A 56,377-nucleotide genomic window follows, 5' to 3' on the forward strand; every position below is an offset into this window, starting at 1 on the left:
ATCTACGGCGAGTAATGCGCGTTCGTTCGTTCTTTCGGCACGCATGCTTGAGCATGCGGCCGTTCTCTTCGTTTATTGGAGTAGAGATGCAAACCAAGGCGTTGCTGAGCGAGCAAAACGTTTCGCAAATGCTGTCGGCGGCAAAAGCCCTCGCCCAAAGCCGCAACTGGCCCGTGGCGATTTGCGTCGTCGATGACGGAGGCCATCCGCTGGGGCTGTTACGTCTGGATCATACGGCGCCGATTTCGGGTTACATCGCCATGGAGAAAGCGCGTACAGCGGCGCTTGGTCGTCGCGATAGCAAGGCTTATGAAGACATGATCAATGGCGGGCGTCAGGCCTTTCTAAGTGCCCCCAACCTGCACGGCATGCTCGAAGGAGGTGTGGCCATTTGGTACGAAGGCCACTGCATCGGCGCAATCGGCGTGTCTGGCGTCAAGGCTGAGCAGGATGCCGAACTGGCCCGGTTGGCGGTTGACGCCATGTATAGTGCTGCAGTCACCAGCACAGGACTTCACCTATGAGGTGCTGATCCGCAACCTTGACCTGGCTCAAGCGCATCGCCAGCCGTTGGTGGCTGAATATGAATACAGTATTCAGTCAGCCTTTGAGGGAAGCAATTGATAAGCGACCCAGGCACTCAGGCGACACCATCGGTATCGGTTCAGTTTCCGTTAGGGCTGACTGCGCGATTGGGTAGGGCGGTGCCCAGGACGCAAGCCTGTTGGTAGTCAGTGCAGGTGGGGCCGCGGTGCTTGCGCCCGAGCTGAGCGATGCGCTCTACGTGTGGAAATCTCGCTGCGGGAGCGGTAGGCAAGCTGCTGTCAGCACTCAACGCATAAACATATGCATTATGAGTCTTTAGCGAATTTCGGGTGCAGTCCTATAGTCGCGCCTTTTGTAGACCGTGCCTGTACCAATGTCCAAATTACTTTCCCACCATCTCTCACTCGCCGACTTCGAAATCAGCGCTCGCAAGCTTCTGCCCAAACCGCTCTACGCCTACGTACAGGGCGGTGTCGAGGACAACCTGACGCTCTATGCCAATCGCCAAGCGTTCGACGACTATTTCCTGAAACCCAATGTTTTGGTGGATGTTTCCACCCGAGATATTTCCGTCGACCTGTTTGGCCATCGCTACAGCGCGCCGGTAGGCATTGCGCCTATGGGGATTGCCGCGCTGACCGGTTATCGGGGCGATCTGTCCCTGGCGCAGGCTGCAGCGGCGGCTAATGTGCCGTTCGTGATGAGTGGCTCCTCGCTGATACGCCAGGAAGAGGTGGTCGATGCCGCACCCAATATCTGGTTTCAGGCCTACCTGCCCGGCGATACAGTACAAATCGCGCCGCTGATCGAGCGCGTGCGCAAGGCCGGTGTCAAAACCTTGGTCATCACGGTCGACACGCCGGTGAAGGCGAATAGGGAAAATAATGTACGGGCAGGGTTCTCCACGCCTCTTCGACCAAGCGTTGCGCTGGCTTACCAAGGGGTGACGCATCCGCGCTGGTTGTTTGGAACCTTCCTGCGCACGCTTGTGAAGTATGGAATGCCTTACTTCGAGAACAACTGCGCGACCCGGGGGCACCGGCCTTGTCTGCAAGCGTTGTGCGCGACTTCACCGACCGCGGCCATCTGAACTGGGAGCACGTGCGCCAGATCCGTCAGCAGTGGCCCGGCGCGATGGTGATTAAGGGAGTATTGCAGGCGGCCGATGCCGCGCGCTGCAAGCAGATCGGCATCGATGGCATCGTGGTTTCGAACCATGGTGGTCGGCAGATCGATGGCAGCGTGCCACCGCTCTATGTGTTGCCTGAAATAGTCGAGGCCAGCGGCGCCATGCTGGTGATGGCCGACAGCGGTATTCGTCGAGGTACCGATGTGATCAAGGCAATCGCGTTCGGCGCCAAGGCGACGTTCATCGGGCGGCCATTCAACTACGCCAGCGCCGTCGCCGGACAGGCCGGGGTGGCCCACGCAATCGATCTGATCGTGGCTGAGGTACGCCGCGATGTGGGGATGCTGGGCCTTACTGGCCTTACCGGTATCAACCAAGATCTGCTCGTCCGGCGCCAGGTTTTGGCCCATTGGCGTGAGCGAGATATCAATTAGCTTGCGTAAAACTTTAGTATGCACCCGGGCATCAGGCCTTGCGAAACTAAGCCGGTTGCCGCTTATGTGGCAGCAGCTCCGCGATATAACTCGCCCGTTGCGTCGGCAGGCACATAGGCATAAGGATCATGTCCATTCAGCAGCGCAGACTGGATCAGGCTCGTGATCGCTGCTGCCCCTCTGCCGCTGCGCAGTGAACCAGCAAAGAGCCATTTCTCACGCCCCGATGCCTACGGTCGTATTTGGTTTGTGCCCCAATTATTTGTTGGTGCCAACGCCGGATTGACCTAGTTGCCGAGATTTCACTGACCCAGCCTGATTGCTCGTGAACTATTGCCTGTTCTAGATTAGAGCCAATTTTAAGGTGGGTTACTCTTTCATCGGCACGTTGGTCAATTCGGAGTTGGCATTAACAATGACGGTTCAAACAGATTTGAACAAAAAGTTGACGTCTCTTGAGCATGTTCAATAGCAGCGGTCAGTCGGATAAGGAGCTCCGACAGACTGCTACTGAATTGTTGAGTTACCGGTTCTATTGCTTTTGCGGATCGAATTGTTTGTCCCTGATAAACAGTACTGGAATCACGCCACAGATGAAGTAGGCCGCGCCCATGACCAGAAAACCCACACCGATCGAGCCGTGAGAGGCAAGGAACCCGATAGCAGCCGGAGCAACCGCTGCACCCAGACGCCCGATATTGTAAGCACCGCCTACGGCGGATCCGCGAAATTTAGCCTCGAAGCTTTCGGTCATGTACGTGGCGTTTACACCGTAAGGGATGCCGTACAAAAAGCCGAACACCACCAGCATCCAGAGTATGTTTTCCTGGCTTTGGAACAGCACGATCACTGGCAGGAATACCGCGGTCCCCAAGGCGCCAAGGGCGAAAACGGTACGACGCCCGATACGATCAGCCGCCAGACCAGCAAGAATTTTTCCGAGGATCATGGCGGTGTAGGTGCCGACCATGTAGCCGGTCATGGATTTGAGATTCATGCCTAACTCGCTTTCCAGGTACGTTGGCATCCAATTGTTCACACCGTAGTAACCGAACTGTAGAAAGCCGGCAGTCAGAGCCCAGAAGATAAACATCCGGCTAGCTTGCGGATCACTGAAGATCAGCTTGTACATGCTCTCGCGCTTTTCAGAGGATGGATTCTGAATGCCCGCGAATTTTTTCCTGGCGCGCTCGGCTTGAGCGTTGATCCATGCTTGCGGTTCTGGCACGAAGCGTCGCATGAGCACCGCGAGGATCACCGGGATGATGGCAATGTAGAAAAGCCAACGCCAGCCATGGCTCGGTAATATCCAGCCGGCCAGCAGCGTCGCCACGATGTATCCCACTGACCAGCCTGCTTGCAGTGTGCCGAGTACCGTAGTTCGGTAGCGGGTGGGTACGTATTCGGACATCAACGTATTGCAAGCCACGTACAGTGCGCCTATCCCGAGTGATGCCACGAATCGGGTGATCGCGAACTGCCAATAGCTATGCGTCATGCCTAGCACAGCGGTGCCGACGGAAAACAGTACGATACTCCAGACAACGGTTTTCACCCGACCGAAACGATCACAGGCCCAGCCACCGTAGATACCACCAATGGCCATCCCGGCCAGGGTGAAGCTACCCAGACTGCCGGCTTCTACGTTGCTCAGGCCGAACTCGGCCTTCAGGCTGCTGAGGCTGTAGGAAAGCAGCATCAGATCGGCACCGTCGATCAATAATCCAAGAAAGCAGAAGATGAAAACCAGCACCCAGGTACTGGTTTTGGCGTGCGTAGTCACACTCGCCTGAGCTGTAGCGTCCATGGTGTTACCTTTTTTGTATTTATTGGGGAGGGCACTTGAACCGGAAATTGAAAGCCCGTGGCCTCAGCTTTGAGCGTCGCGGATCATGTTTCGGGCGATGACTATCTGCTGGATCTGGGTAGTGCCTTCGTAAATGCGGAACAGGCGAACATCCCGATAGAAGCGCTCGATGGCGTATTCGCTCACATAACCGGCACCACCATGAACCTGCACGCAGCGGTCGGCGACCCGTCCGCACATTTCAGTGGAGAACATCTTGGCGCAGGAAGCTTCAGTGCTGACGCTACGTCCGTCGTCACGCTTGCGTGCGGCATCCAGCACCATGCAGCGACTCGCATAGATTTCAGCCTTGCTGTCGGCGAGCATGGCCTGGATCAGTTGAAACTCAGCGATCGGTTTGCCGAACTGTTTGCGCTCCATTGCGTAGCGCAAGGCATCGTCGAGCATCCGCTCAGCGGCGCCGACACTCAAAGCCGCAATATGCAGGCGACCCTTGTCGAGTACTTTCATCGCGGTCTTGAAGCCTACACCTTCGACACCGCCGATCAGTTGACTGGCCGGGACCCGCGCATTCTCGAATATGACGTCGCAGGTGTGAGCACCCTTGTGGCCCATTTTGTGGTCGGGTTTGCCCAGTGAAACACCGGGTGTGCCGCGCTCGACAATAAACGCACTGATGCCGGCGGCGCCTTTGATCTCGGGATTGGTTCGCGCCATCACCGTATAGATCCCGGCGTGCGGGGCATTGGTGATGAAGCGCTTGGTGCCATTGAGAATGTAGCTGTCGCCGTCGCGCACGGCGTGGGTTTTGAGCGAGGCGGCGTCTGAGCCAGCGTCTGGCTCAGTCAGGCAGAAAGAACTGAGCAGCTCGCCACTGGCCAGTTTTGGCAGGTAGTGATGCTTCTGCTCGTCAGTACCGTCCAGGAGGATACCGATGGAGCCGATCCCGTTGTTGGTACCGATGTAGGAGCGAAACGCCGGTGAAGTGCGGCCCAACTCGAAGGCAATGTTCACCTCTTCCTCCATCGTGATGCCCAAGCCACCAAACTCTTCCGGGAGCGTCAGGCCAAACAAGCCCATTTCCCGCATCTGTTCGACGATGTCTTGGGGGATCGCGTCGGTGTCGGCCACTTCGTTTTCACGGGGAATCAGCACTTCGCTGACGAACTGACGAAGGGAATCCAACAGTATCTGCAGGGTTTCGGTATCACGGATCATGTGCGCTCCTGAGGCTCGCAAGCGAGCCGGTTTTTTGGGCGCCGTTACTCCGTTGCGTCAGCGAGCAGCGGCGCCAATGTTATTGACCATGTTGATCAGGCGAGGCCCGATATCGTCCACGAGCTGTTCACGGGGTAGCTGAAAGCTCGGTCCACCGCAGTTGAAGGTCAGTAACCCGTACTGCGGGTGCAGCAATGGAACTGCAACGGAGTTGACGTCGCGATGCCACTCACCGATCGACAGGCAGAAGCCGTAGTCGGCGAAATCCCTGAACGCTTTGTCCAGTCCCTTGCGGATGGCTGGCCATTGCTCCGATTCGCGCTGGCGAATGTGATCGAGCAGAAACTCCCGCTCGGTTTCCGGCATCGCAGCAAGGCACGCCCGACCTACCGAACTCTGTGCCAGCGGCAAGTAGCTGCCGATCTGCCGGCGCATGGTCATGTTGCCCTGACCCTGAACCACATCCAGGTACACCATCTGAAGTCGATCGCGGGCGGCCATAGCGACGGCCGCCTGAGCGTGATTGGCCAATTCCTCCATCAAGGGATGAGCCACCGTGCGAATCGCCAGATTCGACAACATGGCGTAACCGAAACCCAACACACCTACGTCCAGCTGATACTTGCCTGAATGCACTTCACGTTTGAGGCAGCCCAACCGCATCAGCGTATTGGTCAGACGCGTCACCGTCGGTTTGGGCAGCCCGGTCATTCGCGCCAGGTCCTGATTGCCGAGCACGTTGTCGCGCGGGGTGAAACACCTCATCAGCTCAAGTCCGCGTGCCAACGCCGTTACGAACTGACCACTGCTTTCGTCTTCGCTCAGCGCGCTGGCGGGATCTAGCATGCCCATCTTCAGTAAGCCGATTTCATCCGCTCCTTTCGTCTTGTCCACGGCCTGGTGATCTGCCTTGTTGCGACCCATGGTAGAACCTCGCTTTCGAGAAATGCAAGAAAATAAAATACAGTTTCGCCTGACGAAATTGTATTTTGTGCTTAATCAAAAACCAATCTATTTATTTTTATTGTTTAAGTCACTGTAATTAAAGGACTAAAACAGATTTATTGGTTTGCCTGTTTACAGGAATTTAGAAGCGTATCTATGATTGATCGTAATTACGGTATTAAGTTTCGTATAGCGAAACAAAAATAAGAGGTAGGTATGGACTCCCAACTTAACGCTGTAGTGGATCTGCAAATCCGCGATGATGCCGTCGCTGTCGTACGGATCCAGCGGCCCGAGGTCAAAAACGCACTCAACAGCGCGGTGCGCGAACTGTTGGCAGAAATCTTTCGCTCTCTGGCCGGCAATGAGCAGGTGCGGGCGATCGTCCTCACCGGTGGTGAACAGTGCTTTGTCGCCGGTGCCGACATCCGCGAGTTCGCCGAGGCCAGCCCTATCGAGATGTATCGCCGCCACACGGAGTACTTGTGGGAGGCCATCGCTCGTTGCCCTAAACCTGTGATTGCAGCGGTGAATGGTTTTGCTTTGGGGGGCGGCTGCGAATTGGCTATGCATTGCGACATCATCGTTGCAGGGCAATCGGCTCGCTTCGGTCAGCCGGAGGTCAAGCTTGGCCTGATGCCAGGAGCCGGTGGCACCCAACGCCTGATTCGCGCCGTCGGCAAATTCCAGGCGATGCGTATCGCACTGACGGGCTGTCTGGTCGCGGCCCCCGAAGCGCTTGCCATGGGCATGGTCAGCGAGGTGGTGAGTGACGAACGCACAGTGCCGCGAGCCCTTGAGCTGGCGGCTGAAATAGCCGCGTTACCGCCGCTGGCTGTCGCGCAGATCAAGGAAGTGATGTTGCTCGGTGCCGACTTGCCCCTGGACAGCGCCTTGGCGTTGGAGCGCAAGGCGTTTCAGTTGCTGTTTGATTCCAGGGACCAGAAAGAGGGCGCCACTGCCTTCCTTGAAAAACGCAAAGCCATCTTCTCGGGAGAGTGATTCATGACACGCGAGATCAACCATGTGGCTGTTGTGGGGGCTGGCATCATGGGCACCGGCATTGCCCAGATTGCAGCCCAAGCCGGTATTCAGGTCCTGCTGTTTGATAACCGCGAAGGTGCCGCCCAGGCCGCTCGCGATAACCTTGAACAGACACTGGACAAGCTGGTGAGCAAGGGCAAGGTCCTCGGAGCAGATGCACAGGCCACGCTCGATCGCCTGCAGGTAGCAACCGCGCTGAATGAGCTCAAGGACGTCGACTTGGTCGTCGAAGCCATTATTGAGCGCCTCGATGCCAAGCAGGCTTTGCTCGCACAGCTTGAAGCGGTCGTTGGTGACGATTGCATTTTGGCAACCAATACCTCGTCACTGTCCGTGACCAGCATCGCCCGGGAATGTCGGCGTCCTGAACGTGTCGCGGGATTCCATTTCTTCAACCCGGTGCCGCTGATGAAAGTGGTGGAGGTCATCGACGGCCTGGCCAGTGATCCGCAGGTGGGTGATCGCTTGCAGGCGTTGGCGGCGCGCATGGGCCATCGTGGTATTCGAGCCAAGGACACGCCAGGTTTCATCATCAACCATGCGGGGCGAGCCTACAGCACCGAAGCCTTGCAAATTCTCAAGGAAGGCGTGACTGAGCCCGCCGAAATCGACCGCATCCTGCGCGAAGGCCTGGGTTTTCGCATGGGGCCGCTGGAGCTGTTCGACCTTACAGCCCTGGATGTCTCGCACCCGGTGATCGAGTCGATCTACAACCAGTTTTACCAGGAGCCTCGATATCGCCCGGCAGCGCTGACTCGGCAGATGCTTGAGGCCGGGTACGTCGGTCGCAAGGTCGGGCGTGGCTTTTACCGGTATGCCAACGGCCAAATGGTTGATGCACCCCAGGCGCAGGCAGTGCCAGTAGTGGAGGCGCTACCGCCGGTGTGGCTGGGTACGGAGAACGAGGCAGATCGTGTCAGCCTGACGGCTTTGCTGGAGCAACTGGGCGTGCAGGCAGAGCAGGGCGCCACGCCGTCCAGCGGAGCACTCTGCTTGCTGGCGCCCTATGGCCTGGATGCCACCAGCGCCGCAGAACGCTTTGCCACCGACCCGACGCGCACGGTCTGCATTGACCCGCTGCTCGACAGCGCTCGCTACCGCACGCTGATGCTGACCCCGGCAACCCGAGTCGACATGCGCAATGCCGCGCATGCATTGCTGGCTCGCGACGGCGTCGGTGTCAGCGTGATCAATGACAGTGTCGGCTTCGTCGCACAACGCGTGCTGGCAATGATCGTCAACCTGGCCGGTGATATCGTCCAACAGCGGATCGCCAGCGTAGAAGACCTGGATGAGGGCGTGCGCCGGGGTCTGGGTTATCCGCAGGGGCCGTTGGCCTGGGGCGACAGTGTCGGCACCAAACGCTTGCTGACCATCCTGGAGCGCATGACCGAATTGACGGGTGATCCGCGTTACCGGCCGGGTCCTTGGCTGCGCCGACGCGCGACCCTCGGCCTGTCGCTGTGCCACACCGAACCGACACTGACCTGACCTTTTAACGCCAAGGATTACTTCCATGCTCGACGCCTACATCTTCGCAGGGTTGCGGACTCCCTTCGGTCGTCACGGTGGTGCACTCGCACCCGTGCGACCCGATGATCTTGCGGCTCATGTGATTCGAGAACTGCTTGCGCGATATGCCATCCCTGGTGACGCCATCGAGGACGTGATCCTCGGCAATACCAACCAGGCAGGAGAGGACAGTCGCAATATCGCCCGCCACGCAGCGCTGCTCGCCGGTTTGCCGGTGACGGTGCCGGGGCAGACGGTCAATCGATTGTGTGCCAGTGGTCTGGCCGCCGTGATCGACGCAGCCCGCGCGGTGACCTGCAAGGAAGGAGAACTGTTCATCGCTGGCGGGGTGGAAAGCATGTCCCGCGCACCGTTTGTCATGGCCAAGGCTGAAGCCGCCTACAGCCGTGAGTTGACGGTGTTCGACAGCACCATCGGCGCGCGCTTTCCCAACCCGAAGATCGTCTCCGAATTTGGCAATGACAGCATGCCTCAGACGGGAGATAACGTGGCCCACGAGTACGGTATTGACCGAACACAGGCCGACGTTTTTGCCGCAGGCTCGCAGGCGCGTTACGAAGCAGCGCGCAAGTCCGGCTTCTTCGCTGACGAACTACTTGCGGTGAGCGTGCCCACCGGCCGAAAGACACCGCCCAACGTAGTCGAACAGGACGAACACCCGCGCCCGCAATCGGATCTCGCGGCCCTGACTCGCTTGCAGCCTTTGCTCGAAGGCGGCGTGGTGACAGCGGGCAACGCTTCCGGTGTTAATGATGGTGCCGCCGCACTGCTGATTGGCTCTTCTGCCGCTGGCGAACGCCATGGGCTGGTACCCATGGTGCGAATCCTGTCTGCAGCGGCCGTTGGTGTGGCGCCTCGCATCATGGGTGTGGGGCCCGTCGAGGCGATCCATAAGGCTTTGGCGCGAGCCGGACTGAGCCTGGCGGATATGGACATCATCGAAATCAACGAGGCGTTCGCCAGCCAGGTGCTGGGCTGTCTTAAAGGGCTCAGCCTTGCATTCGACGATCCTCGCGTGAACCCCAATGGCGGTGCCATTGCGGTAGGGCATCCGCTCGGCGCTTCGGGCGCGCGATTGGCGCTGAGCACCGCACGGGCTTTGCAGCTAACTGGTAAACGCTACGCGGTGGTCAGTCTATGTATCGGTGTCGGCCAAGGGCTGGCGATGGTTATCGAGCGCGTCTGAGTGCGCGCAAACAAAGGTGGTATGAAATGGGTGCTTTGACTGGATACCGCGTGCTCGACTTGAGCCGTGTGCTGGCCGGCCCCTGGTGCGGGCAAACACTGGCCGACCTGGGCGCCGAAGTGATCAAGGTCGAACGGCCGGGCGTGGGTGACGACACTCGTGGCTGGGGCCCGCCCTGGATGAAGGGCCAGAGCGATGAGTTGACCTCCGAGGCCTCTTATTATCAGTCGACCAATCGCGGCAAGTTATCGGTGGCACTGAACCTGGCCAGCCCGGAAGGGCAGGAACTGGTGCGTGCGTTGGCGGCCGATTGCGATGTGCTGATCGAAAACTACAAGGCTGGCTCCCTGGCCAAGTATGGGTTGGATTACGCCTCGCTGGCGCAGATGAACCCGCGCTTGGTGTACTGCTCCGTCACCGGCTTCGGGCAGACCGGGCCGCGCGCTGCGGAGCCGGGCTACGACTTTATCGTGCAGGGCATCGGCGGGCTGATGAGCATCACCGGGGAACGCGATGACTTGCCCGGTGGCGGACCGCAAAAGGTCGGCGTGGCTTTTTCCGACCTGATGACCGGGTTGTATTCCACGGTGGCGATCCAGGCGGCGCTGCTTAGCCGGGAAAAGACCGGGCTCGGTCAGCATATCGATATGGCGTTGCTGGATGTGCAGGTTGCCACCCTGTGCAACCAGAGTCAGAACTACCTGGCCTCCGGCAAGCCGCCTGGGCGATATGGCAATGCTCACGCCAATATCGTGCCGTATCAGGTATTCCGCGCCAGTGACCAGGACTTCATCATCGCCTGCGGCAACGACTCGCAATTCGTCGCGTTGTGCGAGGCCATTGACCTCGCACACCTGCCTGAAGATCCACGCTTCACGCGTAACGCCGACCGGGTGGCCAATCGCGAAGCGATTATCGAAATCTTGTCTCGGCATTTCCTTGAGGGGCGCGCGCAGGCATGGATCGACCGTATTCACCCTCGGGGTGTGCCAATAGGCGCGATCAACAGCATCGCCCAGGCGCTGGATGAGCCTCAGGTCAAGGCGCGCAATATGCTGGTGACGATACCCCATCCGCTGAAGGCCGATTTCGTGACCGTCGGCAGCCCGATCAAGCTGTCGGGTACGCCGGTGGAATACCTGCGCCCGGCGCCGATGCTCGGTGAGCATACGGATGAAGTGCTTAAGCGTCAGTTGGGGTTGGATGACGAGCGCCTGTCGCAACTGAAGGCCAGCGGCGTGATTGAGCAGTTGGGCGAGCGCTGATTCGCTTTCCCGGCGCGCCGAACGCGAGCTGGGCTCTTTTTTTGCAATGGAGTTTTCCATGAAAGTCCTCGTAGCCATCAAGCGGGTGGTCGACTACAACGTCAAGGTCCGGGTTAAAGCGGACAACTCAGGCGTCGACCTCGCCAACGTGAAGATGTCGATGAACCCGTTCTGCGAAATCGCAGTGGAAGAAGCCGTACGCCTGAAAGAGAAAGGTGTTGCGACTGAAATCGTCGTCGTCTCGATCGGCCCGTCCACCGCCCAAGAGCAACTGCGCACCGCGCTGGCTCTGGGTGCCGACCGCGCCATCCTCGTCGAATCCGCTGAAGATCTGACGTCCCTGGCCGTTGCCAAACTGTTGAAAGCTGTTGTCGACAAGGAACAGCCTCAGCTGGTGATCCTCGGCAAACAAGCCATCGACAGCGACAACAATCAGACTGGCCAGATGCTCGCTGCATTGAGCGGCTACGGTCAGGGCACGTTCGCGTCCAAAGTCGAAGTGTCCGGCGACAGCGTTGCCGTGACCCGTGAAGTCGACGGCGGCGCGCAGACCGTTTCCCTGAAACTGCCGGCCATCGTCACCACCGACCTGCGTTTGAACGAGCCGCGCTACGCGTCCCTGCCAAACATCATGAAAGCCAAGAAGAAGCCTCTCGAAGTGCTGACTCCTGACGCTTTGGGCGTTTCCACCGCCTCCACCAACAAGACCGTGAAAGTCGAAGCGCCGGCTGCACGCAGCGCGGGTATCAAGGTCAAGTCGGTGGCTGAACTGGTCGAGAAACTGAAAAACGAAGCGAAGGTAATCTAATCATGACTATCTTGGTAATCGCAGAACACGACAACAAGGTAGTGGCCCCGGCCACCCTGAACACCGTGGCTGCCGCTGCGAAAATCGGTGGCGACATCCACGTCCTGGTCGCTGGCCAGAACGTTGGCGCCGTGGCTGAAGCCGCCGCGAAAATCGCAGGCGTGGCTAAAGTGCTGGTGGCCGACAATGCCGCCTACGCTCACCAACTGCCGGAAAACGTCGCTCCTCTGGTTGCAGAGTTGGGCGCTGGTTACAGCCACATCCTGGCTGCCGCGACTTCCAACGGTAAAAACATCCTCCCGCGCGTTGCCGCGCAGTTGGACGTTGACCAGATCTCCGAGATCATCTCGGTCGAAAGCGCTGACACCTTCAAGCGCCCGATCTATGCCGGTAACGCCATCGCTACCGTTCAATCGAACGCTGCGGTCAAAGTGATCACCGTGCGTGCCACCGGTTTCGACCCGGTTGCCGCTGAAGGTGGTTCGGCTTCGGTTGAAGCGGTTGCTGCTGCTCACGACGCTGGCACTTCCAGCTTCGTTGGCGAAGAACTGGCCAAGTCCGATCGTCCGGAACTGACCGCTGCCAAAATCGTCGTTTCCGGCGGCCGCGGCATGCAGAACGGCGACAACTTCAAACACCTGTACGCCCTGGCCGACAAGCTGGGCGCGGCAGTCGGCGCTTCCCGCGCTGCGGTCGACGCAGGTTTCGTACCCAACGACATGCAGGTCGGTCAGACCGGCAAGATCGTTGCTCCACAGCTGTACATCGCGGTCGGTATCTCCGGCGCGATCCAGCACCTGGCCGGCATGAAAGACTCCAAAGTGATCGTTGCGATCAACAAGGACGAAGAAGCGCCGATCTTCCAGGTGGCCGATTATGGCCTGGTGGCAGACCTGTTCGAAGCAATCCCAGCACTTCAGCAAGCCCTTTAAGGATGAACCAGGCGCCGGTACGCGGCGCCTGGCGAGTCTCAGTCGTATGAGCCTTTGCCCGGCATCTTGATGCCGTGCAGGTTGACCTTGCGATACAGCGTTGCACGCGAAATCCCCAGCTCCTGCGCGGCCAACAGCGGCTTCCAGCGATTGCGCACCAGCGTATCAATCAAAGCTTGGCGTTCTGGACTCCCAGAGACAGTGTTCAAACCTTTCGCAGGTGCGCTCACGCTCAGTGTCACCGGTAGATCATCCACCCCAATCACCTGGCTTTTGCATATAGCACAGGCGTAGCGCAGCACGTGGTGCAATTGCCGCATATTGCCGGGCCAGCTGTAATTCAGCAGCATTTCCAGTGCCGCTTCGCTTAACTCCAAGCGTTCCCCCGAGCGTGCGCATTCTTCTTCCAGCAGTTTAGTAATCAGCGCCAGCTTGTCCTTACGCTCGCGCAGCGGCGGGATATCGAAGCGCGCGCCGCTCAAGCGGAAGAACAGGTCCTCGCGGAAGTGCCCGGTTTCAACCAGAGTGGCGATATCGCGGTGGCTGGCGCAGATGATCTGGATGTCGATCGACTGTGCGCGCGCTGCGCCCAATGGCGCTACCTCACCCTCGCTTAACACCCGCAGCAGGCGCGTTTGCAAGGACAGCGGCATGTCGCCGATTTCATCCAGGAACAGGGTGCCGCCGTCCGCCTGCTGCAACAGACCGAGCATGCCTTTGCTGGAGGCGCCGGTGAAGGCACCGGCGGCATAGCCGAACAGCTCGCTCTCAATCAAGCTCTCGGGTATCGCCGCGCAGTTGATCGCCACGAAGGCCTTGTCGCGGCGTTTACTGGCTGCGTGCAGTTGCAGAGCAAAGTGCTCCTTGCCGGCGCCGGTCTCACCATGAATCAGCACAGGCAGCCCGCGATCCTTGACGCGCACCGCCAGTTCCAGCGCTTGGACGACCTTAGGGTCGACGGCTGACGCCAGTGTGCTGGCCGCGGGCGCACTGATGGGCCGGCGCGGCACCTTGAGGCGTACATGCAGGCCCATCGTCGGCAGGTAGTGGATGTTGTCATCCCCGGCGGCAGGCAGTTGCGCTGAGGCGAAGGCTTCGTCGACATGTGTGGGGATCCGGCCACAGCGCTGCAACAGCAGGCGTCGCGCGGCAGGGTTGAGCGCTTCGATGCGGCCATCACGGTCCCAGGCGAACAGGCACTGAGGCTGGCTGTCGACGTAGCCGGGCAGCGGATGGGCGCGTAACACCCACAGGTCTTGGGTGCTGTACATGAAGTAGGCATTTTCAAGGTCGATGGCACTTTGGATAACCATCTGCCGGATCAGATGCTGGCTGCGTCGGTCATCCGGTGCGCGCACTGAAGAGACGTCCAATACCGCCAGGATCTCGCCGTTGGGTGAAAATATCGGCGCCGCCGAGCAGGTATTGCCAATAAACGCCGCGCGGAAATGATCATGCTTGTGCACGGTGACCGGCAGTTTGTCGATCAACACCGCGCTGACAGCGGTCGTACCTTCTTCCTTTTCCGACCAGCAGGTGCCGACATCCATGCCGGAACGGCGGTACTCGCCGCGCAGGGTCGATTCGATCCGATAGTCGACGGTGCAACCCAGCGTATCGGTGAGCATCACACAGTAGTCGGCGTCTCGTACGCGGCTATGCAGCCGCGACATCTCATCACCGGCCAGGTGCAGGAAATCGTCGACACGCTGGCGGTGCTCATTGATCTGGTGTGCCTCCAGAACCCTCGGGCCCTGTAACGAACCCGGGTCGAGCTTGTAGTGCTGTGCCGAGCGGCGCCAGGAATCGAGGATGGCATTCGGCACCGGCAGGGTCGGGGCATTCTGGGCAGTGCGCAACACGCGACTCACGTGTTCCACATGAGTCTTCGAAAAACCAGAGGACATGGTACCTCCGAGGGTTGGATCTTATTTTTCTGTTGATGACCATTAAAGGCGGCTTGGCCGATCCCTTCAAGCTGATTCCGTCAGCCGGTGCCGGTGAGACATAACCGCTCAGTATTCGCAACGTCCCACGGCAGACACGAGCGGTTATGTCTTGCTGTGGCGGTGGTGTCGTGGACTGCGATTGTTCTCTCGAATCGTCTATGTCGGGCTTTACAGCCATTTATTTCGGTGTTGGCATTCGACTTGCTCTGTCAGTCTCAGCAGGCCGCGTCGAACGGTCGTATCTCAACAACAATAATGACAGAGGCACTACATGAGCGAATTCAACGCTGTGAATTTCTCCCTGAATGGCAAGGTCGCCCTGGTGACGGGTGCGGGCCGTGGGATTGGTCAGGGCATTGCGCTGAGCCTGGCCCAGGCAGGTGCAGACCTGGTGCTCGCTGATTATGACTTGGGTATCGCCGAAGAGGCTGCCGCCCTCGTACGGGCCTTGGGTCGCAGGGCCGTGGCCCTGCACGTTGACGTCAGCAAACCCGAGAGCGTCGTCAGCCTGATCGAGCAGGTCAGGGAGCAATTTGGCCGTCTTGATGTGGCCGTCAACAATGCTGGCGTGGTAAGCCTCGGCCGGGTTGACGAACTGGCTGTCAGCGAGTGGGACCGCATCATGAATATCAACGCGCGCGGTGTATTCCTGTGCTGTCAGGCTGAGCTCAAGCTGATGCGCGAGCATAACTTCGGCCGCATCATCAACCTGGCTTCAATTGCCGGCAAAGTCGGCTTCCCAGATCTCTCTCACTACAGCGCCTCCAAGTTCGCGGTGATCGGTTTTACCAATGCCTTCGCCAAGGAAGTTGCCCGCGAAGGTATCACCGTCAATGCCCTCTGCCCGGGTGTAGTTGGCACCGGCATGTGGCGCGGTGATGAAGGGCTTTCCGCCCGTTGGGCCCAGCCTGACGAGTCCGAAGTGCAATCCTGGGAACGGCATCAGTCCAGCCTGCTGCCTCAAGGGGAGGCGCAAACCGTGGAAGACATGGGCCAACTGGCGGTTTACCTGGCCTGCGCACCCCATGTCACCGGCCAGGCTATCGCCGTCGACGGCGGCTTCTCGCTTTAGTTAAACCCACGGGCCGGTCTTGGCCCGCTACGCACACATTGACGATGACTTTTCCTGGGCGCCCGGCTCAGGGAAACGGATACGGCTTGCCTGTCACTTTGTTCAAGTCGGCGAGCGAACTGATCGAAATAGGAGAACACAATGACAACTACAGTTCTGGCCAAACGTTCTGTTGGCACCGACATCATCCACTACGACGCCATTGTGATCGGCGCAGGCTTCGGTGGCATTTACATGCTCAAGAAGTTGCGCGATGAACTGGGTTTGAAGGTGCGTGCCTTCGATAAGGCCGGCGGTATTGGCGGCACCTGGTTCTGGAACCGCTACCCCGGCGCGTTATCCGACAGTGAATCGTTCGTCTATTGCTTCTCTTGGGATCGCGAGTTGTGCCAGGAGTGGGATATCACCACGCGCTACCTGACCCAGCCACAGATTCTATCTTACCTGAACCATGCGGTAGATCGGCATGACCTGCGCCGTGATATCCAGCTGGAAACCGGTATCACCGCCGCGGTGTTCGACGAGCAGAGTAGCCGCTGGTTGGTCACTGCTGACGACGGTCACCAATACAGCGCCAAGTACCTGGTGACTGCGCTGGGCCTGCTGTCTGCGACGAACGTGCCGAAGATCAACGGCCTGGACCAATTCAAGGGGCATATGTACCACACGGCCAACTGGCCTGCCGATGCTGTGCTGGAGGGCAAGCGGGTGGGCGTCATCGGCACCGGCTCGACCGGTTGCCAGGTCATCACTGCGATCGCGCCAACGGTCGGCCACCTCACGGTGTTCCAGCGTTCCGCGCAGTACACCGTGCCAGTGGGTAATGGCCCGGTCAGTCGCGAATACGTCGACGACATCAAGCGCAACTATGATGCCATCTGGAAGGAAGTGCGTTCCTCGCGGCTAGCGTTCGGCTTCCCGGAGAGCGACATCCCCACCATGAGCGTGGACGCTGCCGAACGCAAAGCCATCTTCCAGCGTGCTTGGGACGGTGGTGGCGGTTTCCGCTACATGTTCCAGACCTTCAACGATATCGCCACCAGCGAAGATGCCAACATTGAGGCCCAGAACTTCGTCCGCGAGAAAATCACCGAGCTGGTCAAGGACCCGGAAACGGCGCGCAAGTTGATGCCAACTGATCTCTACGCCAAGCGACCGCTGTGCGACAGCGGCTACTACGCCACGTTCAACCGCACCAATGTGTCGCTGGTGGACGTCAAGGCTAACCCGATTGAAGCGATCACCGCCAAGGGCATTCGCACGGCAGACGGTGTAGAGCACGAGCTGGATGTGTTGGTGTTCGCCACCGGTTTCGATGCCGTGGACGGTAACTACAAGCGCATTGATATCCGCGGGCGCGACAACGTCTCGATGAAGGATCACTGGGCTGACGGGCCGTCGAGCTACCTGTCGGTGGCCACTGCCAAGTTCCCCAATATGTTCATGATCCTGGGGCCCAATGGTCCGTTTACCAATCTTCCACCGACCATTGAAACCGAAGTGGAGTGGGTGTCGGAGCTGATCGGCTTTATGGAGCAGAACGAGCTGGCGTGCGTGGAACCGTCTGCGCAAAGCGAACAGGAATGGGGCAAGACCTGCCAGGACATTGCCGACCAGACGCTGTTCGCCAAGACCGACTCGTGGATCTTCGGCGCCAATATCCCCGGCAAGAGCAACAGGGTTTATTTCTACATGGGTGGCTTGGGCGCGTTCAGCGAACAGCTGGCAGCCGTCAGGAACGACGACTACCGGGGCTTCAAATTCAAGGCCGTGAGTGTTGATGGGGCGAAGTCGCGCCGCGTAACGGAGAACCTGCAATGAAGTTGAACAACCCCCAACTGATGCGTCATCAAGCGTTTATCGACGGTGAGTGGCTGGCTGCCGACAACGAAGCCACGATCACCGTGGTCAACCCGTCGACCGGGACGACCATCGGCCAGGTCCCGCGCATGGGTAAGGCAGAAACACGCCGTGCAATCGAAGCCTCCGAGCGTGCGTTGCCCGCCTGGCGTGAGCTTTCTGCCAAGGTCCGGGCCAATGCGCTGCGCCGCTGGTACGAGCTGATCATCGACAACCAGCACGACCTGGCCCACATCATGACGCTGGAGCAGGGCAAGCCTTTGCCTGAGGCATTGGGCGAAATTGTCTTTGGTGCGTCGTACATCGAGTGGTACGCGGAGGAGGCCAAGCGTGTCTACGGGGATCTGATCCCCGGCGCGACCGACAAGCGCCTGTTGGTGATCAAACAACCGGTGGGTGTTTGTGCCGCTATTACGCCCTGGAACTTCCCCAGTGCAATGATCACCCGCAAAGCCGGCCCGGCCTTGGCCGCTGGCTGCACCATGGTAATTAAACCGGCCTCGCAGACGCCGTTCTCGGCACTGGCATTGGTCTATTTGGCTGAGCAGGCGGGCATTCCCAAGGGCGTGTTGTCGGTGGTCACGGGCGTAGCGGCGGAGATTGCCGAAGAGCTGACCAGCAACCCGGTAGTGCGCAAGATTTCCTTTACCGGGTCCACCGAGATCGGGCGTCAGATCATGGAGAAATGCGCCCAAGACATCAAAAAGGTCTCCCTGGAACTGGGTGGCAATGCGCCGTTTATCGTCTTCGAGGATGCCGATCTCGATGCCGCCGTGGACGGCCGCTGGCCTCAAAATTCCGTAACGCCGGGCAGACTTGCGTGTGCGCCAACCGGCTTTACGTGCACGACAAGGTGTACGACGCGTTCGTCGACAAACTGGCTTCGGCGGTCGGTGCCCTGAAGGTGGGCGATGGCTTTACCGACGGCGTCACCCTCGGGCCGCTGATCGACGGTAAGGCCGTTGCCAAGGTGCGCGAGCATATCGAGGATGCGCTGGCCAAGGGCGCCAAGGTTGTTCAGGGGGTGGCGCGCATGCCCAGGGTGAGAACTTCTTCGAACCCACCATTCTGGTGGACGTGCCTGACAACGCCCGGGTCGCCAAGGAAGAAACCTTCGGCCCCTTGGCGCCGGTGTTCCGCTTCTTTGATGACGCCGAAGTCATCGCCAAAGCCAACGACACCGAGTTCGGGCTGGCGGCGTATTTCTATACCGCCAATCTGAGTCGCGTGTTTCGAGTCGGGGAGGCTCTGGAGTACGGCATCGTCGGAGTCAACACCGGCATCATCAGTTCCGAGGCCGCGCCGTTTGGTGGGGTCAAGGCGTCGGGTGTCGGCCGTGAAGGGTCCAAGTACGGGCTTGAGGATTACCTCGAGATCAAATACCTGTGTCTGGCCGGCATCTGAGCTGATCCATCACTGTCCACTTTTCAATTGATCGCTTGCTTCATGGCCGTCAGGGCATTGCCCTGCGGTCCGGTTAACGCTGTGTCGTAAAACATAAAAACAATAGGAAAATCGACATGAACATCGCTTGGAAACTGCCGCTGGGGCTTGGGCTCCTGTCGTGCATCGCCGTACCTGCGTCCGCCGCTGACCCTTCATCGCAACGGGGAATGGGTGATTGGGGAGGGGTACGCAGCGAACTGCTGGAGCAGGGCGTTGATGTGATCGTCGGTTACGTCGGCGAAGCAGCCACCAATGTCCACGGTGGCTACAACCATGATCGTACCGCACGCTATACCGCGCAGTGGGCGCTCGGCACACACCTGGACCTGCAGAAGCTGCTGGGCTGGGACGACGCCGAGTTCCAATTGCTGGTGACGGAGCGCAATGGCAACAACCTCTCCAACGAGCGCATCTCCGATCCGCGCGCCCCGCAGCTCAGCTCGGTGCAGGAGGTGTGGGGCAGGGGGCAAACCTGGCGCCTGACCCAGATGTGGTACCGCCAGAAATTCTTCGACAGTGCCCTCGATCTCAAGCTCGGCCGCGTGGGCGTCAACGAAGACTTCGCCAGCTTCCCGTGTGACTTCCAGAGCCTGTCGTTTTGCAGCGCACCCATCGGCAACGTCGCCGGTGATGTCTGGTACAGCGGGCCTGTGAGCCAATGGGGCGTGCGCGTGCGCTATAACCTCGATGAACAGTGGGCGGTGCAGGTCGGGGTATATGAGCAGAACCCATCGAACCTCAGCACCGGCAATGGCTTCAAGCTCAGTGGCAGTGGTACCAAAGGTGCGTTGGTTCCGGTGGAGGTTATCTGGAAGCCAACAGTGGGCAGAGAAGCGTTACCGGGTGAATACCGCCTGGGTTACTACCACAGCAGTGCCAGCGCCAACGACCTGTACGACGACGTCAACGGCAACCCGCAGGTGTTGACCGGCCAGGCGCCAAAATCACGCAGCAGCAAACATGGCGCGTGGATCATTGGCCAACAGCAGCTCACTGCCCACAACGGCGATGCATCCCGTGGCCTGAGCGTGTTTGCCAGCCTGACCGTGCACGACAAGGCCACCAGCGGCATCGAGAGCTTCCAGAACATAGGGGCAGTCTACAAAGGCCCGTTTGATGCCCGGCCCAAGGATGACATCGGCTTGGGCATCGCACGCCTGAAGGTCAACGACGACGTAACCACGCGTCAGCGCCTGATCAATGAAAGCACGGGCATCAGCGACTATGACGACCCGCAGTACGTGCCCGTGCAGCACAGTGAATACAACATCGAACTCAATTACGGCGTACACGTGACCAACTGGCTGACCGTGCGCCCGAACGTGCAGTACGTGCGCAATCCAGGCGGAGTATACGAGGTGGACAATGCCTGGGTCGCGGGTGTGAAGCTCCAGGCGAGCTTTTGATCCTGGTAGGTGTGTGAACAGTCTTGAATTCCCCATCACGAATAAGAAGGAACACCACAATGAGTAAGTCCTTGGGAAAAGTTGCTTTTGTAACCGGTGCCGGTCAAGGGATCGGAGAGGCCATTGCGTTGCGCCTGGCGGCAGATGGTTTCGCCGTAGCCTGCGCCGATATGAATCTTGAAACAGCCACACAGGTGGCTGAAAGCATCAAGAAAACGGGCGGTAAAGCTCTGGCCATAAAGGTTGATGTGGCCGATCGCGAGGATGTTTTCAACGCCGTGCAGGCAGCGGTGGATGGCTTGGGTGATCTACATGTGGTCATTAATAATGCGGGTATCGCGCCTATTGCTCCCATTGAAGCGATTACGCCAGAGATCTACCGGAGAACGTTCGATATCAACGTGGGTGGTGTTCTCTGGGGCATACAGGCGGCAGTAAACGCGTTCAAGGCGTTAGGCCACGGCGGCAAAATCATCAGTGCTTCGTCGCAGGCGGGGCATATCGGCAATCCCGACCTGGCTGTTTATGGGGGGACCAAGTTCGCAGTGCGGGGCATTACGCAAACAGCGGCCCGTGAGTTGGCCCATCTCGGTATTACGGTGAACGCATATTGCCCGGGCATTGTGAACACTCCCATGATGCGCAAGGTTGCCCAGGACGTGGCGGACAACGCCAACCAAAGCATTGAATGGGGGATGGAACAATTTGCCCAGCACATCACCTTGAAGCGACTTTCCCAGCCCGAGGATGTGGCAGCCTGCGTTTCGTTCTTGTCCGGTCCTGACTCTGACTACATGACAGGTCAGGCGGTCATTATTGATGGCGGGATGGTATTTAACTGATTTGTCATCAGCGCTGGAGAGCGTTCAAGTTTATGGGTGTTGAGCGTTTTCGCGCATGCGACGTGAGGGATTGAGATGACTATTACTAAAGGCATTGCATCGCCGGCCAAGTTTCTGGTTCAGGCTGATGCGCTGGTTGATTTATCGATGCATGGTAAAGCCTATGGGGCCAATGCCTATTTGATCTGCGATCAATTTATTGTGGGCCGGGTTCATGAAAAAGCGATGCCAGGATTCAAGCATGAACAACGTGCTGAGTTGGCCGTGTTCGGTGGGCAGTGCTCCGACAGCGAAATCAACAAGCATGTCCAAGCCGCGCGTGAGGCTGACTATATTGTCGGTATTGGTGGCGGAAAAACATTGGATACCGCCAAGGCAGCCGCACATTTCCTGGAAAAGCCAGTATTGATTCTGCCCACATTGGCTTCGACGGATGCGCCCTGTACCGCGATTTCAGTGATTTACAATGACGACGATACGTTTAATCGCTACCTGTTTTTATCAAAGAATCCGGACGTTGTTTTAGCGGATACGCGCATTTTGGCGGAACAACCTCCCAGATTTTTTGCGGCCGGTGTGGGTGATGGTCTGGCAACTTATTTTGAGGCGAGAGCGTGCTTTGCTGCGCAACGCGACAACCTGATCCTGGGCAATGACGGAAAAATGCTCAAGCCTACGTTGATCGGTTTTGCTATTGCCCAAACGTGCTATGCAACCATCAAGAAGTATTCAGCGCAGGCGGCTTTTGCGGTGGAGAAGAAAGTCATCACTGCTGCATTGGAGAACGCCATTGAAGCCACCATTTACATGTCAGCTGTCGGAGCTGAATCGGGTGGTTGTGCTGCGGCGCATGCGATCCATAACGGAATGACCATAGTGCATGATCTACACGGAGCACAGCATGGTGAAAAGGTGGTTTTCGGCTTGTTCACTCAATTAGTGATGGAGGCCGCACCGATGGAGGAGATTGAAGAGGTTGTTGATATTGCGATCGCCGTCGGTCTCCCGTTGACGCTTGAGGATTTAGGGCTCAAAAGCTTTAAGGAAGCGGAGTGGAGAAAGGTCGCCGAACTGGCATGCGACAAAAACGACACGATTCACAACATGCCTTTTACGGTGACGCCTGACTTGGTGTATGACGCGATCGTGGCGGCTGACGCACTGTTGCATGCGTTTAAAAAGAAAAAATCTCTGCACTAGTGTATTGATTGGGAACCGGTTAATCGGGAGCCAATAGCGCTCAATCGGTCAGGCGCCGTCAATCGTTCAAATGATTGACGGCGCCTGGTGCTGAGGTGAGGCCTGACAGTTATCAGTATTATTTGGGCTGAACTACGCCCCTCAACTTGGCGACTTGCGTAGCCAGCACATCCATCAAATCAGGGGACAGGCAGTCATAGGGTTCAAGGCCGATTGAACGAAGACGTGCACGGATTGCCTTCATCTCTTGAGGTGGCGTCCCTGTTTCGATTATCGATGAAACGAAAGCAGCGAACCCTGGAGCAGACCATCCGGCTTGGGATGAAAGCTCAGTGTGTACGAAGTCCAACCCGTAGAACGCGTGATCCTTGTTCTCGATACGCCCGTACAAATGCGCGCCGCACTCGGTGCAAGCATGGCGCTGAATGGTCGCGTGCTCGTCCACAATGGCGAGTTTATCCGCGTGCGCGGTGACGCTGACTTTTCCCCGTGGGACGACCGCAATAACAGCGAATGTCGCACCTGCCGGTTTCCAGCATTTGCTGCAGCCACAGGCGTGGTTGTGCAAAGTCTGAGTTGAGATCGTGACCTCGACCTTATTGGCGGTACACAGGCACTGCAGTGTCCCGCCGGTGAAGTTCGAGGTAGCAGGGGATAGACCGTTATCCAGTGATGGATGAAGTTTTATGTCGCTCACTGTGTATCTCCAGATCGGTAGGGAACTCGGACTGACGCCAGGGGCTTGCACCCCTGGGCCAAGCTTCAGTACTTGATGACGGTACGGATCGACTTGCCTGCATGCATCAGGTCGAACGCTTCATTGATGCGTTCCAGTGGCATGGTGTGCGTCACAAAAGGCGCCAGCTTAATCTCGCCCTTCATCGCGTCCTCAACCATCTTCGGCAGTTGGGTACGGCCTTTTACACCACCGAAGGCGGAGCCTTTCCAGGTACGACCCGTTACGAGTTGGAAAGGGCGTGTAGAAATTTCCTGACCCGCCCCAGCCACGCCAATGACGATCGACTGTCCCCAACCACGGTGTGCACTTTCCAGCGCTGCACGCATGACGTTCACGTTACCGATACACTCGAACGAGTGGTCGACGCCCCAGCCTGTCGCGTCGATGATCACCTGCTGAATTGGCTTTTCATGATCTTTCGGGTTGATGCAATCAGTGGCACCAAAAGACTTGGCGAGTTCGAATTTTCCAGGGTTGGTATCCACGGCAATGATGCGTCCTGCCTTGGCCTGGCGCGCGCCTTGAATCACCGCAAGCCCGATACCGCCGAGCCCGAACACCGCAACGGTGTCCCCTGGTTGTACCTTGGCGGTGTTATGCACTGCGCCGATCCCGGTGGTGACGCCACAGCCGAGCAAGCACACATGTTCGTGATTTGCGTCTGGATTGATCTTCGCGACGGAGACTTCAGCCACCACGGTGTACTCGCTGAACGTTGAGCACCCCATATAGTGGTAGAGCGGCTGGCCGTTGTAGGAAAAGCGGGTGGTGCCGTCTGGCATCACACCTTTGCCCTGGGTTTCACGGACAGCGACGCAAAGATTGGTCTTGCCGGATTTGCAAAACAGGCATTCGCCGCACTCAGCGGTGTAGAGGGGGATGACATGGTCACCGGGCTTGAGGCTTGTGACCCCCTCACCCACTTCCACCACTATGCCGGCGCCTTCATGGCCCAAGACCACGGGGAACAGACCCTCAGGATCATCACCCGATAACGTGAACGCGTCGGTATGGCACACGCCGGTGTCGGTGATCTTGATCAGTACCTCGCCTGCGCGTGGCGGTGCAACATCGATCTCGACGATTTGAAGCGGCTTGCCTGGTTCAAATGCAACTGCAGCACGGGATTTCATAAAGGTCGTTCTCCAAGTAGTAGTGCTTGTCTGACCGAGGCAAATCGTCGGGATCGGTAGGTGTACCGGTAGTTACTTGAGGTAGGTACGCACCAACGAAACCACTTCGTCGATTGAGGAACGCTGCGTCTCGGACGTGTCGGTTAAATTTGAAAATTCCTCCCTGAGATGGCTTTCAAGAACGCCGGCCATCAAGCCATTTACTGCGCCGCGCAGTGCAGCAATCTGCTGCAATACAGGGCCGCACTCGGCGCCCTGCTCAAGCGCAGTCTGCAGCGCGTCCAGCTGGCCCCTGACCCGATTGACTCTTCCCAATACACGTTTTTTTCAGCGGGCGAATGTGGCATCGAACGACTCCAGTTATAGGCGTGGCGGCCATAGTACATCGGTACTGGGTGGGAGTATTTAAAGTACTGGTGGGGAGTATATTCGTATGCCGAAGAAACAAACACGACCATTCTGTTTGGGGACTTCCATCAATTTGTTTCTAATGAATAACCGATGGTGAAAGGGCGTTGTTTTGCCCTGCCTTTCTACTCCGCCTCGTGGATGGCGGGTAAGCGTCTGTTTTCCAGCAAATCACTCAGGCAGCCAGTGAGGTGCTGAATAGCCGCCTCGTTACGCTTCAAGAAATGAAAAGGGCCGGTTTTGTGTACATCGACCAATGCCACCCCTTTGAGCACCGCCAAGTGTTGGGAGACTGTCGATTGGGACAGGCCGCAACGTTGTGTGATCTGGCCAACGCTCACCCCGAACTCAAAACCGCATGGTTGCGGGGGAAATGCAGAGTCGGCGCCTTGAGCCACTCGAGGATTTTTCGTCTCACTGGGTGTGCAATCGCGCGCATGGTTGCGTCGAAGTGGGGCGAGGTGGACGTCGATTTTTGATCTGTATCGAGCATATCGGATACCTCGGGTTCATAGCCTTCGCTGGCCTCGTGTTGAGGTCAGCGATAGAGGGACCGCAGCAACACCGTTCCCCTTGGTATCAGTCGAGCAGGTCGGAAATGGATTCGGCGGCGAGTTGATAGGAGCGGCGGCGTGCGTCAGGGTCGTAAATCCTCGCATCGATTATCACCTCGTCCACCTCCGTGGTCGCGATGAACTGGCGCAGCCAACGTCCTACATCGTCTTTGTTGCCAATTGCAGTGCACGACATGGCTTCAGCCAAATTCTGCCGATCATAGTTGGACAGCCGTTCCATAAAGCCCTCTTCCGGACGCGGCAGAGCGCCTGCTTTGCCCGTGTACAAGTTGCTGACCCACTGACGGTGTGAGCTCGCCAGGTAGTCGGCTTCGGCTCGAGTCGGGGCAGCGAAAACATTCGCGCCTGCGATGACATAAGGACTCTCCAGCACTGCTGACGGCCGGAATGTGGCGCGGTAATGCGTAATGGCTTCCATCAAAAATCGAGGTGCGAAATGTGAAGCGAATGCATAGGGCAGCCCCAGTTTCGCGGCGAGATCAGCACTGTTCATGCTCGAACCCAATAGCCATAGTGGAACGTCATGTTTTCCAGGGATCGCGCGAACCGGCTGATTTCCATCGTCCGCTAGATAGTCGGTCAATTGTTGGATGTCTTGCGTGAAGTCTCGCTCGGAGGCATCGCCGCGTATGGCGCGGATAGCGGGCCCGGCGGATCCAGGTGCTCTGCCAATACCTAAATCGATGCGGCCTGGAAACAAGGTGTCCAATGTCCCGAACTGCTCCGCCACCAACAGAGGAGAGTGGTTGGGGATCATGATGCCGCCAGAGCCCACTCGCAGGGTGCTCGTTGCCGCAGCCAGATGCTGAATGAGCAGGGTTGTAGCCGAAGACGCGATCCCTGGCAGGTCGTGGTGCTCGGCGATCCAGTAGCGCTTGTAGCCGTGAGCTTCCACGTGTCGCGCCAGAGAGACTGCGTCTTCTAGCGTGTGGACGAAGGTTTTTTCTTCGCCGATCATCATGAGGTCAAGTACAGAGAGGGCTGTCATCACAGGCTCCATTTTTCAAATTAGGTTCGTGAGGCAGCGATGCGTTACTTCAATGGGAAGTCCGACCAGTGCGGATAACGTTCCAGGCGTCGATCGATATCGCGAAGCGTTGCCAGGCATCGCTGGAGTTTGAGGTAGATATCACCACCATAATCCCAGCCAAGTACGCCAATACTGCCCGTGTAACCGACGCGGTTCAGCGCTGCGATCAAAGCAAAATTGTCGAGCTCTCCGCGGTCGACCGGCTCCATGGTGGCCGCGCCGCCCCAGCCGAGTTGCGAAAGTGCGCTGCCAGAAGTCACCACTTGCATGAGCCAGGGTTTCATCGCAGCGAGGCGCTGTTCAAGCTCGCCTTCCTGGCTCGCGTACCAGTGATAGCCATTGAACGAGGCCCCCAGGCGAGGGTGAGCAAAGTGCTCGCAAATCTGCACCACCTGCGCGGTGGTCTGGGTGACATGGTGTAGATGTGGATACAGCGCAATCCGTAATCCGCGTCGTTCGGCAATCGGCAACAGCGATTCGATGAAACGCATGATCGCGTGGTTGCCATTGACGGAGGTCTGCACAGCCAGTTCGATCAGCTCTACGCCCTCGACCGTTTCGACGATGCGCCGGATCAGCGTGTCGTTGCGTCCCTCATGCAGCACTAGGTATAGCCCTTCAATCCGCAGGCCATGTTGTTTCGGTACGCCCGGCAGCAGCGAGAGGTCGGTCAGTGGTGTGCCACCCCAGGCGGCGACAGTCATGCCGTCGTAACCGAGTTCAGCCAACATTTCGCACTGTGTTTGAAAGGCGTATACGCCCATCGACGAGTAGAAAAAGGAATCGAGTGCATGGATGCGATGAGCCATGGTTTATCTCCTGGCTCAGTGAGGCGAGTCGGTCAGGACAGCCCATTCAGGGTGGGCGGCCAACCGTTGCTCTATGGAACGGAACGCAGTGACCGAGCGGCGCAGGTTGCCGTATACGTCACCGCCCATGCTTTCCCAGCCGAGCACGCCAAATCGTCCGTCAAAGCCGCGCCGTTCGAGGGCGCCCAACAGCGCAAAGTTGTCCATTTCACCTTCATCGAGCGGTTCGATTGTTGCCAGTCCGCCCCATCCGAGCGGGGAGCGCCGAGTGCCGGCAATATTTACCTGTTTGAGCCAAGGCCACATCGCGTCAAGACGCTGCTCTAATGCATGCTCTTCCGTCGCGTACCAGTGATAACCGTTGAACACGATGTTAAGGCGCGGATGGTTGAACTCTCTGCATAGGGCCACCGCCTCTGTGGTCGTCTGCATGCCGTAGCGGGCGTGCGGGTACAGGCTGATCTCCAGGCCACGGCGCTCGCAGATCGGCAGCAGGCGCTCGAGCATTCGGCGGTCAAAGTTCGTGACTTCGTCGCCGGAATGCAAGGCCAGTTCGATTGTGGTGCAGCCCTCGATGGTCTCGAAAATGTTGGTCACAAACGATTCCAGGCCCTTGCGATAGATCAGGTAGACCGCGCCCACGTCCAGGCCCCAGGTGGGTTTAACCTGGGCGATCGACTTCAGGTCTTTGCTCCAGGCGGACATCGTCAGCCCCTGGTAGCCGAGTTCGGCGAGCATCTCGCACTGCGCTGCCAAGGGATAGGTCCCCAGGGTCGTCTGAAAAATGAAATCCATATGATGCAGAGGACGATTCATGAGTGGGCCTGCGCTGGCGATGGTTCGACGGGTAAGGAAGCACTTGGGAAGTGCGGCAAGAGGTATTCGCCCAGTTCGTCGATGACTTCCGAGGCGTGGCGTCGCTGAGGTTTGAAGTGCAGGGCAACGTGACCGACACCCTGATCCTGTTGGCGTTTCCAATGTTCAATCAGCGCATTTCGCCCAGCACGCAGCACGCGGCCCGCTTGGACGGGATGGTTTGGATCACGATCCAGGTCAAACAGGGTGCCGTAGCCATATGCCTTGTAAACGTTGGCGCCACAGGCGGCGCGCCAACGCTCTATGATTTGCGGGATCAGCGCCGGATTGGATATGTAGGAAAGAATGCCGTCCGTATTTTCTCCAATCCACTCCAGCGACTGGCCGGCCTGGCCAACGATAATGGTCGGCATGCGTGAGCCTACCGGTTTGGGAACTAGGTCGATCTCTCCATTCAACTGGCCATAAAACCGCGACGGGTGCACGGCCCAGTGTGTTTCCGTCGTGGCGCGAATGATTGCCAGCGCGTCACGGAACCGCTCGGCACGGTTGTCGAAGTCGAGCCCGAAGGCGGGGTATTCCACCGGCCGATCACCGGTGGCCAGCCCAAGGATAAAACGTCCCCCAAGCAACTGATCGATGCTCGCTGCCTGCTTGGCAACGATCAACGGATCGCGCAAGGGCAGGACGATGCCGGCGGTGCCGATGGCAATCTGCTTGGTCACGGCAGCGAGGAAGCCGGCATAGACCAGCGGATCAAGGATTTGCCCCACGTCACCGAAGTTCGGGTCGTAAAAGGGCACGTCCCGTAGCCAGATGGCGGAAAAGCCGGCCTCATCGACCTTGTGAGCCATCTGCGCGTGATCCTGCAGGGTTGGGCCTGGGCTATTGGGATAGCTTTCCAGCGGCGCGATAAAGCCGAAGGTCAAATGGCCGGGTTGGAAAACGCGCGCGTAGCCGAGGTGTTGTTTGAGCTCAGGTGCAAGTTCGTAGGTGGAAGGCATCGAAGTCATTCGAGGGCTCTCGTGTAGTCAGATGACGGTGACTTCGTAGTGCGATATAGCGGGGTGAAGTCACAATGGCGGTGACTATAGGTTGTATGATGCAAAAGAAAAACAGGATGAAGTTCCGAACATTTGCGAATAAAACGCTCAAATAGACAGGGGTGGTCATGGATCATTTTGGAGCGCTCAGCGCGTTCGTGCATGCCGCGCAAACGCGTAGCTTTACCGAGGCTGGGCGCAGAACCGGCGTGTCTTCATCGGCCATTGGTAAGGCGGTTGCGCGGCTGGAGGAAGAGCTTGGTGTACGGCTGTTTCACCGATCCACGCGCGCCATTACCCTGACGTCCGAGGGCAGCCTGTTTCTGGAACGCTGCCATCGAATTTTCGCGGAGTACGAGGTTGCCAAACGAGAGCTCACCCAGGCTGCTGGCAAGCCCCAGGGGAAGTTGCGCCTCGGTTTGCCACAACTGGGCATGAGGTTGATGCCTCACTTGATTGCGTTTCAGCAGGCGTATCCCGAAGTGGAGTTGGAACTGGAGTTCAGTGATCGGTTGGTTAACGTGATCGAGGAGGGTTTTGATGCCGTGATGCGTATCGGTGAGGTTGAAGACTCGCGCCTGATGATGCGCAAGCTCAACGGCTACAGTCATCGTCTGGTCGCGTCTCCACACTATCTTTCAAGCCGGGGTGTTCCATCACGGCCATCGGAACTGTCCAGCCATTCATGCCTGCGTTACCGATATCCCACCAGCGGTAAACTCGACCCTTGGCCTCTGGTGTCAAAAAAGGGACAGGACAGTGTTGAACTGGGACAGTCGGCTACCGCCAACGCGATTGAACCGTTGTTGGCAATGGCTGAGGCGGGACAAGGTATAGCGTGCCTCCCTGACTTTTTTGTCGAGGACGCCATTGCAGACGGACGATTGGTGCCTGTATTGGATCGCTACGTTCGCGACCACCGTACCTTCAGCATTCTCTGGCCATCGAGTCGTCATCCGTTACCCAAGATAAAGGCCTTTGTAAGCTTTATGACATCGCGTCTGACGTGAGGCGGTATGGTTGACCCGAGCGAAAACTGCCGATGCTCCGGAGATTTCCGCAGCGTCGGCAGGTTTTGAATCCGCTGTGACTTACGCTTTGTTGGAGGCCTTTGCCGCAAAGACGCCGTCGCCCAGTAAGGCTACGACCAGTGCGGTGACGCTCAGGTAAATCGGGTATTCCCAGCCGCCATTGGCGTTGGTGAAGCTCCAGCCATTGCCGAAGTGGACGGTCGCGGCCACGAACAGCTGAACCACTGCCAGAGCGGCTACCCAGCGCGAATAAACTCCCAGCACCAGCATCAAACCGCCGATCACTTCAAAGGCCATGACCGGGTAGGCCAGGAAGCCCGGGAAGCCGATGGACTCAAAGAAGCCCGCAGTGCCTGCCGGGGTGAAGACAAAGACTTTGGTCAGGCCGTGGGCAATAAACATAATGCCCAGTGCCAGGCGCATAACGAAGGCAGCGTATGGTGCGGTACGTGTGTCGATCATGGTGCAGTTCCTTTTTGTTTACTTGGAGAGTGACAGCGTGTTGGTCAGCCATTGCGAGAAGTCCGCCAGTTCTTCAGCGACGATCTCGTGGGCCATGTCGTAGAAATGCGTTTCGTGGGCGACGCCGATTCGACTCAGCCATTCGTCCGCTTCTTTCGCCCAAGCCATTGGTAGTACGTTGTCCTGGTGACCATGGGCGATGAAAGCGTTGATGGACTTGAGTCGATCGGCCGAAGCAATCCGAGGATCAAGTTCGCGCAGCATCCGGCCGCTCAATATTGCAAATCCGGCAACCAGCTCGGGCTCGGTGACCCCGAGGCTCGCGCTCATGATGCCGCCCTGGCTGAAGCCGGCGATCACGGTAGGTAGCGTGGGCAGCGCTTCGATGAAGTGGTGCAACAGTTGCCGGGCGGCCTCTGCCTGTTCTTGATTGAATGAAGGGCCGTTGCTGGTGAAGTTCACCTGGTACCAGGCGAAGCCTTGTGGGCCAACCTGCAGCGGGCCGCGGAGCAGAATGACTTCCAGCTCCTCGGGCAGGGACGCGGCCAATGACGCGAGATTCGCTTCATTTGAACCGACGCCATGCAGCAGAAGCAGCCGGCCCTTAGGCGCCGATGTACTGCAACCCTTGCGGAAAAACAGGCCCGTTTGCGGCTCGCGAGCGGCTTCGGAAAAAGAGGTGTCACGCATGATCTGTAACGCCTTGGCTAGGTTGAATTGAGTCGAATCCAACAGGGTTGTTTGAGGAAAATAGATAGCTGTCCATCGCCAGTACCCCGTAGCTCACGCCGCCCTCCAGAACTCGAGTCTCGTAGTGTTCACCGGCCGCGCCGAGGGCGATGAGCAGCGGTAAAAAATGCTCATCCGTCGGGTGGGCACGTTCGGCCGAAGGTGCGTGCTGCTTATAGTCCAGCAAGAAATCGGTATTGCCCGCCTGCAGGGTTTGGGCTGTCCAGGCTGCAAACGCTTTCACGTAGTCGGCACCGTGGGTGGCCGCCCCCCGAAACTCATACAAGTTGTGGGTCAGGCTTCCGGAAGCCACGATCAGCACATTCATATCCCGCAGTGGCTTGAGGGCTTGGCCCAATTTCCAGGCGTGGTGGGTATCGAGGCCGGCAGGCATCGATACCTGAACGACAGGTATGTCTGCCTCAGGGGCCAGATACAGCAGTGGCACCCAGGCGCCGTGGTCCAGGCCTCGACGGTCGTCAAGCCGGGACTTCCATCCCGCATTCTGCAGCAAACCCACGATTTGGGCGGCCAGCGCCGGAGCCCCAGGTGCCGGGTAGCTCAACTGGTACAGCGCGTCGGGAAACCCACCAAAATCGTGGATGGTGTCAGGGGCGGTGCTCGCCGTGACGTTGACTTCACCACGCGTCATCCAATGCGGAGAGAGGATGACGATGGCATCTGGTCGCGGCAGTTCGCGACCGAGCTCGGCCAGCCGCTGACCAGCCAGACCGGGCTCGATGGCAAACATTGGAGCACCATGAGACACAAACAACAGGGGGAACGAAGTGTTCATGGTGAAGTGCTCCGAAGTGATTACTTGTTAAGCCAGGTAGGGGCGATGGAGGTGCCTAGGCCGGCGCCATAGCCGAGATAGATGTTCAGGCCTGCCAGCGGCTCCAAGTAACGGGCGTTGACCAGTCCACCTGCGTTCACCGTCTTCCAACCCAGGCTTTGTGCCAGGGCCGTTGCGGTCTGCTTAGCACGATCACTGTCACTGGCGACGAACACGCTGCCACGCTGGTTATCCGAGAATGTCGGGCCGTCGGCGAGCACTTGAGCGAACAGGGTATTGAATGCCTTGACGACGTGGGCTTGAGGCACCGCTTTGGCGATTTCCTCGCTGGCGCTGGTCACGTGACCGATGGTCAGCGACATGTAGTCGGCGCTCAGTGGGTTGGTGATATCGATGACCACTTTGCCGGTCAGATCACCCAGACTTTGCAGTGCTGTGGCGGCGTCTGCGTAGGCCGTGGCAAGGACAACGACATCGCTGTCACCCAGTGCTTCAGCTGCCGGAAAGGCGCTGGCATTTTCAAACTGAGCGGCCAACACTTTGGCCTTTTCAATTTCACGGCCAGTGATGCGAACGATGTGCCCGGCACTGGACAGCTGTTTTGCGAACGCCGAACCCATGTTACCGGTACCCACTACTGTAATTTTCATAACGACCTCATTTGCGTTGATGTGCGTTTCGATGGGCTCAGTTTATAGGTTGAGATATTGAGATAAATAAGGCCAAATGCGACTAACCGTTCCACTTGCCGAGACAATGATGGACAGAGCGTTGGAGATGCAGGTCTTCTGCACCGTGGTCGATAAAGGCAGTTTTGTCGGTGCGGCCGAGCCCCTTGGAATGTCCAAGGCGGCCATCTCGCGCTACGTGAGCGGCCTTGAAGAACGACTCGGTGCGCGGCTTCTGCACCGCACGACCCGACGCCTTTCATTGACGGAGGAGGGGCGCCAGTTTTACCACCAAGCGCGTGAAGTCCTGGCGCTCATGGATCAGGCCGAGGAGGCCGTATCGTCCACTGCACCGGAACCCAGTGGTGTTTTAAGGGTGAATGCGCCGGTCAGTTTCGGTGTGCTGCACTTGGCGCCGCTATGGGGCGACTTCATGAAGGCCTACCCCAACGTCGAGTTGGACATCAGCTTGAACGACCGCCTGGTGGATCTTGTGGAGGAGGGCTTCGACGCCGCGGTTCGTATTGCCCGCATGGAAAGCTCTTCCCTGATAGGGCGCCGTCTGGCGGGCACGCGGATGTGCCTGTGTGCGTCACCCGACTATCTGGCGAGCCACCCACAAGTGCGCACCTTGGCGGACCTGGCGGAGCACGGAGTGATTGCCTACACCAACTTCGCCAGCGGCAATGAGTGGCAATTCCAGGGCCCTGACGGCAGCGAAAGTGTGCGCACCCGCTCGATCGTTCGCTGCAACAATGGCGATACCTGTCGCAGTATTGCCTTGGCAGGGGGCGGCATTGCCTTGCAGCCCAGCTTCATGGTGGCCGAGGATTTGCGGGCGGGGGACCTGGTTGAGATCCTGCCTGAGTACCAGTCGGTCGAACTGGGCATCTACGTGGTCTATCCCACCCGCAAGCACTTGGCGACCAAGGTCCGGGTGCTGATCAACTTTCTGGTTGAGCGATTTAGCCACCCTCAGTGGGAGCGGTAGAGGCGGTGTGGCGCAAAAAATCCCGGCTGAGAAAGGGGAGCATTCAGCCGGGCAAATGGAGCGTCGCATTCTTGGCGTACAAGGCGTTGTCGCGGACTCTTCTGGCGACCGCGCTGCTTGTAGAGAGAGGGGCTCGGGCTTGACTCAGGGAGTGTCCAGAAAGGCCTGCAGATCGGCAGCGAATTTTTCCGGATTCTTGAATGCCAGAAAATGGTCGCCTTGTTCGGCTTTGCTGTACACATGCAGCACCGCGTCATTGATGACCGAGCTCATCCACCGCTGACTGTCCAGCCAGTCGCTGTATTCCCCTGTGAAAATCGCCGTTGGAACATCAATTTTGAATTGAATGACGTCTCGCCAATCGTTCGTGGCGTGATCGAAAAGCACGAGCCCTGTAAACGCCATGTCGTCGTTCACAACAGCCTGCGCCAGGCTTATGACGTTGTGAAAGTAGGGCGAGTCCAGGGCCATGGCCCGCTCAACCACCCGGCTTCCCGAAATCAATTGGTTGGTGGGCGTCATGTTGACGTAGGACGCGATCATGCGTTCAGGCGAGGTGGTGAAAGCACCTGCTTCCAGTCGCTGTTGTTCTGTCCAGTCGGCATGGCAATAGATCGAGGGGGCCTGGTCGATGATGCTCAGCGTCCGTATGCCTTGTGTGCCGAACAGGTCGATGTAGGCCCACATCACGGATGCGCCCATTGACCAGCCGCAGTAATCGGCTTCGGACAGGCCCAGGTGCTCAGCAAACTCTTTCACATCCATGGCATAGCGTGAGATCCGGTTGCCGAGCGCGGTCCTTTCGGAGAGGCCCTGGTTGCGAACGTCCAGCACGTACACGTGGTAATGCTTGCTCAGGATATGCATGACGTGGAAGTACATCGCGCCGTTTGCAGACCAGCCGGGGATGAAGATCAGGGGTCTACCCGCACCGGCTTCCCAGTACCCCAAGTTGACCTGGTCGCTGGTGACGAAGCTGCTGAGTGTCAGGTCTTCGAAGTCCGACACGCGGAACGCCTGACCCATGATTTCATGGGGAAAGTAAAAGTCTTCGCCGAGCAGGGCGGAGAGCGATTGTTTTTTCAGCGGGTATCCCACAGTCCAATTCCATGCAGTTTAAAAAAAGGCGCTAGGCAATCAAGTCAAGTATTGAGCCTTATTGAGGGCTGGCCTCAGCGCGCCGAGACTCGAAATGCCTGGTCGTTAACCTGCGGTTGATGACTTCACTCACGTTCCCGCACTTGGCACAACGATTGTGCTGTGAGAGGACAATAGAGCTTGGACAGTCGTGAGATAAATACCCAGAATGCGTGAACATTCGAAACGGATCATTGGTAATGGATCGTCTGAGTAGCATGGCGGCGTTTGTCAAAGCCGTGGAGATAGGGTCTTTCAGTGCTGCTGGCAACGCACTGCAAATGTCTGCGCAATTGATCGGCAAGCACGTTCATCATTTGGAGCAGCACCTAGGCGTGCGTTTGTTAAACCGCACCACCCGGCGCCAGAGTCTCACGGACTTCGGGCGTGAATTTTATGAACGCTGCAAATTCATCCTGGCGGAAGTAGAAACTGCTGAAAATATGGCGGCCGAAATACAGGCCTCGCCCAGCGGCAAGCTAAGGATCAATGCGCCCGTGAGTTTCGGTATGCAGTCGCTTGCGCCAAGGCTGCCTGAGTTCATGCAGGCCAACCCCTTGGTCAGCGTCGAACTGACCCTGGCCAACCGTGCCGTCGACCTGATAGACGAAGGCTTCGATGTGGTGTTCAGGGTTGGGCAGCTCTCGGACAGCGGCCTGGTCGCAAGGCCGTTGGCGCCCTACAGGCTCATTCTGTGTGCCGCGCCGTCCTACTTGAAAGGCAAGCCTGCGATTGAAACACCGTGGGACCTTCAGGCCCATGAATGCCTGGGGTTTTCACACACTGAGCTGCGCACCCATTGGACGTTTAACGGGCCTGAAGGCAAGGTCATTGTTCCGGTGGGCAGCCGGTTGATGGCTGATCACGGCGAGCCGCTTCTGTGCGCCGCGCTGGCCGGATTGGGCATATTGCTTCAACCCGTGGAGCTTGTGCGCAAGTCGCTGCAGCAAGGTGAACTGATCGCGTTGCTGCCCGACTACCCGCCGCCGAGTCGGCCCTTGCATGTGCTCTTCGCACCTGACCGCAGGTTGACACCTAAAGTCCGTAGCTTTCTCGACTTCGCGACGCAGACCTTTGGCGTTGATGCGGTGGTGTCGGAAGCCTTTTGAAACAGGCTGTTGTAAATCACCATTCGCAATGGATATTTATCAGCGCGTGATCAGTCAATAGAGTGTCACCTTGGTTTTCTACGTCGCCGTAGGGGCTACTGAAGGGTAGAAATGCCCGCTCATTCTTGACGGAGTAATGATGAATATCCAACTGAACACGAAACGCGCCTTAGTAACCGCATCCACTGGCGGTATTGGTTTTGCGGTGGCCAAAGGGCTCGCGCAAGCCGGCGCAGCCGTCGTCATCAACGGAAGGAGTCAACATTCTGTAAACGATGCGGTTGCTCGTCTGCTGGCAGCGGTGCCTGAAGCCGTTGTCACGGGTGTCGCTGCAGACCTGAGCACCTCGGAAGGGGTCGAGGCGCTGTTGTCGGGCCTCAGTGGTATCGACATCCTGGTTAATAATGCGGGCATCTATGGGCCACAGGATTTCTTTGAGGCTGGCGATGAGGTTTGGAACAACTACTGGCAAACCAACGTGATGTCGGGTGTGCGTATAAGCCGAGCGTTGCTACCGGCGATGGTTGAGAGTGGTTGGGGGCGAGTGGTGTTTGTCGCGTCTGAATCGGCACGCAACATTCCCGCGGACATGATTCATTACGGCGTGTCGAAGACAGCACAATTGGCCTTGGCGCGTGGTTTAGCCAAGCGAGTTGCGGGAAGTGGCGTAACCGTGAATAGCGTGCTCCCCGGACCGACGCTATCCGATGGCGTTGCTGAAATGCTGAACGCAGAAGTTGAGCGAACCGGAGAATCACTCGAGTCGGTGGCGTCAGCATTCGTCATGCAGCATCGACCTAGTTCGATCATCCAGCGCGCTGCCACGGTCGAAGAAGTCGCGAACATGATCATTTACGTCTGCTCGACGCAGGCATCAGCCACCACCGGGGCGGCGCTCCGGGTAGATGGCGGGGTAGTCGACGATATCGTCTGAGTGACACCTGCCCAGGTGGTGACGCGGTGATTGATGTTCTAGGCGTTGTTATCGCGTAGTCAGCCGTTAAACGTTCGCGAAGAACCCGATGAAAAGTCTCTTTCCATCGGGTCTTTTTTTGATGGCTGGAACTCAGTGATTTGCAGAGTTGATCTCCTGATGTTGAATGCGTTAGTTGCCTTTCTCGCGGTATCTGTTGGGGTCGTAATGGCTGATGAAGTGGTAAATACCCAATACTCACATTCCAGTGAATTTTGCCTTTCAGGTGTCTCGCTGGTTGAAAGCGTTTACCGAGGCCAGGCCGCTCTGGAAATCAAAATGCCAACGTCTTCCTACCAGGACGAGGCCAAAGAGCGGTTACTGGATAGGGACTTTATGGCTTGGCTACCCGTTGATTTCAAAGACGGGTCAATTGAAGTTGATGTTGCCAGTGACCTTGCTTCAGACGCGCCGGCCTATGCCAGGGGCTTTATTGGCGTTTCTTTTCGTATCGACAGTCAGGCCCGCTTCGAAAGCATCTACCTGCGCCCGACCAATAGTCAGGCCGACGATCAGATAAGGCGAAACCACTCCGTACAATACGCAGGTTTTCCAGATTTCAGGTTTGACCAGTTGCGTAAAGAGTCACCCGAAAAATATGAGACTTATGCGGATATCGAGCTTGGGCGATGGATACACATGAAATTAGTCGTCAAGGGATCCAAAGCCAGCTTGTATCTCGACCATAAAGAAAAGCCCGCATTTATTGTGAACGATCTCAAGTTTGGCGCTGAACAGCGCGGCGGTGTCGGTATTTGGATCGAGTCCGGGACCGTCGCGCATTTTAAGGATTTACAGATAACCCCAGGTGATGAGCTGTGATCGCCGGGGCTGCCGTGGCGCCAGCGCCAGTTGGCTTTTACTGCGGCGCCGGCACCCGGGTTTGGCGGGAAACGTACAGATTCACGCCGATGCACATGAGCAAGGTCAACGCAGAGAGCAGCATGGCCTTCGACATTCCGTAGGAGAACGATGCCTCGTCAGAGTGGGCGATCAGTGTGCCGAAAACGGCAACGCCGATCACGCCGCCCAGTTGCCTGGCAGAGGCCATCAAGCCCGAGGCGATACCTGCATCGTGCTGGGTCACCGACGAGAGCATCGAGTTGGTAATGGACGGGACAGACATCGCGCTGCCAATACCCACGAGCATGAGCGCGCCGTTGAGCTGCCACAGCGAGGTGTGTGGAGTGGTTTGCGACAGGGCGATGAACCCGATGATCTGAATCGTGAAACCCGTCGTGATAATACGCGTGGCGCTGAACCGCTTGGCGAACCTTGCCGAGAGCATGGTTGAGAGTGTCAGCACCGCGGTCAGCGGTATAAACGACAGGCCGGTCTTGAACGCGTCGTAATGCAGGAATGTTTGAAAGTAAATGCTGAAAACAAAGACCGTTCCATAGAAGGTCAGGTTGATCGCTGCGCCTGCGAGCGCCATGCTCCCCAGCACTTTGTTTGTGGCCAGGCTAGTGGGCAGCATCGGATGTTTTACCCGACGTTCAATCACAATAAAGGCCAGCGCACAGGTGACGGCGATCGCCATTGCTGTAAGTGTTTCGCTGACCCAACCCTTGGCACTGGATTCGGTTAAGCCATAAGTCAGCGAGGCCAGGCAAATGACAATGCTGATTTGGCCGGGAATATCGACCTGCTTATCAACCCGAGGGGACGCGGGGGCGTAACGAAGGATCAGCCCGATGGCCAATAGGCCGATCGGAATGTTAAGCAGGAATACGCTTCGCCAGCCGAAATACTCGATCATCAAGCCGCCGATTACGGGGCCGGCAGCCAGTGCGATACCCCCACAGGCGCCCCAAAGCGCCACGGCTGAACGACGGGCGTTGGGGTCATGAAATGACACGCGAATCAGGGTCAGTGAGGTCGGTATGAGCAAGGCCGCGCCGATGCCCTGCACGACCCGCATCGTGATCAGTATGGTCATGCTGTCGGCGAGGCCGCAGCCGACGGAGGCGAGGGTGAAGATAGCGAAGCCCGTTGCGAAGACCGATTTTGCCCCCCACTTGTCGCCCCATGCGCCGCCAAGGATCAGCAAGGCAGAAAAGGGTAAGGCGTAGCTGTTGATGACCCACTGCAAGCCTGTGAGGTCGGTTCCGAACGCGCTCTTGAGGGCGCCAAGGCCGACGTTCACCACGCTGACATCCAGTTGAACGACAAGAAACCCCAGGCAGGCAGCGATCAGTATTGCGCGTAACGAAGAGGGCGATTTGGACATAACGGTCGTCTTTCAATGTCCCAGGCAGGTCTTGGTTGTGAAGCGAGCGGCCGCCGCTAGCGAAGCCAGGCTTTGCCTGGCCAGGCTAGCGTTCGCGCCATGGGCCTATACGAACAGCAGCACGTCGTTGACAGCTTTACGAGGCTTTTGCGGCCAGTTGGTTGCGCCAGGATAACCAACGGTAATCAACATGACGGGAATTTCCACGTCCGAGAGCGCAAACTCTTTGGCCACAGCCGCCTGGTCGAAGCCAATCATGGGGGTAGAAACCAAGCCCTGGCCCTTGGCTGCCAGCATCAAGGTCATCGCGGCCAGTGAGCCTGAGCGGATCGCTTCGTCGCGTTGCAGCTGCGGGTTTTTCTGGTACATGCCTTGAGCCGCGCCCACCCACATGTCGTAGATCGTCTGGTCAATGATGCCGGCATCGAGTGTCGGTTTCAGGGCTGCCGGCAGTGTTTCATGGGGCTTGAGGGTGCCACAGACAATAAAGGTCACGGCTGCATCCATGATCTTCTGTTGACCGAAAGCCAACGGCAGCAATCGTGCCTTGGCTTCGGTGCTGCGCACGGCCAGGAACTTCCAGTTCTGAAGGTTGAAGGCAGAGGGGGCGTGTGTTGCCAGATCGATCAGCTCAGCGATCTGTTGATCGGTCAATTGACGTTCTGTGTCGTAGCTGTTGGCGGAAATTCGGGACTTAATAACTTCAGCAATACCGGACATTGTGATCTCCGTGCGGGAAGTGGGAGGGGCGCAGCCCGTTGTTGCCGTCAAGCCTGCGCCGTCATTGGACTCAGCGGCTGAAACCGTCGAAGGGGGTCATGTACACCGCCCCGAACGGGTCCAGGCGTTTGCGGATTTCTGCGTCCGGCGTGCCGTAGACCACCAGGCTCGTAACGGTGCACAGCTCGAGGAAGCGCTTGCCGAACGGTGCGAAGGTGGTGTCTACGTGGCTGACAACGGCATCGGCGTTATAGCGTTCAAGGATGTGAACGGTGTTGTTGTCTTCGTTGGCGCTGTATTCGTAAACCAGCGTGCCAGGCTCGGCGCGGGTGGCTGCCACGATGTTCGCGATCAGCGCCTTGAACTCTGGAAACTCTTCGGGTTTTACAGCGAGGGAGAACAGGCAGGAGACATGTGGGTGCATGGATAGCTCTTCCGTCAGAGGCTTCATAAGAAGCCTGTTGAGAATGCATCGCTGGTCAAGCCGATGTATTCGGTGCTGATGGGGGGTCAGGATTTCTCGGGCGCGTCCCCGAATAGTTTGCCGGCGCCAGCCCAATCCGAAGGCGCAACGTCTTCAAAAATGACGTAGATATAGTTGGCATCTGTACCAGTGTGTTTAACGATGCTTTCGGTGATGTCTGCGGCAACAGCGGCTTTTTGTGCGTGTTCTTTACCTTCGAACCAGCTCACACGTACGACGGGCATGATGGTGTCCTCTTGGGGCATTGATCTGGAGAGAGGTGCGTGATGTGCACCGTTGTCTTTCTAGAACCCATCCTACTGTTGAGTGTGCTGGCGATAAACGGCCTCAAGCTATAATCTGGGTAGACTAAAACTCTACAATAGGAGAGCAGGCATGGTTCCTATCGATTCGTTTCAGGGCGTCATCACGTTCGTCGTGGCCGCGCGCTCGACGAGCTTCACCCAGGCTGCCGAGCGTTTGGGCCTGTCAAAATCCGCTGTAGGCAAAGCCATTGCACGTCTGGAAGAGCGCTTGGGTACGCAGCTGTTTCATCGCACCACTCGCCGGATTTCCCTGACCGCGGATGGTGAGGCCTATTTCGCGGCTTGCTCTACAGCACTTGAGGAGATTGGCGCTGCAGAGAGCGGGCTGGGGCCAGGCGGTGGTGAACCTTCCGGACGTCTGCGAGTGGACATTCCTGTGGCATTCGGTCGTCGAGTCGTCGCCCCGTTGCTGTTTGAGATCGCCAACAAGTACCCGGCTTTGCAACTGAACTTGACGTTTTCCGACCACCTCGTTGACCCGTTCGAGGAGGGCATCGATTTGTTGGTCCGTTTCGGAGAACTGCAAGACACCAGCGGTCTGGTGGCGCGGCGGCTGACCCGACAACGCTGGGCCATTTGTGCCGCCCCCGACTACCTGAGACGCTTTGGTGTTCCGCAGACCCTGGAAGATCTGAACCATCACCGTTGTATTGTCGGGCATCGACGCGGCCAGCCGTTGTCGTGGCGGGTCATGCAAGCGGGGCAGACCGTACGTTACGCGCCGCCCTCGACCCATCAGATTGGTGACGGCGAAGCGATGATTCTCGCAGCAGTCGCTGGCACGGGGTTGTGCCAGATGCCACGCAGCCTGTTCCAGGACGATATTGAAGCGGGCAAGCTGGTGGAGGTCCTGCAAGTGTATGAACCGGAAGCTGTCGATGTGCATGCCGTGTGGCCAAAGGTGTCCCATCTACGGCCGAAGGTGAGGTACGTGGTCGATGAGCTGGTCAAGCTGTGTGAGCATTTGCAGTGATGCAGGCTGACGCCAGGTGAGCACCGTCAGCCTTCATCGCTCAATCGCTGAACAGATCAAACATCAGTTGCCGGAACCATTTGTTGGCCGGGTCCCGATTGTATTTACCGTGCCAGAACAAGTTGATGGCGATCTCGGGAAGCGGCAGAGGCAACGGCAGGCTCGTCAGCCCGAAGGGGCCCGCGCAGCTGTTAGCGAAACGCTCGGGCACCGTGGCGATCAGGTCTGTGTTCTGCAGGATATGGCCGACAGCGACGAAGTGTGGCACCTCCAGTCGAATGTCGCGTTGCAGGCCGGCCCGCTGCATATGTGTATCGATTTCTCCATGCCCGGTGCTGGCGGCGACGATCCGGACATGCCCGAATTCGCAAAAGCGCTCCCGTGTCATGGGCTGTTCAGTGAGAGGGTGGTCCTTGCGGCATAAGCACACGTAGCGATGGTGGAACAGGCGCCTCTGGTAGAAGCCCGCTTGTAGATCCGGCAGCAATCCGACGGCCAGATCCACCTCGCCATTGGCCAGACTCTCGGAAAGTTCGGCATTGCTGCGCAATGTGCTGACCGATATCCCGGGGGCCTGTTTGAGTAGGGCGTCGATCAACCGTGGCACAAAGTAAATCTCCCCGATGTCGGTCATTGCCACGACAAAGCGCTTCTGGCTGGTCGTCGGATCGAACTCGTCATGGCGATTGATCGCGCCGTGCAGCAGGTTGATTGCCTGGGAGACTGGTTCAGCCAGTTGAGCGGCATAGGGCGTCGGCTGCATCCCCTGATGGGTGCGCACAAACAATTCGTCATTGAACGTGTTCCGTAAACGCTTGAGCGCATTGCTGACGGCGGGTTGAGTCAGCCCAAGGCTCTCGGCCGCAGCTGAAACACTCCGATCCACCAGCAATTGGTGAAAGATCACCAGCAGATTTAGATCCAGTTCACGCAGGTTCATCGCAAATTTTCTCGGCTTTGAGGCGGCTCTTGAAAGTTAATTGGTATTCAGGATGGTGATAGTTTGTATGGGGTTGAGGGCATTTATCAATGGTTTGTGAATAGTCATGATCGGGCTATTCCAAAAACAACACATAAGGTTTCCTCCATGAGTAGCCCTCATTCTGTCTTGCAAGTGGGCATTGTTGGCGGTGGTATCGCTGGCGTTGCCTTGGCACTGGATCTTTGCCGTCATCAACATCTTGATGTGAAATTATTTGAAGCTGCTCCCGCCTTTGGCGAGGTCGGCGCAGGCGTGTCCTTTGGGGCGAACGCCGTCCGCGCCATCGAAGGACTGGGTATTGGCAAACCCTACGAACTCATCGCTGACCGCACCCCGCAACCGTGGCAAGACATCTGGTTTGAATGGCGTCGAGGCGTCGATGCCGGTTATCTCGGTGCCAGCGTTGCCCAAGGCGTCGGTCAGTCTTCCGTTCACCGCGCAGATTTCCTCGACGCCTTGGCCAAGCAATTGCCAGAAGGTATCGCCTGCTTCGACAAGCGTGCGGTTGGTGTCCATGAGACGGGGGACAGGGTCAGCGTTCAGTTCACTGATGGCACGGACTATCAGTGCGACCTTTTGATCGCCGCCGACGGTATCAAATCCTCGATTCGCGACTATGTACTCCAGGGACTGGGTCAGCCTTTGGTCGCGCCCCGATTCAGCGGAACCTGCGCCTATCGGGGAATGATCGACAGCGAGCAACTGCGCGCCGCCTATCGCACTGCGGGTGTTGATGAGCACCTGATCAACGTCCCGCAAATGTACCTGGGGCTCGACGCCCACATCCTCACTTTTCCGGTCAAGCAGGGCCGACTGATCAACGTGGTTGCGTTCGTTTCTGATCGCACCGATCCCAACCCGGTATGGCCGCAAGACACACCTTGGGTCAAAAGCACCAGCCAGGCCCAGATGCTGGAAGCGTTCTCCGAGTGGGGGATGCCGTTCGCGTGCTGCTCGAGTGCATTCCCGAACCTACCCTCTGGGCGCTTCACGAACTGGAAGAGCTTGCAGGTTATACCCATGGCCGCGTAGGGCTGATCGGTGACGCTGCCCACGCCATGCTCCCCCACCAAGGGGCCGGGGCGGGGCAAGGGCTGGAAGATGCCTGGCTGCTCGCGCGACTGCTGGGAGACTCTCGGGTGCTTCAAAGTGATGCCCAAAGCGTGCTTGAGGTGTACGACGCTATCCGCAGACCTCGCGCCTGCCGTGTTCAGCGAACGTCCTGGGAAGCCGGCGAACTCTACGAGTTTCGAGACCGTCAGGTCGAAGACCAAGAACCCCTTCTGTCGACAACCCTGGCCAGTCGTTTCGACTGGCTGTGGAACCACGACATGCAATCGGACCTGGCAGAGGCTCGCACCCGACTCGGGTGGGCAGAGGCCATTTGATTGCGTTCCTGCAATGCTCCAGTTCCCAGAGGCTGGTGCGCTACACCCACAATAAAAACAGGTGAAACCTTGATGGCCGTCAGCATTTCCAATACCGCACAAATGCTTGAACTGTTCCAAGAAGCAGCAGGACTGAAGAATGCCGCTGGCAACCCGCGCAACAAACAAATCGTATTACGTATCCTGCAAGAGACCGCCGGACTCATTGAAGAGCTGGATATCAGTGATGATGAATTCTGGGCTGGTGTCGAATACATCAACCGTCTCGGCAAAAGCAACGAAGCAGGGCTGCTGGTAGCGGGCCTGGGGGTGGAGCACTTTCTGGATCTGCTCAACGATGCCAAGCAAGCCGAAGCCGGGCGCACCGGAGGAACACCGCGCACGATTGAAGGGCCTTTGTATGTAGCCGGCGCGCCGCTCAGTCAGGGCTATGCCCGTATGGATGATGGTGCCGAAGATGATGTTGCGACGCCTATGTTTGTCGAGGGCCAGATCCTGGATTTGAAAGGGCAGCCGATCGCTGGTGCCATGGTAGACCTGTGGCAAGCCGACAGCCAGGGCAACTATTCCCACTTCGATAAAAGCCAATCCGAATTCAATCTGCGTCGTCGCATTATGACCGACGCCGAAGGGCGTTATCGCGCCAGAAGTATCGTGCCGTCGGGCTACGGCTGTAACCCTCATGGCCCGACCCAGGAGTGCCTTAACCAATTGGGCAGGCATGGCCAGCGTCCGGCGCATATCCACTTTTTCGTATCCGCCCCGGGCTACGAACACTTGACCACGCAGATCAACCTATCCAACGACGCATACCTCTGGGATGACTTCGCTTACGCCACGCGGGATGGATTGATCGGTGAGGTGCAATTCATCGATGACCAAGCCTTGGCTGCGGCCCATCAAGTGCCAGGACGTTTTGCACAAATGAAATTCGATTTTCAGCTGCGCCCGGCAGCCAACCTTGAGGCGGAGCAACGGAGCAATCGCCCGCGTGCTCTTCAAGAGGCGTAAGTCAAAGCTGCATACCCAGAAAAACTTATTAAAGAGGATAAAAACATGTCCCAAAGCACTCTCTCACCCATCGAAGTAAAAGTCGCCGTGTTGCGTGAAGCCGGTGGCAAGCTCCAGATCGAGCGCGCAGAGCTGGCTGTTCCACGTGCCGACGAGGTCCGCGTGCGTGTCGTGGCTACAGGTGTTTGCCACACCGATATGGTCGTTCGCGATCAGTTCTTTCCAACGCCGTTGCCAATCATTTTGGGCCACGAAGGTGCGGGCGTGGTGGAGGCGGTAGGCGCTGCGGTAACGACCATCGCTCCTGGCGATCATGTGGTCATGACCTACATGTCCTGTGGCTTGTGCCTGCCCTGCGAAACAGGACACCCCGCGCATTGCTCGCATATGCACCCGCTGAACTTCGGCGGCGGGCGCCTCGACGGCAGTACGTCCACCTGCAGCTGTGCGACCGATGCACCGATACATGACCATTTTTTTGGCCAATCCTCCTTTTCGACCTACGTCGTCGCGAACGAGCGCAATGTCGTGAAAGTCTCCAAACAGGCTCCACTCGAACTGCTCGGCCCGCTGGGATGCGGCATTCAGACGGGCGCGGGTTCGGTACTCAAGGCCTTGCAGGTAGAGGCTGGGGCCAGCTTCGCCGCCTTCGGTGCTGGCGCAGTGGGCTTGGCCGCGGTGATGGCAGCCAAGGTTGCCGGTGCGACCACCATTATCGCCGTCGACGTCACGCCGAGTCGCTTGAGCCTGGCCCTCGAAGTGGGCGCTACCCACGTGATCAATAGCCGGGAAGAGGACCCGGTTCAGCGCATCCGCGAGATCACTGGCGGCGGCGTGAACTACAGCCTGGAATGCTCCGGGCGGGCGGAAGTGTTGCGTCAAGCGATCGATGCGCTCACCACGCTGGGCACGTGCGGGATTGTAGGGGCGACGAAGATGGGCACGGAGGTGGCGTTCAACATCAACGACGTAATGATTCCCGGCAAGCGAATCATGGGCATTGTCCAGGGTGACGTGGTCGCTAACGCCTTCATTCCCATCCTCGTAGACCTGCACCTGCAAGGCCGCTTCCCGTTTGACAAGCTGTGCCGGTTCTACGCGTTTGACCAGGTCAATGAAGCGATGGCCGACAGCGAAAGCGGTATCACGATCAAACCGATTCTACGCATGCCGGCCCAGACCGACTTGTCGTGATTGTTCAGGCTCATTTAAGGACCCCAAGATGAATGTTCAGCTCGTAATCGACAATATCCCGCAAGATGCCTCGGATGGTAAAACCTATCAGCGGATCGACCCTGTCAGCGGCAAGGTCGTCACCACTGGCGCCGCGTGCAGCGTCGAAGATGCCCGGCGTGTTGCGGCTTCTTCGCAGCAGGCGTTCAAAATATGGTCGAAGGTCGGCCCTACCGAGCGCCGTCGTCTGCTGCTTGCGGCAGCCGACGTCCTGGAAAGCAAGATGGAGCTTTTCTGCAGAGTCATGGCAGAAGAGATCGGTGCTTCGCAGCTGTGGTCACAGTTCAACGTGGGGGCTTCGGCCAACCTGCTCCGTGAAGCCGCCGCACTCACAACGCAAATCAAGGGTGAAACCCTTGCCACCGACAAGCCCGGCACCTTATCGGTAACACTGCGCCAACCCGCCGGTACGGTATTGAGCATCGCGCCGTGGAACGGTCCGGTCATCCTTGGCACTCGGTCGATCGCTTACCCATTGGCGTGTGGCAATACCGTCATTTTCAAAGGCTCGGAAAATAGCCCGCGGACCCATGAGCTACTGGCGCAAGCCTTCTATGAAGCGGGCTTTCCGTCCGGCGTGTTGAACTTCATCATCTCTGCGCCCGAAGATGCCGGCGCCGTGACGGAAGTGCTGATTGCCCACGACACGGTTCGCCGAGTGAATTTCACCGGTTCGACCAAAGTCGGCCGGATGATTGCCCAGACCTGTGCGAAACACCTCAAGCGCTGCCTGTTGGAACTGGGCGGCAAGGCGCCGTTTATCGTGCTCGATGATGCCGACCTGGATGGCGCAGTCAATGCCGCAGTGTTTGGCGCCTTTCTGTACCAGGGGCAAATTTGCATGTCGACCGAACGGTTTGTCGTCGACGAAGCCGTGGCGGACGAGTTCGTTGCGAAGTTTGCGCAGCGTATCCGTGGTCTTGAGCAAGGTAACCCGGTGACCAACCCTGCCAGCGTAGTGGGTCCGATGATTTCCCAGGGCTCCGTGCAGCGCATCAACCAGTTACTCGACGATGCCATCGGCAAGGGCGCCACGCTTGTTGTCGGCGGGCTGGCGGATCAAGCGCAAATGGCGCCGACGCTGGTGGACCGAGTGTCCTCGGCGATGGAGATCTACGATGAGGAAACTTTCGGCCCGGTCACCACGGTGGTGCGTGTCAAAGGCGCCGAGCAGGCGCTGGAAGTCGCTAACGACACAGCGTTCGGCCTCTCATCGGCGATTTTCAGCCGCAATGTCAGCCTTGCCCTGGACCTGGCCAGTCGGCTGGATGCCGGTTGCGTGCATATCAACGGTGCCACCGTGCAAAACGAGCCTCAGGCACCCTACGGCGGCATGAAGAACAGTGGCTATGGCCGGTTCGACGGCAGCGCCGTTATCGAAGAGTTCACCGAAGTGAAGTGGGTCACGGTCGAGCCCTCCGACCAACCTTATCCATTCTGACGTCAGGCTACGGTAACCGACTCTTAGGAGTCGGTTACCGACACTCTTTGCTTCACGACGACACCTTGTGTTGCGGTAAGCGGTGCCTGCGTATCTTCAACAAATCCATGGTTGCGACAATGAATAATAAAAATACCTATGCAGCTGTAAGTCTCCTTAGAAATGTTCCTTGTGCGATGGCTGGATCCGCGTTGGCAATTTTTTTGCCCGCGGTGCAAGCCACCGAAGGAGGAGGGTCGTCGTACCCTATGGGGGCGGAAAACTACATGACCGGCGCCATGCCGCCGCCTGGGTTTTATGGGCAAATTTTTGCTGAAAGTTATCGCGCTGATCGTCTTCTCGATAATCGAGGGCAGCGGGCGGTTGACGACTTTCATTTGAGTGCAGATGTGATTGCGCCAAGGCTGATTTGGGTCACGGAGCAAAAAATTCTCGACGGGGCGCTGGCATTTCACGTCAACGTTCCATTGGTTGATCTAAGGGTGGAGGTCAACGACCAGCATCAAAACAAAACTGGGCTTGGGGACATCATCTTTGGCCCGGCTCTGGGGTATCACTACAGCGAAAAATTTCACGCGATTTATGCAGTTGACGTCTTCGCCCCAACCGGGCGTTACGATCGCGGTGACCTGGCCAATATTGGCCGCAACTACTGGGCGTTTGAACCCATCGCGGCGTTTTCGTATGTCGATCCTGCGGGGGTGAACGCCGACATCAAGATGATGTATGACTTCAATCTGCGCAATGCCGCTACTGACTATCGCTCTGGCCAGGAGTTGCATGCCGACTACTCCCTGGGTTGGGGCTTCGGCAATGGCTGGGTGGTTGGGATAGGCGGTTACGTCTACCGCCAGACCACCGACGATCATCAAGACGGTGACCGCGTTGAGGACAACAAGGGGCGCGCGTTTGCCATCGGTCCTTCGATCAAGTACGCCAGTTCTGCTGGCTGGTTCGTGACCGCAAAGTGGCAGAAGGAGAACGAGGTGCGCAATCGTCCGGAAGGGGAGGCTTACTGGCTCAAACTGACCGTTCCCCTTTAGCGATGGTTCGCGCATCGGCCCCATTGTCGTTGGCTAAACAGTAGAGATTTTCTCTACACCGCGGCGATTTTCGCGGCGTTTATCCCTGCTGGAAAGCCCTATAGGATCGCGTTGCGCGCGCCTATGGCGAAACGCATCAGGTACTTTGAAAGCAGGGATAAATCGATGACGGTATCAAAAACCGACGGCTACACCGGCACTGCCAAGTGGTTGCACTGGGGCATGGCCCTGATATGGTCGGCAGTTGGGGGGTGGGCATTCTGGCCACCCATTGGCGTGACGAACTCAATCCACATCATGAGCTGACCTTTCTGCATAAGGCTACGGCCAGCACTTTGCTTTTTCTGGTTGTGGTGCGAGTCTTCTGGCGTTTGTTAAAGCGCCCGCCAGCCTTGCCGGTGAGCATGAACCCACTGATGAGGCGTGGTGCAGCGCTGGGACATATTCTTCTGTATGCGCTTGCACTGATGGCTTTACCACTGTTGGGCTGGTACTGGAGTTCGGTGGCCGAGAAACCCATTCTCGTCGCCGGCCTGTTCATATTGCCGCCATTGGTTGCGCCCAATCCCGATCTCTATGATTTAGCCACACTCGTCCATACCTGGATCGCGTGGTTTTGCGGCGCGCTTGTCGGCGGGCATGCGCTGGTGGCGCTCAAGCACCATTTTGTCGATAAGGACGACATTCTGAATGGAATGCTGTCCCAGTCGAGGGGCTGAGCGTCAAGGCGTTCGCACCGCAGACCTCACTTGAAGGTCTTCTGCATCATGGATACGACCAGTGCAATACTGGCGACTATGATGACAGCCCAGAAGTACTCCATGCTTGCGACCAGGGTTGATTGTTGGTGCAGGGATTGGGCAAGTGTCGATACCGAAATCTGACTGGCTGGGCCCACACCTACGGCAGGTGTGAGTGCCTGAGCCAGCAGTTGAGTCTGTTCCAGATAGAGCGGATCGCCTGAACTGAAATGCCCGTTGAGATTGTTGTATTGCAGAGTGGTGCGCCATTGCAGGAACAAGGTGGCAACGGTTGTGCCAAGTGCCATGGCAATCTGCGCCAGCATACTTTTGATCTGATAGGCGTGGGCGAACAGCGTGTCATGGTGTGTCACATCGCGAAAGGTTTGCATGGCCGCCGTGGCGAGTACTAGCATCACGAAACAGCCGTTAAGCACCAGTGCAGGCAGGATGTTTGACCACATATTGGCGTCGGGGGTCAGAGATGACAACAACACGCCAAAGCAGATCAGGGCACTGAAGCCCGCGACGAAGAACTTCTTCGGAGCTGGATACTTTGGAATGACGATAGCCATGACGATCCATGTCAACAGCGCACCAGCCAAGCCGAAGGCCTGGAACGTGCCGATGGTGTCCCAGGAATAACCCAGTGCCGTTTGCAGGAAATACGGCAAGATGTAGTTGTTACTGCCCAGCACAATGTAGGTGAAGCAGAACAACGCAACCCCGAGGATGTAACGAGACTGCATCAAGTCCTTGACCTTAAGGAAGGGCGCCTCTTTACCGTGTTCGGCGTGGAAGAAGATGTACACGCCCAAGGCGGCGAGCAGCGCGAAGGTAAGGAGGATGAACATCTCGTTGTAAAAATCGTAGTAGGAACGCTGAAGCACATACAGCAGGAAGAAAGTGCTGACGGATAACAACAGAATATTCGCCGGGCTGGAGGGCGTCCGGTCATCCTCGTGAATAGGTATGTTGGGTAAAAAACGTGTGCAGAGAACGGCCGCTACCGACGCACCGACAATCAGTAGCCAGAAGATCGCGTGCCATGTGTCCTCGACGACTACTAGTGATGAAAGAAAGGGCGCCGCTGCCGTGCCAATGGCCAGCCCAGTGGCGAATACTTTTACCCCGACGAATCGCCCGGGACCCGGCGGGAGTAAGTTGACCATTAGTCGCGCAGAGGTCATGAACGATGCGCCGCCCAGCGCCATGACCACGCGGCCGGCGGTGAAGGTGGTGAGGTCACTGCTGACGCCGCACACGCAGGCCCCCAACACGTAAATGCTGATGGAGCCCAGCATGAAGTTGCGCCAGCCGAGCCGTTCCACCAACCAGCGTTGTTTTGAGATAACCACCACGGCGATACACGCATAGAGCGCCGCAATCAGCGTGAACTCTTCAGGGCTGGCGTCGATCTCACCGCGGATGGGGGCCGAGGCAAAGGCGATCATGCCGGCCTGTAGATACTCCAATGCGCATAGCAGCCCTACTGTGATCAACAAGGCGGCGTTTTTCCGGTACATGAAATACCCCGTCAAGGTTTCAGATGCTTGGCATATTGGCCACGGTCATCGTTGGCGCTGATCACTTGCTCCACAACGTCATTGGCGTCCTTAAGCTCGTTTTCAAAAATATTGGTGCTGTAGGCCGGTTGCGCGGGTGTCTTCTTGTTAAGCACCTGCCCACTGGTGTCGTTGGTATCAACGGACACACGCATGGATAGGCCAAGACGCAGCGGGTTGTCGGCGATTTCCTGCGGTTGCAGGGCGATTCGCACGGGCACGCGCTGGGTCACCTTGATCCAGTTACCTGTCGCGTTCTGGGCCGGCATCAACGAAAACGCGCTTCCGGTGCCCGCATCCAGACCTACGATGGAACCGTGAAATATCACCTTGCGGCTGTAGGCATCGGCACGCAGAACCACAGGTTGGCCGATGCGCAAATCTTGGATCTGCGATTCCTTGAAGTTGGCGTTCACCCACACCTGGTCGATTGGCACCACCGACATCAGGGCCACGCCTGGATTGATTCGCTGACCAACCTGCACACTGCGTTTGGTGATTACACCGGTAACCGGCGAGTAGATTTGGCTGCGGTGCAGCGCAATACAGGCATCGCGCAAATTAGCGGCAGCCACCAGCACGTCGGGGTGGGTACGTAGTGTCGTGTTATCGACCATGGCCAGGCGAACCGCCAGTGCATGCCGGGTACCGTCCAGGCCCGCCAAGGCGTTTTTAAGCACCTCTTCGGCATGGCTAATCTCTTCACGCGAAACAGCACCGCTGGCGGCAAGCTGACTGCGTCGGCGTACATCATCCTGGGCCTTGTTTACGTCGTTTTGTCGTTGGCTGACTTCAGCTTCCAGTTGTTGCACCTGGTAATACTGGGTGCGCGCCTGGCGTACGGCGCGGGCAAGGTTGGATTTAGCGCGCTCGAATTGGATTTCGGCGTCCACAGCATTGAGCGTGACCAGCGGCGAATGGGCATCGACATGGTCGGTGTTGTCACCACTGATCACCGTCACGGTGCCGCTGACCTGAGAGGTCACCTGAACGATGTTGCCGTCCACATAGGCATCGTCAGTAGATTCGGTACCCAGTCCCAACAGGTACCAGATGCCCAAGGTCGCCATTAACAGCACAATGCCCAGGATCAGCAGCAACTGAGGGCGATAGGAGGCTTTGGGGTGAGCAGGATCGACGGGGGAGGACGTTTGGGTGGTCATGATTTATCAGCTACGGTTGGGAGTGCAGGGGGTGGCGGAGAACTCGGGGCGATAGCCACCACCCAGAGCCCGGCTCAAGTTGGCTTGCAGAGAAAGCGCACGGGATTGCAACGCGACCAATTGACTTTTTTGGGTCAGTGTCGCGTTCTCGGTGGCCAGCACTTGCAGGTACGTGGCCAGCCCCGCGCCATAGCGCAGGTTGACCAGATCGGACGCGGCCTGGGCTGTGTTGACCGCCTCGAGTTGTTGGGCCAGTCGTTCTTTTAACCAACGCAACGAAGACAGTTGATCGGCGATGTCACGTAGCGCATCGATGACGGTCTGGTTGTAGTTTTCAACGGCAAGGTCGTAAGCCGCATCCTGAGCATCCAAATTGCCGCGCAAGCGTCCACCCTCGAAGATGGGCAGGCTGATCGCCGGCGAAAAGCCCAAAATTCGACTGCTGTGGTCGTTGAAGGTGTCGAACGCGAGGCTTTGCAGGCCAATAAAGGACGTGAGGTTCACGTTTGGGTAAAAACGGGCTTTGGCCACATCAATCTCATGCCCCGATGCCTCTACGCGCCAGCGTTGAGCGACCACATCGGGACGGTGCCCGACCAGCTCGGCAGGAATATGGCTGGGTAGCGCGATGGTGTTGCTTGCCTGCATGTGGGGGCGGGCGATTGAGCGTCCACGGTCAGGTCCCTTGCCCAGTAAAGAGGCGAGCTTGTTCTGGTTCAGCTCAATCACTTCTTTGAGGCCAGCAATGTTGGCCCGGCTGGCGGGCAGCGAGGCTTGGGATTGCTTGATATCAATTTGCGTGCCCAATTCGGCGGTAAAGCGTTGCTGTGTCAGCTGTTCGATGTGGACTTGCTGGTCGAGTAAAGCTTGAGCAACGTCAAGTTGCTCATAAGTGTCCTGCAAGGCGATATAGGTTTGTACGATGGACGCCGATAGCATCAGCGCAGCCGCGTGGCTGTCGATCTCAAGCGCATGTCGGCGGCCCACGGCGGCTTCAACGGCGGAACGATTCTTGCCCCAGAAATCCAGTTCGTAGCCAACATTCAGCGTCGCCTGATCGACGTTTTGCCAGGTGCCTTTTACGGGCGCAGGCGTAGTGCCATTAGCACTGAAGCGTTCGCGGGTGGTGCTTGCCGCTGCGTCAATACGTGGCAACAGCGAGGCGCTTTCGACGGCCTCCAGTGCGCCGGCCTGGTGCACACGAGCGGCGGCGGCGCGCAGTGTCGGACTATCCGCGAGCGCCTCTTCAACCAAAGTGTTGAGCTGCGGATCGTTGAAACTGGTCCACCAGATTTCGGTTGGCCAAGCGGCTGGCGATAACGTGATGCCGCTATTGGCCAGGGTTTCACCGGCATCCCCGGGTGAGAGCATTCTGGACTGGGGCTTCAAGTCGCTGAAAGAGCAACCGGCAAGCAGGATCAGCAAGACAGCGGCTGACGCTTGGACGGCAAAGGGGCGTCTGGATCGCACGTCCGTAAACTCCTCATTTTTTCGACTGTTCATGAACGGTATTCTCTGGCGTAAGGACTGGCGGGCAGAAATGAAAAGATGGCGGGTTGTGAGTGCGATTTAGTCAATAAACACTGTCAGTGTCGTTATGGGCAAAAAAAGATCTAGGCCTTCTGACGGCTATTGAACTCTCAGGCCCTTGACGATCACCGCGACTGAATTGTCGATGTCATCCAGATTTTCCAGGTTCGCGGTGATCAGATGCAACCAGGACATGCCTGTGAGCATCGACACGGCAACCTCTACGGCAGGACCGTCGACAATTTCTCCTGCGCTCACTGCTCTGGCGAATATCTTGCGCAAAGTACGTTCGCGACGCGGTAGAAATTCCTCTCGGAATTCCGCAATGGCCTTTGAATCCATCTGAATTTCAATGAAGAAACTGCGGAGGGTTTCACCCGCGCTAGACGACCGCCACCAAGTCCAAAGCGAGCGCAAATGCACAATCAAATCCTGTTCTAGATTGCCAGTGTCGGGGGAGGTGACGAAAGTCAACGCGGCGCGCTCGTAAACATCTCTCAACAAAGCGCCTTTGCTGCGCCACCAGCGATAGATGGTCGGCTTGCTTGACCCGGCACGCTCGACCAGCGCGTCCATGGTAAACGCCCGATACCCTTGCTCTTCAAGAATAGCGGCGGCCGCTTCGAGGATGGCCTCGGTGCTTTGCGGGCTGCGAACCGCGCCAATCGAGGAGCGACTGCGGGGTTTGGCAGGCGTGGACTTGGTGGGCTTTTGGGTCATGGGCTTGGCGATGCTCGAAATCGGCTGGTTAATGCTTTGCGGATTCTATAGAAACTGGCAGTGTTTATACAATAGCGTTTTTCCAAGGCAACGCAGCTAGCTGATGGTCTGAGGGGCTGCTTGCCGGTGGGGCGCGACGATGAGTTGAAAACGTGCAGACTACGGGAACCGTCTGAACGTCAGGCTGATACGCGGGGAGACCACAGCGTTGGTTTTCGACAGTGCATGAAGCCAATATTGTTGCGTATCCCCTCGCATCACGATCAGTTGTCCATGGTGCAAAGCCATTTCCCTACGCTCACCGGAGCTCTTGTGTTTGAAGGCAAACTTTCGAGTTCCCCCCAGACTCAATGACGCGATCACAGCGTGCTCACCCTTAGCCTCACTGTCGCTGTGCCATCCCATTCCTTGGGTGCCATCCTCATAACGATTGAGCAAGCACGAGTTGAACGTCGTTGCGGTTAAGCGCTCAACCTGGGCTCTGAGCGAGTTGAGGATTTCGACATCCCATGGCAACGATTGTCTCAGGACACCGGAATGGATGTAGCGCGATGGGGTGTCTGCATACCACGCCACTTGGCGCCTGGTTTCGATGACGTTGCCATTGATGAGCGCGGTATCGGCCAGCCAGGCAATCTCTGATATCAGGCGTGATAAAACAACATCGGCTTCTTTCATACTCAGGACAATGCCGAAATCGTTCACGACACCATCCGAAGGAAGCAGATTTAGATCCTCGGGTCGAGCCAGAAATAGGTCTGCTTGCATGGGGGCGTCCATTCGACGATCAAAAAATTTACAGAGTGGCTGAGAGAGCGTACGGCTGATCGGCCATCAAAAGCTTCACCGCCGTCCGCTGCAATCGTCGGGTTGCTTCCAGTGGCGGCATTTGCCTGAGGTCTGGTTTACTGCTGAGAAAGAATGCTCTCAAGCAATCCGGGGAACCGACAGCCAAGCAAATCGGCACGCAACGAATTCATATGCGTAGTTCCCACGCTACGGGTGTGTACAAGCCCTGCATCCCGTAATACCCGAAAGTGATGAGACATGCTGGATTTCGGACGTCCCCCGTCCAGTTCGCCGCAACTGGCCTCGAGAACCCCTGCGAGGCAGCGAACGATTTCCAGGCGAACAGGGTCACTCAAAGCGTACAGCACGCGTTCGAGAATCAGGTCTTCGGTATTTGGGTGTTTGAAGGCTCGCATGACTCGAATAATAACAGGGCTATCGCTAATTACCATAGTTCGATTAACATCGAACAATCGAATGAAATTGTCTCTTCGTTTCCTGGAGCTCTCCCATGTCTGCATTGTTCGAACCCTTCAAACTGAAAGACGTTACGTTACGCAACCGGATCGCCATCCCGCCGATGTGCCAGTACATGGCTAACGACGGCATCGTCAACGACTGGCATCATGTCCACCTCGCAAGTTTGGCCCGCGGCGGTGCTGGCTTGTTGGTTGTCGAGGCTACCGCTGTCGCGCCTGAAGGCCGCATCACGCCAGGTTGCGCGGGGATCTGGAGTGATGAGCATGCGCAAGCCTTCGTCCCTATGGTGCAAGCTATCAAGGCCGCAGGCTCCGTACCCGGTATCCAGATCGCCCATGCCGGCCGCAAGGCCAGCGCCAATCGTCCATGGGAAGGCGACGACCATATCCCCGCTTCCGATGCCCGCGCTTGGCAAACCATTGCACCATCGGCCATCGCTTTCGGTGCTCATCTGCCGAACGTCCCGCGCGCAATGACCTTGGAAGACATCGCCCGTGTTCGCCAGAACT

Annotated in this window: 53 protein-coding genes and 5 pseudogenes (2 of these 58 cut by a window edge); 29 read left to right on the forward strand and 29 right to left on the reverse strand. The window is 57.8% G+C overall.

All coding sequences use genetic code 11. The features are described 5' to 3' along the window. From RHM58_RS20180 to RHM58_RS20195, 4 genes and pseudogenes are all read left to right on the forward strand, one after another. Positions 1 to 15, forward strand: a pseudogene (locus RHM58_RS20180) (ABC transporter substrate-binding protein) (it extends 767 nt beyond the left edge of the window). 71 nt (positions 16 to 86) lie between these two features. Further along, on the forward strand, positions 87 to 524 hold the full coding sequence (locus RHM58_RS20185; RefSeq protein WP_322267961.1) for a heme-binding protein: 438 nt from the start codon (positions 87 to 89) through the stop codon (positions 522 to 524). A gap of 395 nt (positions 525 to 919) precedes the next feature. Further along, the gene (locus RHM58_RS20190; RefSeq protein WP_322267962.1) at positions 920 to 1,636 is read left to right on the forward strand and encodes an alpha-hydroxy acid oxidase; all 717 of its coding nucleotides are present in this window, start codon (positions 920 to 922) and stop codon (positions 1,634 to 1,636) included. Next, positions 1,606 to 2,109 (forward strand): alpha-hydroxy acid oxidase, encoded by a 504-nt coding sequence (locus tag RHM58_RS20195; RefSeq protein WP_322267963.1) that lies wholly within the window; start codon positions 1,606 to 1,608, stop codon positions 2,107 to 2,109. The genes RHM58_RS20190 and RHM58_RS20195 overlap by 31 nt, the downstream gene beginning before the upstream one ends. Before the next feature lie 46 nt (positions 2,110 to 2,155). On the opposite strand, the pseudogene RHM58_RS20200 reads toward RHM58_RS20195, so the two are convergent. The 4 genes and pseudogenes from RHM58_RS20200 to RHM58_RS20215 form a co-directional block, all read right to left on the reverse strand. Beyond that, positions 2,156 to 2,372: pseudogene (locus RHM58_RS20200) on the reverse strand (IS66 family transposase); the annotation flags it as partial. Between the two features lie 269 nt (positions 2,373 to 2,641). Beyond that, on the reverse strand, positions 2,642 to 3,916 hold the full coding sequence (locus tag RHM58_RS20205; RefSeq protein ID WP_322267964.1) for an MFS transporter: 1,275 nt from the start codon (positions 3,914 to 3,916) through the stop codon (positions 2,642 to 2,644). Between the two features lie 63 nt (positions 3,917 to 3,979). Further along, the gene (locus tag RHM58_RS20210) at positions 3,980 to 5,134 is read right to left on the reverse strand and encodes an acyl-CoA dehydrogenase family protein (protein ID WP_322267965.1); all 1,155 of its coding nucleotides are present in this window, start codon (positions 5,132 to 5,134) and stop codon (positions 3,980 to 3,982) included. A gap of 57 nt (positions 5,135 to 5,191) precedes the next feature. Beyond that, positions 5,192 to 6,058 carry an IclR family transcriptional regulator gene (locus RHM58_RS20215; RefSeq protein ID WP_322267967.1) on the reverse strand — a complete coding sequence of 289 codons (867 nt, stop codon included), beginning with the start codon at positions 6,056 to 6,058 and terminating at the stop codon, positions 5,192 to 5,194. Positions 6,059 to 6,295: 237 nt separating this feature from the next. Here RHM58_RS20215 and RHM58_RS20220 point away from each other — a divergent pair, with 237 nt between their 5' ends. The 6 genes from RHM58_RS20220 to RHM58_RS20245 are packed head-to-tail and all read left to right on the forward strand — an operon-like array spanning position 6,296 to position 12,847. After that, a complete protein-coding gene (locus RHM58_RS20220; protein ID WP_322267968.1) occupies positions 6,296 to 7,081 on the forward strand; it encodes an enoyl-CoA hydratase in 786 nt (261 codons plus the stop codon). 3 nt (positions 7,082 to 7,084) lie between these two features. Then, positions 7,085 to 8,614, forward strand: a complete 1,530-nt coding sequence (locus RHM58_RS20225; protein ID WP_322267969.1) for a 3-hydroxyacyl-CoA dehydrogenase — start codon at positions 7,085 to 7,087, stop codon at positions 8,612 to 8,614. 25 nt (positions 8,615 to 8,639) lie between these two features. After that, positions 8,640 to 9,842: a 3-oxoadipyl-CoA thiolase gene (locus RHM58_RS20230; RefSeq protein WP_322267970.1), complete on the forward strand. Its 1,203-nt coding sequence runs from the start codon at positions 8,640 to 8,642 to the stop codon at positions 9,840 to 9,842. A gap of 26 nt (positions 9,843 to 9,868) precedes the next feature. Further along, entirely contained in the window at positions 9,869 to 11,107 is a 1,239-nt protein-coding gene (locus RHM58_RS20235; protein ID WP_322267971.1) for a CaiB/BaiF CoA transferase family protein, read from the forward strand. A 58-nt stretch (positions 11,108 to 11,165) separates the two neighbouring features. Continuing rightward, entirely contained in the window at positions 11,166 to 11,915 is a 750-nt protein-coding gene (locus RHM58_RS20240; RefSeq protein WP_322267972.1) for an electron transfer flavoprotein subunit beta/FixA family protein, read from the forward strand. Between the two features lie 2 nt (positions 11,916 to 11,917). Next, on the forward strand, positions 11,918 to 12,847 hold the full coding sequence (locus RHM58_RS20245) for an electron transfer flavoprotein subunit alpha/FixB family protein (RefSeq protein WP_322267973.1): 930 nt from the start codon (positions 11,918 to 11,920) through the stop codon (positions 12,845 to 12,847). 38 nt (positions 12,848 to 12,885) lie between these two features. On the opposite strand, the gene RHM58_RS20250 is transcribed toward RHM58_RS20245, so the two are convergent. Beyond that, entirely contained in the window at positions 12,886 to 14,754 is a 1,869-nt protein-coding gene (locus RHM58_RS20250; RefSeq protein WP_322267974.1) for a sigma-54-dependent Fis family transcriptional regulator, read from the reverse strand. A 313-nt stretch (positions 14,755 to 15,067) separates the two neighbouring features. Here RHM58_RS20250 and RHM58_RS20255 point away from each other — a divergent pair, with 313 nt between their 5' ends. From RHM58_RS20255 to RHM58_RS20280, 6 genes and pseudogenes are all read left to right on the forward strand, one after another. After that, positions 15,068 to 15,868, forward strand: a complete 801-nt coding sequence (locus tag RHM58_RS20255; protein WP_322267975.1) for an SDR family NAD(P)-dependent oxidoreductase — start codon at positions 15,068 to 15,070, stop codon at positions 15,866 to 15,868. A gap of 141 nt (positions 15,869 to 16,009) precedes the next feature. Then, the gene (locus RHM58_RS20260) at positions 16,010 to 17,689 is read left to right on the forward strand and encodes a flavin-containing monooxygenase (protein ID WP_322267976.1); all 1,680 of its coding nucleotides are present in this window, start codon (positions 16,010 to 16,012) and stop codon (positions 17,687 to 17,689) included. Continuing rightward, positions 17,686 to 19,132 (forward strand): annotated as a pseudogene (gene gabD, locus RHM58_RS20265) (NADP-dependent succinate-semialdehyde dehydrogenase). The gene RHM58_RS20260 and the pseudogene gabD overlap by 4 nt, the downstream one beginning before the upstream one ends. Positions 19,133 to 19,248: 116 nt before the next feature. After that, positions 19,249 to 20,580, forward strand: coding sequence for a carbohydrate porin (locus tag RHM58_RS20270; RefSeq protein ID WP_322267977.1), 1,332 nt, complete (start codon positions 19,249 to 19,251; stop codon positions 20,578 to 20,580). 59 nt (positions 20,581 to 20,639) lie between these two features. Continuing rightward, a complete protein-coding gene (locus tag RHM58_RS20275) occupies positions 20,640 to 21,422 on the forward strand; it encodes a (S)-acetoin forming diacetyl reductase (RefSeq protein ID WP_322267978.1) in 783 nt (260 codons plus the stop codon). A gap of 75 nt (positions 21,423 to 21,497) precedes the next feature. Next, on the forward strand, positions 21,498 to 22,622 hold the full coding sequence (locus RHM58_RS20280) for a glycerol dehydrogenase (protein ID WP_201021282.1): 1,125 nt from the start codon (positions 21,498 to 21,500) through the stop codon (positions 22,620 to 22,622). A 118-nt stretch (positions 22,623 to 22,740) separates the two neighbouring features. Here RHM58_RS20280 and gfa read toward each other — a convergent pair whose 3' ends face one another. From gfa to RHM58_RS20320, 8 genes and pseudogenes are all read right to left on the reverse strand, one after another. Further along, entirely contained in the window at positions 22,741 to 23,319 is a 579-nt protein-coding gene (gene gfa / locus RHM58_RS20285) for an S-(hydroxymethyl)glutathione synthase (RefSeq protein WP_322267979.1), read from the reverse strand. A gap of 65 nt (positions 23,320 to 23,384) precedes the next feature. Next, entirely contained in the window at positions 23,385 to 24,494 is a 1,110-nt protein-coding gene (locus tag RHM58_RS20290; RefSeq protein WP_322267980.1) for an S-(hydroxymethyl)glutathione dehydrogenase/class III alcohol dehydrogenase, read from the reverse strand. A gap of 72 nt (positions 24,495 to 24,566) precedes the next feature. Beyond that, positions 24,567 to 24,809, reverse strand: coding sequence for a metal-sensing transcriptional repressor (locus RHM58_RS20295; protein ID WP_201021279.1), 243 nt, complete (start codon positions 24,807 to 24,809; stop codon positions 24,567 to 24,569). Positions 24,810 to 25,027: 218 nt separating this feature from the next. Further along, positions 25,028 to 25,395, reverse strand: a pseudogene (locus RHM58_RS20300) (ArsR/SmtB family transcription factor). A gap of 86 nt (positions 25,396 to 25,481) precedes the next feature. After that, entirely contained in the window at positions 25,482 to 26,465 is a 984-nt protein-coding gene (locus tag RHM58_RS20305) for an LLM class flavin-dependent oxidoreductase (protein WP_322267983.1), read from the reverse strand. A gap of 44 nt (positions 26,466 to 26,509) precedes the next feature. Beyond that, on the reverse strand, positions 26,510 to 27,316 hold the full coding sequence (locus tag RHM58_RS20310; protein ID WP_322267984.1) for a sugar phosphate isomerase/epimerase family protein: 807 nt from the start codon (positions 27,314 to 27,316) through the stop codon (positions 26,510 to 26,512). 15 nt (positions 27,317 to 27,331) lie between these two features. Next, positions 27,332 to 28,132 (reverse strand): sugar phosphate isomerase/epimerase family protein, encoded by an 801-nt coding sequence (locus RHM58_RS20315; RefSeq protein WP_322267986.1) that lies wholly within the window; start codon positions 28,130 to 28,132, stop codon positions 27,332 to 27,334. Continuing rightward, positions 28,129 to 29,145 (reverse strand): LLM class oxidoreductase, encoded by a 1,017-nt coding sequence (locus RHM58_RS20320; protein WP_322267987.1) that lies wholly within the window; start codon positions 29,143 to 29,145, stop codon positions 28,129 to 28,131. The genes RHM58_RS20315 and RHM58_RS20320 overlap by 4 nt, the downstream gene beginning before the upstream one ends. Positions 29,146 to 29,303: 158 nt before the next feature. On the opposite strand from RHM58_RS20320, the gene RHM58_RS20325 reads away from it, so the two are divergent. Continuing rightward, entirely contained in the window at positions 29,304 to 30,185 is an 882-nt protein-coding gene (locus RHM58_RS20325) for a LysR family transcriptional regulator (RefSeq protein WP_277588297.1), read from the forward strand. 81 nt (positions 30,186 to 30,266) lie between these two features. Here the strand turns inward: RHM58_RS20325 and RHM58_RS20330 are convergent, their stop codons facing one another. The 4 genes from RHM58_RS20330 to RHM58_RS20345 are packed head-to-tail and all read right to left on the reverse strand — an operon-like array spanning position 30,267 to position 32,843. Then, complete coding sequence (locus RHM58_RS20330) at positions 30,267 to 30,668, reverse strand: DoxX family protein (protein WP_134101522.1); 402 nt, start codon at positions 30,666 to 30,668, stop codon at positions 30,267 to 30,269. An 18-nt stretch (positions 30,669 to 30,686) separates the two neighbouring features. Further along, a complete protein-coding gene (locus tag RHM58_RS20335; protein ID WP_322267988.1) occupies positions 30,687 to 31,358 on the reverse strand; it encodes an alpha/beta hydrolase in 672 nt (223 codons plus the stop codon). Further along, complete coding sequence (locus RHM58_RS20340) at positions 31,351 to 32,193, reverse strand: DODA-type extradiol aromatic ring-opening family dioxygenase (RefSeq protein ID WP_322267989.1); 843 nt, start codon at positions 32,191 to 32,193, stop codon at positions 31,351 to 31,353. The genes RHM58_RS20335 and RHM58_RS20340 overlap by 8 nt, the downstream gene beginning before the upstream one ends. 20 nt (positions 32,194 to 32,213) lie before the next feature. Next, positions 32,214 to 32,843, reverse strand: a complete 630-nt coding sequence (locus tag RHM58_RS20345; RefSeq protein ID WP_322267990.1) for an NADPH-dependent F420 reductase — start codon at positions 32,841 to 32,843, stop codon at positions 32,214 to 32,216. A 109-nt stretch (positions 32,844 to 32,952) separates the two neighbouring features. Between RHM58_RS20345 and RHM58_RS20350 the strand changes: the two genes are divergently transcribed. Then, a complete protein-coding gene (locus RHM58_RS20350) occupies positions 32,953 to 33,852 on the forward strand; it encodes a LysR family transcriptional regulator (protein WP_322267991.1) in 900 nt (299 codons plus the stop codon). A gap of 144 nt (positions 33,853 to 33,996) precedes the next feature. Here the strand turns inward: RHM58_RS20350 and RHM58_RS20355 are convergent, their stop codons facing one another. Next, positions 33,997 to 34,950, reverse strand: coding sequence for an alpha/beta fold hydrolase (locus RHM58_RS20355; protein WP_322267992.1), 954 nt, complete (start codon positions 34,948 to 34,950; stop codon positions 33,997 to 33,999). 239 nt (positions 34,951 to 35,189) lie between these two features. Here RHM58_RS20355 and RHM58_RS20360 point away from each other — a divergent pair, with 239 nt between their 5' ends. The 3 genes from RHM58_RS20360 (at position 35,190) to RHM58_RS20370 (ending at position 37,893) form a co-directional block, all read left to right on the forward strand. Next, on the forward strand, positions 35,190 to 36,098 hold the full coding sequence (locus RHM58_RS20360; protein ID WP_322267993.1) for a LysR family transcriptional regulator: 909 nt from the start codon (positions 35,190 to 35,192) through the stop codon (positions 36,096 to 36,098). 139 nt (positions 36,099 to 36,237) lie between these two features. Further along, positions 36,238 to 37,032 (forward strand): SDR family NAD(P)-dependent oxidoreductase, encoded by a 795-nt coding sequence (locus RHM58_RS20365; RefSeq protein WP_322267994.1) that lies wholly within the window; start codon positions 36,238 to 36,240, stop codon positions 37,030 to 37,032. Positions 37,033 to 37,191: 159 nt separating this feature from the next. Then, entirely contained in the window at positions 37,192 to 37,893 is a 702-nt protein-coding gene (locus RHM58_RS20370) for a hypothetical protein (protein ID WP_322267995.1), read from the forward strand. Between the two features lie 37 nt (positions 37,894 to 37,930). Here RHM58_RS20370 and RHM58_RS20375 read toward each other — a convergent pair whose 3' ends face one another. The 4 genes from RHM58_RS20375 to RHM58_RS20390 form a co-directional block, all read right to left on the reverse strand. Beyond that, positions 37,931 to 39,301, reverse strand: a complete 1,371-nt coding sequence (locus tag RHM58_RS20375; RefSeq protein ID WP_322267996.1) for an MFS transporter — start codon at positions 39,299 to 39,301, stop codon at positions 37,931 to 37,933. A 105-nt stretch (positions 39,302 to 39,406) separates the two neighbouring features. Continuing rightward, positions 39,407 to 40,021, reverse strand: coding sequence for a nitroreductase family protein (locus RHM58_RS20380; protein ID WP_322270872.1), 615 nt, complete (start codon positions 40,019 to 40,021; stop codon positions 39,407 to 39,409). Positions 40,022 to 40,091: 70 nt separating this feature from the next. Next, complete coding sequence (locus RHM58_RS20385) at positions 40,092 to 40,445, reverse strand: putative quinol monooxygenase (protein ID WP_322267997.1); 354 nt, start codon at positions 40,443 to 40,445, stop codon at positions 40,092 to 40,094. An 86-nt stretch (positions 40,446 to 40,531) separates the two neighbouring features. Next, on the reverse strand, positions 40,532 to 40,729 hold the full coding sequence (locus tag RHM58_RS20390; protein ID WP_166675881.1) for a tautomerase family protein: 198 nt from the start codon (positions 40,727 to 40,729) through the stop codon (positions 40,532 to 40,534). A 151-nt stretch (positions 40,730 to 40,880) separates the two neighbouring features. Here RHM58_RS20390 and RHM58_RS20395 point away from each other — a divergent pair, with 151 nt between their 5' ends. Continuing rightward, on the forward strand, positions 40,881 to 41,783 hold the full coding sequence (locus tag RHM58_RS20395) for a LysR family transcriptional regulator (RefSeq protein ID WP_322267998.1): 903 nt from the start codon (positions 40,881 to 40,883) through the stop codon (positions 41,781 to 41,783). 40 nt (positions 41,784 to 41,823) lie between these two features. Here RHM58_RS20395 and RHM58_RS20400 read toward each other — a convergent pair whose 3' ends face one another. After that, the gene (locus tag RHM58_RS20400; protein WP_201021262.1) at positions 41,824 to 42,723 is read right to left on the reverse strand and encodes a LysR family transcriptional regulator; all 900 of its coding nucleotides are present in this window, start codon (positions 42,721 to 42,723) and stop codon (positions 41,824 to 41,826) included. Between the two features lie 147 nt (positions 42,724 to 42,870). On the opposite strand from RHM58_RS20400, the pseudogene salA reads away from it, so the two are divergent. The 6 genes and pseudogenes from salA to RHM58_RS20430 all read left to right on the forward strand — a co-directional run bounded on the left by salA (position 42,871) and on the right by RHM58_RS20430 (position 49,600). Further along, positions 42,871 to 44,153 (forward strand): annotated as a pseudogene (gene salA, locus RHM58_RS20405) (salicylate 1-monooxygenase). Between the two features lie 72 nt (positions 44,154 to 44,225). Then, complete coding sequence (gene catA / locus RHM58_RS20410) at positions 44,226 to 45,164, forward strand: catechol 1,2-dioxygenase (RefSeq protein WP_322268000.1); 939 nt, start codon at positions 44,226 to 44,228, stop codon at positions 45,162 to 45,164. A gap of 45 nt (positions 45,165 to 45,209) precedes the next feature. Beyond that, positions 45,210 to 46,358: an NAD(P)-dependent alcohol dehydrogenase gene (locus tag RHM58_RS20415; RefSeq protein WP_322268001.1), complete on the forward strand. Its 1,149-nt coding sequence runs from the start codon at positions 45,210 to 45,212 to the stop codon at positions 46,356 to 46,358. 28 nt (positions 46,359 to 46,386) lie between these two features. Then, positions 46,387 to 47,838, forward strand: coding sequence for an aldehyde dehydrogenase (locus RHM58_RS20420; RefSeq protein ID WP_322268002.1), 1,452 nt, complete (start codon positions 46,387 to 46,389; stop codon positions 47,836 to 47,838). 119 nt (positions 47,839 to 47,957) lie between these two features. After that, complete coding sequence (locus RHM58_RS20425) at positions 47,958 to 48,881, forward strand: transporter (RefSeq protein WP_416195265.1); 924 nt, start codon at positions 47,958 to 47,960, stop codon at positions 48,879 to 48,881. A 233-nt stretch (positions 48,882 to 49,114) separates the two neighbouring features. Beyond that, a complete protein-coding gene (locus RHM58_RS20430; protein WP_322268003.1) occupies positions 49,115 to 49,600 on the forward strand; it encodes a cytochrome b in 486 nt (161 codons plus the stop codon). Positions 49,601 to 49,626: 26 nt separating this feature from the next. On the opposite strand, the gene RHM58_RS20435 is transcribed toward RHM58_RS20430, so the two are convergent. From RHM58_RS20435 to RHM58_RS20460, 6 genes are all read right to left on the reverse strand, one after another. Further along, positions 49,627 to 51,147 (reverse strand): MFS transporter, encoded by a 1,521-nt coding sequence (locus RHM58_RS20435; protein WP_322268005.1) that lies wholly within the window; start codon positions 51,145 to 51,147, stop codon positions 49,627 to 49,629. 11 nt (positions 51,148 to 51,158) lie between these two features. Then, positions 51,159 to 52,349, reverse strand: a complete 1,191-nt coding sequence (locus RHM58_RS20440; protein ID WP_322268007.1) for an efflux RND transporter periplasmic adaptor subunit — start codon at positions 52,347 to 52,349, stop codon at positions 51,159 to 51,161. A 6-nt stretch (positions 52,350 to 52,355) separates the two neighbouring features. Continuing rightward, complete coding sequence (locus RHM58_RS20445; RefSeq protein WP_322268008.1) at positions 52,356 to 53,819, reverse strand: efflux transporter outer membrane subunit; 1,464 nt, start codon at positions 53,817 to 53,819, stop codon at positions 52,356 to 52,358. Positions 53,820 to 53,978: 159 nt separating this feature from the next. Continuing rightward, positions 53,979 to 54,599, reverse strand: a complete 621-nt coding sequence (locus RHM58_RS20450) for a TetR/AcrR family transcriptional regulator (protein ID WP_134101573.1) — start codon at positions 54,597 to 54,599, stop codon at positions 53,979 to 53,981. A 159-nt stretch (positions 54,600 to 54,758) separates the two neighbouring features. After that, complete coding sequence (locus RHM58_RS20455) at positions 54,759 to 55,367, reverse strand: alpha-ketoglutarate-dependent dioxygenase AlkB family protein (protein ID WP_201062435.1); 609 nt, start codon at positions 55,365 to 55,367, stop codon at positions 54,759 to 54,761. A 137-nt stretch (positions 55,368 to 55,504) separates the two neighbouring features. Further along, positions 55,505 to 55,840: an ArsR/SmtB family transcription factor gene (locus RHM58_RS20460; RefSeq protein WP_322270874.1), complete on the reverse strand. Its 336-nt coding sequence runs from the start codon at positions 55,838 to 55,840 to the stop codon at positions 55,505 to 55,507. Between the two features lie 59 nt (positions 55,841 to 55,899). On the opposite strand from RHM58_RS20460, the gene RHM58_RS20465 reads away from it, so the two are divergent. Then, a protein-coding gene (locus RHM58_RS20465; protein ID WP_322268009.1) for an NADH:flavin oxidoreductase/NADH oxidase crosses the window boundary here: on the forward strand, positions 55,900 to 56,377 show its beginning. Its footprint extends 614 nt past the window's final position; the window shows 478 of its 1,092 coding nt (coding positions 1–478); the start codon lies at positions 55,900 to 55,902; its stop codon lies off the right edge, out of view.

Source organism: Pseudomonas sp. 10S4, from assembly GCF_034344865.1.
GTDB lineage: Bacteria > Pseudomonadota > Gammaproteobacteria > Pseudomonadales > Pseudomonadaceae > Aquipseudomonas.

Excerpts from the sequence above, each read along its gene's own strand:
- RHM58_RS20275 (WP_322267978.1), top strand. The coding sequence starts at position 20,640 with ATGAGTAAGTCCTTGGGAAAAGTTGCTTTTGTAACCGGTGCCGGTCAA.
- RHM58_RS20360 (WP_322267993.1), top strand. The coding sequence starts at position 35,190 with ATGGATCGTCTGAGTAGCATGGCGGCGTTTGTCAAAGCCGTGGAGATA.
- RHM58_RS20345 (WP_322267990.1), bottom strand. The coding sequence starts at position 32,843 with ATGAAAATTACAGTAGTGGGTACCGGTAACATGGGTTCGGCGTTCGCA.
- RHM58_RS20320 (WP_322267987.1), bottom strand. The coding sequence starts at position 29,145 with ATGACTTCGATGCCTTCCACCTACGAACTTGCACCTGAGCTCAAACAA.
- RHM58_RS20370 (WP_322267995.1), top strand. The coding sequence starts at position 37,192 with ATGTTGAATGCGTTAGTTGCCTTTCTCGCGGTATCTGTTGGGGTCGTA.
- RHM58_RS20240 (WP_322267972.1), top strand. The coding sequence starts at position 11,166 with ATGAAAGTCCTCGTAGCCATCAAGCGGGTGGTCGACTACAACGTCAAG.
- RHM58_RS20225 (WP_322267969.1), top strand. The coding sequence starts at position 7,085 with ATGACACGCGAGATCAACCATGTGGCTGTTGTGGGGGCTGGCATCATG.
- RHM58_RS20215 (WP_322267967.1), bottom strand. The coding sequence starts at position 6,058 with ATGGGTCGCAACAAGGCAGATCACCAGGCCGTGGACAAGACGAAAGGA.
- RHM58_RS20220 (WP_322267968.1), top strand. The coding sequence starts at position 6,296 with ATGGACTCCCAACTTAACGCTGTAGTGGATCTGCAAATCCGCGATGAT.
- RHM58_RS20365 (WP_322267994.1), top strand. The coding sequence starts at position 36,238 with ATGAATATCCAACTGAACACGAAACGCGCCTTAGTAACCGCATCCACT.
- RHM58_RS20375 (WP_322267996.1), bottom strand. The coding sequence starts at position 39,301 with ATGTCCAAATCGCCCTCTTCGTTACGCGCAATACTGATCGCTGCCTGC.
- RHM58_RS20270 (WP_322267977.1), top strand. The coding sequence starts at position 19,249 with ATGAACATCGCTTGGAAACTGCCGCTGGGGCTTGGGCTCCTGTCGTGC.
- RHM58_RS20205 (WP_322267964.1), bottom strand. The coding sequence starts at position 3,916 with ATGGACGCTACAGCTCAGGCGAGTGTGACTACGCACGCCAAAACCAGT.
- RHM58_RS20395 (WP_322267998.1), top strand. The coding sequence starts at position 40,881 with ATGGTTCCTATCGATTCGTTTCAGGGCGTCATCACGTTCGTCGTGGCC.
- RHM58_RS20425 (WP_416195265.1), top strand. The coding sequence starts at position 47,958 with ATGAATAATAAAAATACCTATGCAGCTGTAAGTCTCCTTAGAAATGTT.
- RHM58_RS20335 (WP_322267988.1), bottom strand. The coding sequence starts at position 31,358 with ATGCGTGACACCTCTTTTTCCGAAGCCGCTCGCGAGCCGCAAACGGGC.
- RHM58_RS20340 (WP_322267989.1), bottom strand. The coding sequence starts at position 32,193 with ATGAACACTTCGTTCCCCCTGTTGTTTGTGTCTCATGGTGCTCCAATG.
- RHM58_RS20190 (WP_322267962.1), top strand. The coding sequence starts at position 920 with ATGTCCAAATTACTTTCCCACCATCTCTCACTCGCCGACTTCGAAATC.
- RHM58_RS20260 (WP_322267976.1), top strand. The coding sequence starts at position 16,010 with ATGACAACTACAGTTCTGGCCAAACGTTCTGTTGGCACCGACATCATC.
- RHM58_RS20280 (WP_201021282.1), top strand. The coding sequence starts at position 21,498 with ATGACTATTACTAAAGGCATTGCATCGCCGGCCAAGTTTCTGGTTCAG.
- RHM58_RS20210 (WP_322267965.1), bottom strand. The coding sequence starts at position 5,134 with ATGATCCGTGATACCGAAACCCTGCAGATACTGTTGGATTCCCTTCGT.
- RHM58_RS20305 (WP_322267983.1), bottom strand. The coding sequence starts at position 26,465 with ATGACAGCCCTCTCTGTACTTGACCTCATGATGATCGGCGAAGAAAAA.
- RHM58_RS20185 (WP_322267961.1), top strand. The coding sequence starts at position 87 with ATGCAAACCAAGGCGTTGCTGAGCGAGCAAAACGTTTCGCAAATGCTG.
- catA (WP_322268000.1), top strand. The coding sequence starts at position 44,226 with ATGGCCGTCAGCATTTCCAATACCGCACAAATGCTTGAACTGTTCCAA.
- RHM58_RS20330 (WP_134101522.1), bottom strand. The coding sequence starts at position 30,668 with ATGATCGACACACGTACCGCACCATACGCTGCCTTCGTTATGCGCCTG.
- RHM58_RS20435 (WP_322268005.1), bottom strand. The coding sequence starts at position 51,147 with ATGTACCGGAAAAACGCCGCCTTGTTGATCACAGTAGGGCTGCTATGC.
- RHM58_RS20230 (WP_322267970.1), top strand. The coding sequence starts at position 8,640 with ATGCTCGACGCCTACATCTTCGCAGGGTTGCGGACTCCCTTCGGTCGT.
- RHM58_RS20315 (WP_322267986.1), bottom strand. The coding sequence starts at position 28,132 with ATGAATCGTCCTCTGCATCATATGGATTTCATTTTTCAGACGACCCTG.
- RHM58_RS20385 (WP_322267997.1), bottom strand. The coding sequence starts at position 40,445 with ATGCACCCACATGTCTCCTGCCTGTTCTCCCTCGCTGTAAAACCCGAA.
- RHM58_RS20455 (WP_201062435.1), bottom strand. The coding sequence starts at position 55,367 with ATGCAAGCAGACCTATTTCTGGCTCGACCCGAGGATCTAAATCTGCTT.
- RHM58_RS20310 (WP_322267984.1), bottom strand. The coding sequence starts at position 27,316 with ATGGCTCATCGCATCCATGCACTCGATTCCTTTTTCTACTCGTCGATG.
- RHM58_RS20460 (WP_322270874.1), bottom strand. The coding sequence starts at position 55,840 with ATGGTAATTAGCGATAGCCCTGTTATTATTCGAGTCATGCGAGCCTTC.
- RHM58_RS20415 (WP_322268001.1), top strand. The coding sequence starts at position 45,210 with ATGTCCCAAAGCACTCTCTCACCCATCGAAGTAAAAGTCGCCGTGTTG.
- RHM58_RS20250 (WP_322267974.1), bottom strand. The coding sequence starts at position 14,754 with ATGTCCTCTGGTTTTTCGAAGACTCATGTGGAACACGTGAGTCGCGTG.
- RHM58_RS20430 (WP_322268003.1), top strand. The coding sequence starts at position 49,115 with ATGGTCGGCAGTTGGGGGGTGGGCATTCTGGCCACCCATTGGCGTGAC.
- RHM58_RS20440 (WP_322268007.1), bottom strand. The coding sequence starts at position 52,349 with ATGACCACCCAAACGTCCTCCCCCGTCGATCCTGCTCACCCCAAAGCC.
- RHM58_RS20390 (WP_166675881.1), bottom strand. The coding sequence starts at position 40,729 with ATGCCCGTCGTACGTGTGAGCTGGTTCGAAGGTAAAGAACACGCACAA.
- RHM58_RS20350 (WP_322267991.1), top strand. The coding sequence starts at position 32,953 with ATGGACAGAGCGTTGGAGATGCAGGTCTTCTGCACCGTGGTCGATAAA.
- RHM58_RS20290 (WP_322267980.1), bottom strand. The coding sequence starts at position 24,494 with ATGAAATCCCGTGCTGCAGTTGCATTTGAACCAGGCAAGCCGCTTCAA.
- RHM58_RS20235 (WP_322267971.1), top strand. The coding sequence starts at position 9,869 with ATGGGTGCTTTGACTGGATACCGCGTGCTCGACTTGAGCCGTGTGCTG.
- RHM58_RS20420 (WP_322268002.1), top strand. The coding sequence starts at position 46,387 with ATGAATGTTCAGCTCGTAATCGACAATATCCCGCAAGATGCCTCGGAT.
- RHM58_RS20325 (WP_277588297.1), top strand. The coding sequence starts at position 29,304 with ATGGATCATTTTGGAGCGCTCAGCGCGTTCGTGCATGCCGCGCAAACG.
- RHM58_RS20450 (WP_134101573.1), bottom strand. The coding sequence starts at position 54,599 with ATGACCCAAAAGCCCACCAAGTCCACGCCTGCCAAACCCCGCAGTCGC.
- RHM58_RS20400 (WP_201021262.1), bottom strand. The coding sequence starts at position 42,723 with ATGAACCTGCGTGAACTGGATCTAAATCTGCTGGTGATCTTTCACCAA.
- RHM58_RS20255 (WP_322267975.1), top strand. The coding sequence starts at position 15,068 with ATGAGCGAATTCAACGCTGTGAATTTCTCCCTGAATGGCAAGGTCGCC.
- RHM58_RS20245 (WP_322267973.1), top strand. The coding sequence starts at position 11,918 with ATGACTATCTTGGTAATCGCAGAACACGACAACAAGGTAGTGGCCCCG.
- RHM58_RS20380 (WP_322270872.1), bottom strand. The coding sequence starts at position 40,021 with ATGTCCGGTATTGCTGAAGTTATTAAGTCCCGAATTTCCGCCAACAGC.